53 protein-coding genes, 1 tRNA gene and 4 pseudogenes are annotated in these 55540 nt (G+C 62.6%); 34 read left to right on the top strand and 24 right to left on the bottom strand.

What is annotated here, in order from left to right; translation table 11 throughout:
* Window positions 1-214: 214 nt before the first annotated feature.
* Both EN885_RS06670 and EN885_RS06675 read left to right on the top strand, forming a co-directional pair.
* Window positions 215-958 (top strand): DUF899 family protein, encoded by a 744-nt coding sequence (locus tag EN885_RS06670; protein ID WP_128243276.1) that lies wholly within the window; start codon window positions 215-217, stop codon window positions 956-958.
* 292 nt (window positions 959-1250) lie between these two features.
* Window positions 1251-1802 (top strand): DUF4142 domain-containing protein, encoded by a 552-nt coding sequence (locus tag EN885_RS06675; RefSeq protein ID WP_128243277.1) that lies wholly within the window; start codon window positions 1251-1253, stop codon window positions 1800-1802.
* Window positions 1803-1925: 123 nt separating this feature from the next.
* On the opposite strand, the gene EN885_RS06680 is transcribed toward EN885_RS06675, so the two are convergent.
* Window positions 1926-2246: a DUF1476 domain-containing protein gene (locus tag EN885_RS06680; RefSeq protein ID WP_126105334.1), complete on the bottom strand. Its 321-nt coding sequence runs from the start codon at window positions 2244-2246 to the stop codon at window positions 1926-1928.
* Window positions 2247-2667: 421 nt separating this feature from the next.
* On the opposite strand from EN885_RS06680, the gene EN885_RS06685 reads away from it, so the two are divergent.
* From EN885_RS06685 to EN885_RS06700, 4 genes are all read left to right on the top strand, one after another.
* Entirely contained in the window at window positions 2668-3057 is a 390-nt protein-coding gene (locus tag EN885_RS06685; protein WP_128243278.1) for a DUF6152 family protein, read from the top strand.
* Window positions 3058-3522, top strand: coding sequence for a DUF6644 family protein (locus EN885_RS06690; protein WP_128243279.1), 465 nt, complete (start codon window positions 3058-3060; stop codon window positions 3520-3522).
* A 6-nt stretch (window positions 3523-3528) separates the two neighbouring features.
* A complete protein-coding gene (locus tag EN885_RS06695; RefSeq protein ID WP_245493013.1) occupies window positions 3529-3792 on the top strand; it encodes a RidA family protein in 264 nt (87 codons plus the stop codon).
* 243 nt (window positions 3793-4035) lie between these two features.
* Entirely contained in the window at window positions 4036-4740 is a 705-nt protein-coding gene (locus tag EN885_RS06700) for a hypothetical protein (RefSeq protein WP_128243280.1), read from the top strand.
* A gap of 722 nt (window positions 4741-5462) precedes the next feature.
* Here the strand turns inward: EN885_RS06700 and carB are convergent.
* The 4 genes and pseudogenes from carB to EN885_RS06725 form a co-directional block, all read right to left on the bottom strand.
* Entirely contained in the window at window positions 5463-8960 is a 3498-nt protein-coding gene (carB, locus tag EN885_RS06710; protein ID WP_128243282.1) for a carbamoyl-phosphate synthase large subunit, read from the bottom strand.
* A 215-nt stretch (window positions 8961-9175) separates the two neighbouring features.
* Window positions 9176-10114 carry an SH3 domain-containing protein gene (locus EN885_RS06715; protein ID WP_128243283.1) on the bottom strand — a complete coding sequence of 313 codons (939 nt, stop codon included), beginning with the start codon at window positions 10112-10114 and terminating at the stop codon, window positions 9176-9178.
* Between the two features lie 213 nt (window positions 10115-10327).
* A pseudogene (locus EN885_RS06720) lies at window positions 10328-11085 on the bottom strand (metallophosphoesterase family protein).
* An 88-nt stretch (window positions 11086-11173) separates the two neighbouring features.
* Window positions 11174-11530, bottom strand: a complete 357-nt coding sequence (locus EN885_RS06725; protein WP_128243303.1) for a helix-turn-helix transcriptional regulator — start codon at window positions 11528-11530, stop codon at window positions 11174-11176.
* A gap of 198 nt (window positions 11531-11728) precedes the next feature.
* Here EN885_RS06725 and EN885_RS06730 point away from each other — a divergent pair, with 198 nt between their 5' ends.
* On the top strand, window positions 11729-12907 hold the full coding sequence (locus EN885_RS06730; protein ID WP_127204725.1) for an MFS transporter: 1179 nt from the start codon (window positions 11729-11731) through the stop codon (window positions 12905-12907).
* 28 nt (window positions 12908-12935) lie between these two features.
* On the opposite strand, the gene EN885_RS06735 is transcribed toward EN885_RS06730, so the two are convergent.
* Window positions 12936-13394 (bottom strand): MarR family winged helix-turn-helix transcriptional regulator, encoded by a 459-nt coding sequence (locus EN885_RS06735; protein WP_128243284.1) that lies wholly within the window; start codon window positions 13392-13394, stop codon window positions 12936-12938.
* A 218-nt stretch (window positions 13395-13612) separates the two neighbouring features.
* Between EN885_RS06735 and EN885_RS06740 the strand changes: the two genes are divergently transcribed.
* A complete protein-coding gene (locus EN885_RS06740) occupies window positions 13613-14407 on the top strand; it encodes an SDR family oxidoreductase (RefSeq protein WP_128243285.1) in 795 nt (264 codons plus the stop codon).
* Window positions 14408-14484: 77 nt separating this feature from the next.
* Here the strand turns inward: EN885_RS06740 and EN885_RS06745 are convergent, their stop codons facing one another.
* Window positions 14485-15084, bottom strand: coding sequence for a LysE family translocator (locus tag EN885_RS06745; RefSeq protein WP_128243286.1), 600 nt, complete (start codon window positions 15082-15084; stop codon window positions 14485-14487).
* Window positions 15085-15182: 98 nt separating this feature from the next.
* Between EN885_RS06745 and EN885_RS06750 the strand changes: the two genes are divergently transcribed.
* Window positions 15183-16052, top strand: a complete 870-nt coding sequence (locus EN885_RS06750; RefSeq protein WP_128243304.1) for a LysR substrate-binding domain-containing protein — start codon at window positions 15183-15185, stop codon at window positions 16050-16052.
* 67 nt (window positions 16053-16119) lie between these two features.
* On the opposite strand, the gene EN885_RS06755 is transcribed toward EN885_RS06750, so the two are convergent.
* From EN885_RS06755 to EN885_RS06765, 3 genes are all read right to left on the bottom strand, one after another.
* The gene (locus tag EN885_RS06755) at window positions 16120-16773 is read right to left on the bottom strand and encodes a dihydrofolate reductase family protein (RefSeq protein ID WP_126105343.1); all 654 of its coding nucleotides are present in this window, start codon (window positions 16771-16773) and stop codon (window positions 16120-16122) included.
* Window positions 16774-16879: 106 nt separating this feature from the next.
* Entirely contained in the window at window positions 16880-17710 is an 831-nt protein-coding gene (locus EN885_RS06760; protein ID WP_128243287.1) for a protein-L-isoaspartate O-methyltransferase, read from the bottom strand.
* A gap of 60 nt (window positions 17711-17770) precedes the next feature.
* Window positions 17771-19138 (bottom strand): Nramp family divalent metal transporter, encoded by a 1368-nt coding sequence (locus EN885_RS06765; protein ID WP_128243288.1) that lies wholly within the window; start codon window positions 19136-19138, stop codon window positions 17771-17773.
* A 246-nt stretch (window positions 19139-19384) separates the two neighbouring features.
* Here EN885_RS06765 and mntR point away from each other — a divergent pair, with 246 nt between their 5' ends.
* The 4 genes and pseudogenes from mntR to EN885_RS06785 all read left to right on the top strand — a co-directional run bounded on the left by mntR (window position 19385) and on the right by EN885_RS06785 (window position 22838).
* Window positions 19385-19840 (top strand): manganese-binding transcriptional regulator MntR, encoded by a 456-nt coding sequence (gene mntR / locus EN885_RS06770; protein WP_164897566.1) that lies wholly within the window; start codon window positions 19385-19387, stop codon window positions 19838-19840.
* Between the two features lie 95 nt (window positions 19841-19935).
* Complete coding sequence (locus EN885_RS06775; RefSeq protein ID WP_095488927.1) at window positions 19936-20124, top strand: hypothetical protein; 189 nt, start codon at window positions 19936-19938, stop codon at window positions 20122-20124.
* Window positions 20125-20459: 335 nt separating this feature from the next.
* Window positions 20460-21401, top strand: a complete 942-nt coding sequence (locus tag EN885_RS06780) for a neutral zinc metallopeptidase (RefSeq protein WP_095488928.1) — start codon at window positions 20460-20462, stop codon at window positions 21399-21401.
* Between the two features lie 194 nt (window positions 21402-21595).
* Window positions 21596-22838 (top strand): annotated as a pseudogene (locus tag EN885_RS06785) (TCR/Tet family MFS transporter).
* A 1-nt stretch (window position 22839) separates the two neighbouring features.
* Here EN885_RS06785 and carA read toward each other — a convergent pair.
* Window positions 22840-24057, bottom strand: a complete 1218-nt coding sequence (gene carA, locus EN885_RS06790; protein ID WP_128243289.1) for a glutamine-hydrolyzing carbamoyl-phosphate synthase small subunit — start codon at window positions 24055-24057, stop codon at window positions 22840-22842.
* Between the two features lie 280 nt (window positions 24058-24337).
* Here carA and EN885_RS06795 point away from each other — a divergent pair, with 280 nt between their 5' ends.
* The gene (locus tag EN885_RS06795) at window positions 24338-24787 is read left to right on the top strand and encodes a GatB/YqeY domain-containing protein (RefSeq protein WP_128243290.1); all 450 of its coding nucleotides are present in this window, start codon (window positions 24338-24340) and stop codon (window positions 24785-24787) included.
* An 83-nt stretch (window positions 24788-24870) separates the two neighbouring features.
* Here the strand turns inward: EN885_RS06795 and EN885_RS06800 are convergent.
* Window positions 24871-25324 (bottom strand): annotated as a pseudogene (locus EN885_RS06800) (DUF1801 domain-containing protein).
* 203 nt (window positions 25325-25527) lie between these two features.
* Here EN885_RS06800 and EN885_RS06805 point away from each other — a divergent pair.
* Window positions 25528-26415: an arginase family protein gene (locus EN885_RS06805; protein WP_164897795.1), complete on the top strand. Its 888-nt coding sequence runs from the start codon at window positions 25528-25530 to the stop codon at window positions 26413-26415.
* Between the two features lie 8 nt (window positions 26416-26423).
* Here EN885_RS06805 and EN885_RS06810 read toward each other — a convergent pair whose 3' ends face one another.
* Entirely contained in the window at window positions 26424-26876 is a 453-nt protein-coding gene (locus tag EN885_RS06810) for a DUF1801 domain-containing protein (RefSeq protein ID WP_127292111.1), read from the bottom strand.
* A gap of 237 nt (window positions 26877-27113) precedes the next feature.
* On the opposite strand from EN885_RS06810, the gene EN885_RS06815 reads away from it, so the two are divergent.
* Window positions 27114-27671: a GNAT family N-acetyltransferase gene (locus EN885_RS06815; RefSeq protein ID WP_128243292.1), complete on the top strand. Its 558-nt coding sequence runs from the start codon at window positions 27114-27116 to the stop codon at window positions 27669-27671.
* Between the two features lie 65 nt (window positions 27672-27736).
* Here EN885_RS06815 and EN885_RS06820 read toward each other — a convergent pair whose 3' ends face one another.
* Window positions 27737-28585 carry an SDR family oxidoreductase gene (locus EN885_RS06820; protein ID WP_128243293.1) on the bottom strand — a complete coding sequence of 283 codons (849 nt, stop codon included), beginning with the start codon at window positions 28583-28585 and terminating at the stop codon, window positions 27737-27739.
* Window positions 28586-28698: 113 nt separating this feature from the next.
* On the opposite strand from EN885_RS06820, the gene EN885_RS06825 reads away from it, so the two are divergent.
* The gene (locus tag EN885_RS06825; protein ID WP_128243294.1) at window positions 28699-29589 is read left to right on the top strand and encodes a LysR family transcriptional regulator; all 891 of its coding nucleotides are present in this window, start codon (window positions 28699-28701) and stop codon (window positions 29587-29589) included.
* A gap of 36 nt (window positions 29590-29625) precedes the next feature.
* On the opposite strand, the gene EN885_RS06830 is transcribed toward EN885_RS06825, so the two are convergent.
* Together EN885_RS06830 and EN885_RS06835 are read right to left on the bottom strand one after the other, a co-directional pair.
* The gene (locus tag EN885_RS06830) at window positions 29626-30807 is read right to left on the bottom strand and encodes an MFS transporter (RefSeq protein WP_128243295.1); all 1182 of its coding nucleotides are present in this window, start codon (window positions 30805-30807) and stop codon (window positions 29626-29628) included.
* 164 nt (window positions 30808-30971) lie between these two features.
* A complete protein-coding gene (locus EN885_RS06835; protein WP_126105359.1) occupies window positions 30972-32636 on the bottom strand; it encodes a Na/Pi cotransporter family protein in 1665 nt (554 codons plus the stop codon).
* 386 nt (window positions 32637-33022) lie between these two features.
* Here EN885_RS06835 and EN885_RS06840 point away from each other — a divergent pair, with 386 nt between their 5' ends.
* From EN885_RS06840 to EN885_RS06865, 6 genes are all read left to right on the top strand, one after another.
* Entirely contained in the window at window positions 33023-33394 is a 372-nt protein-coding gene (locus EN885_RS06840; protein WP_126105360.1) for an RcnB family protein, read from the top strand.
* 157 nt (window positions 33395-33551) lie between these two features.
* Entirely contained in the window at window positions 33552-35522 is a 1971-nt protein-coding gene (gene dnaG, locus EN885_RS06845) for a DNA primase (protein ID WP_128243296.1), read from the top strand.
* A gap of 371 nt (window positions 35523-35893) precedes the next feature.
* Window positions 35894-37915 (top strand): RNA polymerase sigma factor RpoD, encoded by a 2022-nt coding sequence (gene rpoD, locus EN885_RS06850; RefSeq protein WP_095488943.1) that lies wholly within the window; start codon window positions 35894-35896, stop codon window positions 37913-37915.
* A 209-nt stretch (window positions 37916-38124) separates the two neighbouring features.
* Window positions 38125-38418 (top strand): GYD domain-containing protein, encoded by a 294-nt coding sequence (locus EN885_RS06855; protein WP_095488944.1) that lies wholly within the window; start codon window positions 38125-38127, stop codon window positions 38416-38418.
* Between the two features lie 97 nt (window positions 38419-38515).
* Window positions 38516-39151, top strand: a complete 636-nt coding sequence (locus EN885_RS06860; protein WP_095488945.1) for a sulfotransferase family 2 domain-containing protein — start codon at window positions 38516-38518, stop codon at window positions 39149-39151.
* Between the two features lie 116 nt (window positions 39152-39267).
* Window positions 39268-39648: a DCC1-like thiol-disulfide oxidoreductase family protein gene (locus tag EN885_RS06865; RefSeq protein ID WP_206616810.1), complete on the top strand. Its 381-nt coding sequence runs from the start codon at window positions 39268-39270 to the stop codon at window positions 39646-39648.
* A gap of 78 nt (window positions 39649-39726) precedes the next feature.
* Here the strand turns inward: EN885_RS06865 and EN885_RS06870 are convergent.
* Window positions 39727-39985 (bottom strand): annotated as a pseudogene (locus EN885_RS06870) (DUF2798 domain-containing protein).
* A 275-nt stretch (window positions 39986-40260) separates the two neighbouring features.
* Here EN885_RS06870 and EN885_RS06875 point away from each other — a divergent pair.
* Together EN885_RS06875 and EN885_RS06880 are read left to right on the top strand one after the other, a co-directional pair.
* Window positions 40261-40932, top strand: a complete 672-nt coding sequence (locus tag EN885_RS06875) for a PadR family transcriptional regulator (RefSeq protein ID WP_095488946.1) — start codon at window positions 40261-40263, stop codon at window positions 40930-40932.
* 113 nt (window positions 40933-41045) lie between these two features.
* The gene (locus EN885_RS06880) at window positions 41046-41339 is read left to right on the top strand and encodes an HlyU family transcriptional regulator (RefSeq protein WP_095488947.1); all 294 of its coding nucleotides are present in this window, start codon (window positions 41046-41048) and stop codon (window positions 41337-41339) included.
* Window positions 41340-41506: 167 nt separating this feature from the next.
* On the opposite strand, the gene EN885_RS06885 is transcribed toward EN885_RS06880, so the two are convergent.
* Complete coding sequence (locus tag EN885_RS06885; protein WP_128243297.1) at window positions 41507-42142, bottom strand: FMN-dependent NADH-azoreductase; 636 nt, start codon at window positions 42140-42142, stop codon at window positions 41507-41509.
* A 110-nt stretch (window positions 42143-42252) separates the two neighbouring features.
* Here EN885_RS06885 and EN885_RS06890 point away from each other — a divergent pair, with 110 nt between their 5' ends.
* A complete protein-coding gene (locus EN885_RS06890; RefSeq protein WP_095488949.1) occupies window positions 42253-43200 on the top strand; it encodes a LysR family transcriptional regulator in 948 nt (315 codons plus the stop codon).
* Here the strand turns inward: EN885_RS06890 and EN885_RS06895 are convergent.
* The gene (locus EN885_RS06895; RefSeq protein WP_128335165.1) at window positions 43142-43768 is read right to left on the bottom strand and encodes a TetR/AcrR family transcriptional regulator; all 627 of its coding nucleotides are present in this window, start codon (window positions 43766-43768) and stop codon (window positions 43142-43144) included. The genes EN885_RS06890 and EN885_RS06895 overlap by 59 nt on opposite strands.
* 66 nt (window positions 43769-43834) lie before the next feature.
* On the opposite strand from EN885_RS06895, the gene EN885_RS06900 reads away from it, so the two are divergent.
* Window positions 43835-44257: a VOC family protein gene (locus EN885_RS06900; RefSeq protein WP_128241430.1), complete on the top strand. Its 423-nt coding sequence runs from the start codon at window positions 43835-43837 to the stop codon at window positions 44255-44257.
* A gap of 113 nt (window positions 44258-44370) precedes the next feature.
* Window positions 44371-45282, top strand: a complete 912-nt coding sequence (locus tag EN885_RS06905) for an arginase family protein (protein WP_206616811.1) — start codon at window positions 44371-44373, stop codon at window positions 45280-45282.
* A gap of 103 nt (window positions 45283-45385) precedes the next feature.
* Here the strand turns inward: EN885_RS06905 and EN885_RS06910 are convergent, their stop codons facing one another.
* Window positions 45386-46333, bottom strand: coding sequence for a trypsin-like peptidase domain-containing protein (locus tag EN885_RS06910; protein ID WP_128241429.1), 948 nt, complete (start codon window positions 46331-46333; stop codon window positions 45386-45388).
* Window positions 46334-46604: 271 nt separating this feature from the next.
* Here EN885_RS06910 and EN885_RS06920 point away from each other — a divergent pair, with 271 nt between their 5' ends.
* Both EN885_RS06920 and EN885_RS06925 read left to right on the top strand, forming a co-directional pair.
* On the top strand, window positions 46605-47477 hold the full coding sequence (locus EN885_RS06920; RefSeq protein WP_095488953.1) for a S1C family serine protease: 873 nt from the start codon (window positions 46605-46607) through the stop codon (window positions 47475-47477).
* An 8-nt stretch (window positions 47478-47485) separates the two neighbouring features.
* Entirely contained in the window at window positions 47486-48154 is a 669-nt protein-coding gene (locus EN885_RS06925; protein WP_128241428.1) for a response regulator transcription factor, read from the top strand.
* Between the two features lie 6 nt (window positions 48155-48160).
* Here EN885_RS06925 and EN885_RS06930 read toward each other — a convergent pair whose 3' ends face one another.
* A complete protein-coding gene (locus tag EN885_RS06930) occupies window positions 48161-48550 on the bottom strand; it encodes a type II toxin-antitoxin system VapC family toxin (protein WP_095488954.1) in 390 nt (129 codons plus the stop codon).
* Entirely contained in the window at window positions 48547-48813 is a 267-nt protein-coding gene (locus EN885_RS06935) for a type II toxin-antitoxin system VapB family antitoxin (RefSeq protein ID WP_095488955.1), read from the bottom strand. Before EN885_RS06935 ends, EN885_RS06930 begins: the two co-directional genes overlap by 4 nt.
* Window positions 48814-48978: 165 nt before the next feature.
* On the opposite strand from EN885_RS06935, the gene EN885_RS06940 reads away from it, so the two are divergent.
* Window positions 48979-49845 (top strand): NAD(P)-dependent oxidoreductase, encoded by an 867-nt coding sequence (locus tag EN885_RS06940; protein WP_126105369.1) that lies wholly within the window; start codon window positions 48979-48981, stop codon window positions 49843-49845.
* Between the two features lie 416 nt (window positions 49846-50261).
* Here EN885_RS06940 and EN885_RS06945 read toward each other — a convergent pair whose 3' ends face one another.
* Entirely contained in the window at window positions 50262-52466 is a 2205-nt protein-coding gene (locus EN885_RS06945) for an OmpA family protein (protein ID WP_128241427.1), read from the bottom strand.
* 199 nt (window positions 52467-52665) lie between these two features.
* On the opposite strand from EN885_RS06945, the gene EN885_RS06950 reads away from it, so the two are divergent.
* Together EN885_RS06950 and EN885_RS06955 are read left to right on the top strand one after the other, a co-directional pair.
* Window positions 52666-53112, top strand: coding sequence for a YcgN family cysteine cluster protein (locus EN885_RS06950; protein ID WP_095489233.1), 447 nt, complete (start codon window positions 52666-52668; stop codon window positions 53110-53112).
* A 329-nt stretch (window positions 53113-53441) separates the two neighbouring features.
* Complete coding sequence (locus EN885_RS06955; RefSeq protein WP_095488958.1) at window positions 53442-53810, top strand: hypothetical protein; 369 nt, start codon at window positions 53442-53444, stop codon at window positions 53808-53810.
* A gap of 386 nt (window positions 53811-54196) precedes the next feature.
* Here EN885_RS06955 and EN885_RS06960 read toward each other — a convergent pair whose 3' ends face one another.
* On the bottom strand, window positions 54197-54907 hold the full coding sequence (locus tag EN885_RS06960) for an SIMPL domain-containing protein (protein WP_128241426.1): 711 nt from the start codon (window positions 54905-54907) through the stop codon (window positions 54197-54199).
* Between the two features lie 237 nt (window positions 54908-55144).
* Here EN885_RS06960 and EN885_RS06965 point away from each other — a divergent pair.
* Window positions 55145-55220, top strand: a tRNA-Ile gene (locus EN885_RS06965).
* The last annotated feature ends 320 nt before the right edge of the window (window positions 55221-55540 follow it).

The raw sequence follows: 55540 nt of genomic DNA on the forward strand, positions 1-55540 counted from the left end.
ATTCGGGGCAATCCGACCTCTCCCCGAGGGGAGAGGTCGGATTGCCCCGAATTGCCTTTCGCAATTCGGTTGGCAATCCGGGTGAGGGGGTCTTCTGCCGCCTGTGTGCGCAAAAAAATGTCGGAACCGTCCTTCGCCATGCGTCCTTGAGAGGCAAGGCGCGTTGCCGGAACCTTGGCGCGCGTCGTCAAAATCCCCACAGATGGAGATGACGATGATCACCTTTCCCAACGAATCCCAGGAATACCGCGCCGCCCGCGAAACCCTTTTGCAGAAGGAGATCGAGCTGCGCCGCGCCATGGAGGATGTGGCCGTCGCCCGCCGCGCGCTGCCCAAGGGCGGGCTGGTGCCTGAGGATTATGTGTTCGACGGGCTTGGCGCCGATGCCAAGCCGGCGCGCATAAAACTGTCGGAGCTGTTCTCGCCTGGCAAGGACACGCTGATCGTCTACTCGATGATGTTTCCGCGCCATCCGCAGGAGACGCGCGATGTGGCGACAAGCGGCGGCACGGCCAAGCTCGCGCGGGCCGACCAGCCATGCCCGTCCTGCACGGCGCTGCTCGACCAGTTCGATGGCGCCATTGGCCATCTGGAGGCCGCCGGCTTCAATTTCGCCGTGGTGGGCAAGACCGCGCTCGAAAACCTGATCACGCTTGGCCGCGACCGCGGCTGGACGAACATGCGGCTGGTCTCCTCGGCCGGCAACAGCTTCAAGCGCGACTACCACGCCGAGGCCGACGATGGCGCGCAGTTGCCGATGCTGTCGGTGTTCCATCGCGATGCCGACGGCATCCGCCATTTCTGGAGTTCCGAGCTCGGCTTCGCGCCGTCCGAACCCGGCCAGGATCCGCGCGCCATCGGCACTTGCGAGCCCTTGTGGAACCTGATGGATTTCACGCCGGAGGGCCGGCCGAACTGGGACGAGCAGCTGCAGTATGCCGGCGCGTGCTGCCACTGAGGCGGGCTCTGCCTTCTCCCCTTGTTGTGGGAGAAGGTGGATCGGCGCGTTAGCGCCGAGACGGTTGAGGGGTGTTGGAAGAAATGAGGCGCTGGCAATTGTGCGCCGTCTCGGCGTTGATGGGCGGTTGTGAGTGGGCGTAACGCCAAGCTGGAACACCCCTCATCCGACCTCGCTGCGCGAGGCCACCTTCTCCCACAGGGGGAGAAGGGAGGACGCTCCAATCTCCGCGCAACTTCGCCGCTTGAGTCGCGTTGGAACTCCGAGGACACATGAAACCCCGGAGGTTCCAATGAGACCGCATCTTGCCATTGCAGCACTTGCCCTGCTTGCCGCCGCGCCGACGGCCTTCGCCCAGTCCGCCGCGCCGGCCGATATACCTGCTGTCGCCGGAACCAAGGTCGACACCGAGACCTTTACCAAAACCGTCCCCAGCGCCAACCGGTTCGAGATTGAAAGCAGCAAGCTGGCCGAACAAAAGAATGTCGCCGCCGATGTGAAGGATTTCGCCTCGTTGATGGTCAAAGATCACACCAAGGCTGGTGAGGACTTCAAGGCAGCTCTCGAACAGAGCCAGACCACCGCCTCGGTGACACCGAGCGGCCCCGCTTTGTTGCCGAAAGACCAGGCGATGCTGGACCAGCTAAAGACCCTCGACGGCGATGAATTCCAGGCGAAATACATCATCCTGCAGACCGAGGCGCACAAGCAGGCATTGGCGCTGTTTTCCACCTATGCGCGGTCAGGCGAAGACCCGGCGCTGAAGGAATTCGCCAAGAAGACGCTACCGACGCTGCGGATGCACGAAGAGCGCATAAAGGATTTGGTGGCCGCCCACAGCTAATGCATGTCGCCCAAAAGCATGCCCTCGGGCCTGACCCGAGGGTGCGCAGCGGTTTTGGGATAACGACATGCATAAAACAAGAACTTAAAGCGCGTCGCGATGCGCTTTAAGCTGGCGCTGCTCTCAGCTGGTTTTGATCTGCTCGACCGCGGTCACCAACAGTTCGGCCATGGCGCTGCGAATCTGATGATCCGACTGGGCGACGCCCGCCGCGTCGAGATCGGCGCGTATCTTGCGGAACACATCGTCGTCGCCTGCCTCTTCGAAGTCCGCGCGCACCACCTCTTTCGCATAGGCGTCGGCGTCCTCGCCGGTCTTGCCGAGCTTTTCGGCGGCCCATAGGCCGAGCAGCTTGTTACGGCGCGCCATGGCCTTGAACTTCGTCTCCTCGTCCATCGCAAACTTCTTTTCGAAGCCTTCCTGACGGTCTCTAATACTGCTCATGGTTTGCCTCGTTCAGGTGTTAAGTCTCCGACCTTCATCCGATGGAGAAGAAGAGCGGCGGGCCGAACATGGCGTGCATATACGTCATAAGCAAGACCGGACCGTTCATTCCGCGGGACAATCGCTTCCAGGTTGGCGCTGCGCCCTCACATCCGATCTCCCCCCTTGCGGGGGAGATGTCCGGCAGGACAGAGGGGGGTGGGACGGATCTCCAACTTCAGCCATTCCCAGCCGGGAATCAGCCGGAGGGCTTGGCTGCGATGGGCTGACAGGCCGGAGGGACAGCACCCCCCTCTGTCCTGCCGGGCATCTCCCCGGAGATCGGCAGCTCCGCCAACTGCCTTTCGCACCGATGTGATTTGACGTTACCGCGCCGCGACCTACTCTCGAATACTGACGGGATGAGCCGAGGAGGCGAGCGATGCAGTCACCTTTCAACGGGATTCGGAACGTCACGCTGGCAGCGGCAGTGATCCTTGCTGCCGGCACCGCGGCTTACGCCCATCACGGCTGGTCGTGGACCGAGGACGGCTTTTTTGAACTCCGGGGCAAAATCACGGCCATCTATATCGGCAATCCGCACGCCACGCTGGACGTCGACGCGGACGGAGAGGTCTGGCGGGTGGAGATGGCGCCGCCGTCCCGAACGATTGCCGCCGGCTTCACCGAGGAGGTTGCCAAGGTCGGCGACGAGGTGACCGCGATCGGCAACCGCTCGCTCGACGAGAAAGAAAAGCGCATGAAAGCAGTCCGGATCATCGTCGGCGGCAAGACGTATGATGTTTATCCCGACCGCGTGCCGCCAGCCTGAATGGACGAGTTTCTCGCCGGCATCGAGCAACTCGCCTTCGTGCGGGGACTGAAAGCCTCCTTCATCGCTTACCCCATCGTCAATGCGCTGCACATCATGTCGATCGGCGCGCTGCTGACCAGCGTCTGGCTCATGGATCTCAGGATCTTGGGCGCCTTCCGCTCGCTGCCGCAGGCGCCATTCGTCGCGCTGCTGCGCCGCACCGCATTTACCGCATTTGCCGGCGCGCTTGTCACGGGGTCGCTGCTCTTTTCAGTCAGGGCGAGCGAGTATGCGGCGATGCCGATTTTCCTCACCAAGATGACGCTCATCCTCCTCGCCGGCGCCAACTTCCTCATCTTCATGCGCCGCGCAAAAGGCGGTGACGAGCCGGCCAGCGGGACGGTCACCATCCTGGCTGTGCTCTCGCTGGTGCTCTGGATGTCGGTGCTTTTCGCGGGACGGTTTATTGGGTTTCTCAACTGAGGCGGGGTGACGGCACTGGCGTTCGCAACGTGCGAGATGGTGCGCGGCGACATCGAAACGCAGACCGAGGCGTCGCTGAAGGCGCTGAAACATTGCCTGGAAGCGGTGGGCACCTCGCTCGACAGCGTGGTAATGTGCGCATCTATGCCGTCAATTCCGGTTTCTACAACGCCATCAACCGGGTCTATGCGAAGTATTTTCGACGAACCCACCGGCGCGCAGCTTCGTGCCGGTGGCGTCATGGCCGATGGAGTTCGATATCAAGATTGAGTATGTGGCGGTGGCGTGAGGGGAGCGACCGTTCCCTTTTCGAGCTGACGTTGGTCGAGGACGGCGGCGAGATGCAGCTCGGCCACAACGCGACTTCGCCAAGGACAGCAGCAACGCTAACCACATGATCAACCGCGAGTTTATGGGACGCTACCTCGATAACAATATGTGGATGTGGTGACGCGTCTTGTATGCTCTAATCGACATCGAGACTCATCTATACACTCGCATCAAAGGCCAACTATGCAGCCTCGAATTCGCAAAAAATTATCTGAGGTCGCTGCCGAATATGAACTCGGCGCAACTAGCGATTTGCAAGATAGAGCCTATCGCATGATTGAATACGCCGTTGGCCGCCACGATTGGTATGAAGACCAGCGCGGTAAATTGTTTCAGGCTGCGTTGGGAATGCTATCCTTTGTTGCTGCTGCGGCGGCAATAGTTAATTCAGTTGGGGGATCTAAATATTTTGTTTTCTTTCTTGGCTTAGGCCTAATAGTACTTGGAATTACAGCATGCCGCCTGATCGTGATGTACACTCAAGTTTCAGAGAAAAATCATCCTTATAGAAAAGCCGCTGACATTAAAAGCTGGTACTACAGATACACGGTTTCCGGTGATATTGTTGACGATCTTGACGTTCTGTTCGGGCATGAGGATAAGGAGGCAGCGGTCGATGATGTTAGGAGAAATTTTAGGGATTTCTTGAAGGCTATTTCGGGATCTTTAGACTGCAAAGTCCTACTAAAGGAGGACCTTCAACAGGTATTTATTTTGTACCTTTTGCAAAATTATCGGCAGGTTAATTTGAAGAAGATGTATAATGTCACAAAGAGGGGAACTGTCACATCGATGTTTTTCTTCGGTCTGGCCTTGGTCGTTCTGATGTGTTCACCTGCAAAAGAAATAATTAATGACATACGCAATAACGTCAAAATCGGAAACTGACGCCTGCTGTGAGGCGATCTCCGAAGTTTTTTTGCACGGCAAGCGCGTCAAGAGATCTCTGGAGATCAGCCCGCTGGTTATATTTATACCGTATTCGTCGGAGAGCTTTACGTATTTCTCTGAACGACGTTACGAGTACGGTGAGCTACTTGGTATTCGAGGAATAAAGGCGATAGAAAGAACGGCTCGCGTCTATACCTCGGAGAAGGACCGAGTTAGCAAACCTAGCTATCGCAGCCGGCTGGAGAACTTTCCGGACACGACTTCGAGACCCGTCCCATTGAATGCCATCAACCAAATTGAAAAGCTAATAAGTGAAGTCTCTGCATTTCCGCGTGCCAGTACCCATGTTTTTACTTTCTTTAGACCGTCTGATTTGTACAATAAAAGATGGCCTGGCTACGTTCCGTGCCCTACGAGTGGAGATTTTAAATACAGAGATGGAAAATTATCTTTAAACGTTATGTTTCGATCTTGTGACATATTAAACTTTCTATATAACGACATATACTATCTTCGCCAGATTCAATTTTCCGTTCTCAACAAAGCCAAGGAAGTAGATGGTTCAAAGCTGCCACCGACGACACAGCCAGGACAGTTGAATCTGTTTCTGTCCAGAGCGTTCATCCAGACGTGGGAGATAGCTCCAATCCAGAATTTGGTAGAGGTTATAGATAATACGAAGCAATTTCTGGCACGCTAGTTGGCATTCAATAGTGCCCTCAGGCAAAATACTCCTGCAGCGGCCGCACTTCCAAACTCCCCGCCCGCAGCGCCGCAATCGCCTCCGCCACGGCAGCCGCACCCGACAGCGTCGTGTAATACGGCACTTTCTGCATCAGCGTCGCCCTGCGCAGCGATTTGGAGTCCGACACCGCCTTTTGCCCGTCCGTGGTGTTGAAGACGATCTGCACCTGGCGGTTGCGGATGGCGTCTTCGATGTGCGGGCGGCCTTCCAGCACCTTGTTGATTTTCTCGGCGGCGACGCCGTTTTCGGCGAGGAAGCGCGCGGTGCCTGACGTGGCGAGCACCTTGAAGCCTTGGCCGGCGAGGCGCTTGACCGCCGGCAGGATGCCTTTCTTGTCCTCGTCGCGCACCGAGACGAACAGCGTGCCCGCGCGGGGGAGATCAACACCCGCCCCGAGCTGGCTCTTGGCGAAGGCCAGCGCGAAGTCGCGGTCGAGGCCCATGACTTCGCCGGTCGAGCGCATTTCCGGGCCGAGCAATATGTCGACGCCGGGGAAGCGGGCGAAGGGGAACACCGCTTCCTTGACCGCGATGTGGCCGGGATTTCTGGGATCGGGCATGGCGCCGTAATGGGCGAAGGCGTCTTCCAGCTTCTCGCCGGCCATGATGCGGGCGGCAATTTTCGCAATGGGCCGGCCGATGGTCTTGGCGACGAAAGGCACGGTGCGCGACGCCCGCGGGTTTACCTCCAGCACATAGACGGTGCCGTCCTTGATCGCATATTGCACGTTCATCAGCCCGCCGACATTGAGCGCGCGAGCAAGCGCCGCCGTCTGGCGCTCCAACTCGTCGACAAGCTCCGAAGGCAGCGAATGCACCGGCAGCGAGCAGGCGCTGTCGCCCGAATGGATGCCGGCCTCCTCGATGTGTTCCAGGATGCCGGAGACGAAGGTCGACTTGCCGTCACACAGGCAGTCGACATCGACCTCGATGGCGCCTGACAGATAAGTGTCGAACAGCAACGGGTTCTTGCCCAAGAGCGTGTTGATCTGGCCTGTCTTGTCGTTGGGGTATTTCTGCTTGATGTCCTCCGGCACCAGGCCGGGCACGGTGTCGAGCAGGTAGGATTGCAGCATGCTCTCGTCGTGGATGATCTGCATGGCGCGGCCGCCCAGCACATAGGACGGGCGCACCACCAGCGGGAAGCCGAGCTCGCCGGCGACGAGGCGGGCCTGCTCGACCGAATAGGCGATGCCGTTCTTCGGCTGGCTGAGGCCGAGCTTGTGCAACAGCTTCTGGAAGCGGTCGCGGTCTTCGGCCAGATCGATCATGTCGGGCGAGGTGCCGAGGATCGGAATGCCGGCCTTCTCCAGCGCATCGGCCAGCTTCAGCGGCGTCTGGCCGCCGAACTGGACGATGACGCCGACCAGCTCGCCTGAGGCCTGTTCGGCGCGCAGGATCTCCAGCACGTCCTCCGGCGTCAGCGGCTCGAAATAGAGCCGGTCCGAAGTGTCGTAGTCGGTCGAGACGGTCTCCGGATTGCAGTTGACCATGATCGCCTCGAAGCCGGCGTCGCGCAGCGCAAAGGCGGCGTGGCAGCAGCAATAGTCGAACTCGATGCCCTGGCCGATGCGGTTCGGGCCGCCACCGAGGATGACGACCTTGCGGCGCGACGACACCTGCGCCTCGTTGGCGAGCGCGCCGGCGAAAGGCACCTCATAGGTCGAATACATGTAGGCGGTGGGCGAGGCGAATTCGGCGGCACAGGTGTCGATGCGCTTGTAGACGGGGTGAACGTCTAGCTTGTCGCGTATCTTCTGGATCTCTTCGACGTCTTTCCTGACCAGCGACGCGAGGCGGGCATCGGAAAAACCCATCGCCTTCAGCATGCGCAGATTGGCGGCATCCCCAGGAATGCCGTGTTCGCGGATGCGGTCCTCCATGGCCAGGATGCCGGCGATCTGTTCGAGGAACCACGGGTCGATCTTGCACATGGCGTGCACGTCTTCGAGCGAGGTGCCCATGCGGATCGCCTGCGCCACCATGCGCAGCCGGTCGGGCGTCGGCGTGCCCAGCGCGGCGCGAATGGCGTTGCGATCGTCCGCGTGGCTGGCCGCGCCGTGCGCGATGCCGGGAATCTCGATCTCGTCGAGGCCGGTGAGGCCGGTTTCCAGTCCGCGCAACGCCTTCTGCAGCGATTCCTGGAACGTTCGGCCGATGGCCATGACCTCGCCGACCGACTTCATTGCCGTGGTCAGCACCGGCTCGGCGCCGGGAAATTTCTCGAAGGCAAAGCGCGGGATTTTTGTGACGACGTAATCGATCGACGGCTCGAAGGAGGCCGGTGTCGCGCCGCCGGTGATGTCGTTTTCCAGCTCGTCCAGCGTGTAGCCGACGGCGAGTTTTGCCGCGATCTTGGCGATGGGAAAGCCGGTCGCCTTGGAGGCGAGAGCCGACGAGCGCGAGACGCGCGGGTTCATCTCGATGACCACCAGGCGACCGTCGGCCGGGTTGACGGCAAACTGCACGTTGGAGCCGCCGGTCTCAACGCCGATCTCGCGCAGCACCGCGATCGAGGCGTTGCGCATCATCTGATACTCTTTGTCGGTCAAGGTCAGGGCAGGGGCGACGGTGATCGAATCGCCGGTGTGCACGCCCATCGGGTCGATGTTCTCGATCGAGCAGACAATGATGCAGTTGTCGGCCTTGTCGCGGACGACCTCCATCTCATACTCCTTCCAGCCGAGCACGCTTTCCTCGATCAGCACTTCGGTGGTCGGCGAGGCATCGAGGCCGGACTGGACGATCTCGTAGAATTCGGCGCGGTTGTAGGCGATGCCGCCGCCGGTGCCGCCCATGGTGAAGGACGGGCGGATGATGGCGGGCAGGCCGACATGGTCGAGCGCCTGTGCGGCGATCGCCATGCCATGGCTGATATAGCGCTGCTTGCGGTCGCCCTCGCCGAGGTTCCAGCGGGTTTCCAGCGCGTCGAGGGCGGCGTCGAGGTTTTCGGGCTTCTCGGCCTTCAACGCGGCGCGCTCGGCCTCATGCGTCTTGCGGTCGGCGTTCTTGACGTCGGTGGCGTTGGCCAGCATCGACTTCGGCGTTTCCAGGCCGATCTTCTTCATCGCCTCGCGAAACAGCGCGCGGTCCTCGGCCTTGTCTATTGCCGTGGCGTCGGCGCCGATCATCTCGACATTGTAGCGCTCGAGCACGCCCATGCGGCGCAGCGACAGAGCGGTGTTGAGGGCGGTCTGGCCGCCCATGGTCGGCAGCAGCGCGTCGGGCCGTTCCTTGGCGATGATCTTGGCCACCACTTCCGGCGTGATCGGCTCGATATAGGTGGCGTCGGCCAGCTCCGGGTCGGTCATGATGGTGGCCGGATTGGAATTGACCAGGATGACGCGAAAACCCTCTTCCTTGAGCGCCTTGCAGGCCTGGGTGCCGGAATAGTCGAACTCGCAGGCCTGGCCGATGACGATGGGGCCGGCCCCGATGATCAGGATCGACTTGATGTCGGTGCGTCTTGGCATATCGAGGGTCCGTTCGGCAGGCGGCTTGCACGAAAAACCGGACGGGAAGACCCGGCCGGTTGTGCTCGCGATTCTGGTATCAGGCTAGGAGGGCCTTATAGGGAAGAGTTTTGCCTGATGTAACCCCCTAAAATGCGAGTAGGGGAGTAGGGGAGTAGGGCAGTAGGGCAGTAGGGCAGTAGGGCAGAGGTTCGAGCGCCTTTAAACATACTACCCTACTGCCCTACTGCCTTATTCCCTAATCCAGCCAACTGATCCGTGATCTCGAAGCGTTCGGAGACGCCTACGCGGATCATGTTCAGGGTGCCTTCGCGGGTGAAGCGGAATTCGCCTGATGCATCGGAACTGGTCGGCAGGCCGGCGGCGAAGCTGATGACGCGCGTGCCGCCGTCGGGCCAGGTCACCGTCACATTGGCTTTGCCGTCGGCCAGCCGCTCGACATTGGCTCCGCATCTGGTCATCGGCTGGCCGACATAGCGCGCGCAAGGAATCTCGTTGCGGGCACCAGGGACTGGCGGCCCTGGCGGCTGCAGCCGCGCAACGGTTTGGGCGTCGGCCGGAGGCGCCGTATTGGCGGCGCGGCTCTGGACGGGCTCCGTCGCTGCGGACACCTGCATCTCCCCCGTCGAAGGATTTCCGCTGGCAGCGAGCGCCAAGGCATCCTCGATGGCGGCCCTGCCGATTGCCTCAGCCGCCGTCATCATGGTTTCGGGACCGGTCGCGCCCAGGCGCGCCGTCAGGTCCGGCAGCGGCTGATCTGCGGTTGCCGGGTTCGAGGCCCCGGCTGGGGCTGTGCCTTCGCCGGCCGTTTCGGTATCCGCATCCGCAACGGCCGCCGGATTCTCGGGGTTCAGGTAGCGCGCGGGGGCCCATCCGGTCAGTTGCGGGTTGTCGATCTCCGCGACCTTGCACCAGCGGTAGCCATTGACGTCATTACAGCCGAGATTGTTGACGCTCGTACCATTCGGCAGTCGAGCCTGGATCTTGCCCATCGCCGATGCCGTGGCGCGGACGTTCAGGAGATCGCCTGGAGCGAGGTCGGTCACGATGGAAACGACCGGCGCCTCCTCGGCCGTGGCCGGCAGCGCAGCCAGCAGGAGAGGGGCGGCAATCAGCGCGTACAGCGTCGTTCGGAGCGTAACTGTGCGCCTCATCATTTTGGCCGTGGGCGATAGATGCATTACCGAAGGCGCGGCCAGGTACGGAAACGCCACCGGACGCCAGCTCGATTTTATAAGGGACGACATGGCGCTATGTAAGCCCGAAAATGCGACCCTGGCATGAAGACGGTCCAGCCGGGCGGCATGAGCTCACTCAGCCTGGCATGAGCTCGTGCCTCGCTCAGCCGGGCTGAACGCGTTCCGCGTTCAGCCTGGCATAAATCCGGTGCGTAGCGCGTGGGCCCATTCCGGCCGTCCCGCCTGTTCGGCCTGCCGCGCCGCCGCCTCGTGGTCATAATCGACGGCGATGGCCTCGAAGCGGTCGGGGCGGCCCGGCTCACCCAGTTGGACGATGCCGTAGCGTGCATGCGGAGAGCCTTGCTCGGAAACATGCGCCGGTGGTGTCGAATCGTCATAGGCGGGACAGCCGATGCTGCCCGGATTGAAGACGACCGGGCCGTCGGGGATACGGATCAGCTCGCTGCGGTGGCTATGGCCGCACAGCACGATGCGGCAAGCGGGATCGAGCGCGCCCAGCCGTCGCTTGATGGCGGCCAGCGGCGCGCGCACCAGCTGACCGTCGGCTATCGTATCGGAAAGATATTTTTCGTCGTGGTCGGGCCGGGCATGGAAGGCGATCACGCCAGGGGTGATCTCCAGCGTGAGGGGCAAGGCGAACAACGCTTCGCGCTGAGCCGATGTCAACCGTTCCTGCGCGTAGCGGTCGGACGGCCACATGGTTTCATCGGCGGTGTCGCGGGCGACGCGGCGGTCGTGATTGCCGCGCACCGTCGGCAGGGCGAGCGCTTCAAGCCGCTCCATGGTTTCGCGCGGCCAGAGCGGCCGGAGACGCAATCGCCGAGATTGACGACAAGGTCGGCGCCGCCGCGTTGCCGCAGATCGTCGAGCACGGCGTCCAGGGCGAGGACGTTGCCGTGGATATCGGCGAGGACCGCAATGCGCATATGGTTAGCTCCGTTGGGGTCGAATGACTGGTCGGGAAGGGCCTGGCAGGATTTTGGTCCTCTCCCCGTTACGGGGCGAGGAACAGCCTCAGGCGTGGATTTCGATCTCGTTGGCGCCGACTGCGGGCAGTGCAGTATCGTCGACGGTAGCTGCAATGACGCTGTCGAGCAGGCCCGGAAAGCGGGCATCGAGGTCGTCGCGGCGCAGTGTAATCAGCCGGCTGGTGCCGACCACCTCGGCGCGGGTCACGCCGGCCTCCCGCAGCTTGGCCAAATGATAGCTCAGATTGGTCTTCGAGCCGAGATCGAGGAATTGGCTGCAGTTCAGCGGCACGCCTTCTTTGCTGGCGAGATAGCGCACGATGGCCAGCCGCGTGGGATCGCCGAGCACGGCAAGCACGTTCGGCAGGCTGATCTGGTCGGCGGTGGGATGGGGCAGGGGCAGGGTCATGCCCAGGAATTAAGCGCAATCGGGGCCGATTTCAACGCATCTCCTCCTTTGGCGAGTGCACATAGTTTCTACATTCATGCCCTGTCCTGACACAGGGCTGTCAGCAGGGGTCAGCTATTTTCGCGAGGTTACATTGACATGATGCCCTGTTATGTTCAATTGTTCAATAAATTTTGAACTAAGGAAGAATCCATGGACAAGCGTCTCATCTGGCTTGCGCTCGGATCATTCACGATCGCGACCGAAGGCTTCGTCATTTCAAGCCTGTTGCCCGACATCGCGGCCGATGCCGCCATCTCCGTTCCACTCGCCGGGACGCTGATCACCGCCTTCGCGCTCGCCTATGCGCTCGGTACGCCGATCCTGGCGACACTTACCGGCGAATGGGACCGGCGGCGCGTCATCTTGTGGACGCTGGTGTTTTTCGTGCTGGGCAATCTGGCGGCGGCGCTGAGTTCCTCTTTCGAATTGCTGCTGATCGCGCGCATCGTAATGGCGTTGTCGTCCGGCCTGTTCGCGGCGACGGCGCAAGGGACGGCCGTGGCGCTTGTCGATGATCATCACCGCGCCCGCGCCATTGCCGTTGTCGTCGGCGGCACCACGGTCGCAGTGGCGGTCGGCGCGCCGCTCGGTGCACTTGTCGCGACCGTTGCCGGCTGGCGCGGCACGTTCTTTGCCATCGCCGGGCTCGGCGCACTGGCCGGCGCCATCCTGTGGTACCGGCTGCCGCGCGGCATCGTCGGCACCAAGCTGCCGCTCAGACAGCGGCTGGCCGCAACCCTTCGCCCCGGCGTGCCATCGATCCTGCTGACCACGCTGCTGGCGCTCACCGGCGCCTTCACGGTCTTTGCCTTTGTCGCGCCGCTAGCCATCGAAGGCGGGGGCTTGAGCCCGATCGCGCTGCCCGGCATGCTGCTTGCCTTCGGCGTCGGCGCCGTCATCGGCAACATTGCCGGCGGGCAGGCGGCCGACCGCTTCGGCGCGACGCGCACCGTCAGCTGGTCGCTGGCGCTGAGCGCCGTGATGCTGGTCATGCTCTCGGTTATCCCGGCATTCCTGCCGCACAGCATCGCCGGGCCGGCGCTGATGGCGATGATGGTGCCGTGGGGTATCGTCGGCTGGGCCTTCCCGCCGGCGCAGGCGAGCCGCATCATCAGGCTGGCGCCCGACGCAGCACCCATCGTGCTGTCGCTCAACGGCTCGGCGCTCTATCTCGGCGTGGCGCTGGGCGCCGTGGTCGGCGGCGCGGTGCTGCGCTATGGCGCGCCGGCCGATCTCGGCCTGGTCGCAGCAGTGTTCCCGATCCTGGGTCTTGGCGTCATGCTGGCCGGCCACCGGGCGGCCCGGGCGGTGGCAATGCCGGCGGAATAAGTTCTGGCTACCGCCGCTGTTCGAGACCTCAGGGCGCTGCCGGCGGTATACCAAATTCCAGCGCGGCGATGTCGTCCAGCGCCGCGCGCAACATTGCCGCCTGCTCCTTGCCGACCACGTCCTCGAAACGCTGCTGGGCGACGTGCCACAGCTTCATGGCCTCTTCGAGCTTGATCAGGCCCTGCGGCGTCAGCCGCACGCGCTTGATACGGCGGTCATCCGGATCAGTGAAAGTCTCGACATAACCGTCGCGGATCAGCGGCTTAAGCGTATGGCCGAGCGCCGACAGGTCCATGACCAGGGCCGCGGCGATGGCGCCCATGGCCGGCTCGTCTCCGATATGGATCTGGTAGAGCAGGCCTTGCTGAGTGGCCTTCAGGCCCGACGGGGCGACCACATCGTCGTAGAACTGACCAAGCTTGCGCGTCGCGCGGCGCAGCACGGCGTTGTTGCAAAGGGTCAGGCCCGGAAGGGTGTCTTTCGACATGATGGGTCCTTGGCGACGGCGACATGATGCCCGTTCGCTGCCTCACAAATAATCCCCGTGTCAATCATTGACAAGATAGTGGCATATACCTACTTCGAAAACAGTGGCATATGCCACTAATTGAATCGCACGGTTTTGCCGGCAAGGCGAGGGCGGTCCCCACAGTGCCTGCACCAGTTCGAAGCGAAGCAGATCATCCGAAAAAAAGGAACAGGACAATGAGTGGACAGAACAACAAGGGCACGGCGGTTGTCACCGGCGCCTCGTCGGGCATCGGCGCTGTTTATGCGGACCGGTTGGCGGGGCAGGGCTATGATCTGGTGCTGGTGGCGCGGCGCGCCGAGCGGCTGGAGGACCTGGCCGGCAAGCTGCGCGCCGAATACGGCCGCAAAGTCGGTGTGATCAGCGCCGATCTTGCCGACGACAACGATGTGCGCCGCGTCGAGCAGGTGATATCAGCCGACGACAGCGTGACGCTACTGGTCAACAATGCCGGACTTGGCGGCGCGCAAGTCGTGGCAACGGCCGACGCCGACGTGGCCGAGCGGATGATCAAGGTCAATGTCGTGGCGCTGACCCGGCTGACGCGCGCGGTCCTGCCGGGACTGCTGTCGCGCAACCGCGGCGCCATCGTCAACATCGCCTCGGTGCTGGCCTTCGACACCTCGTTCGGCGGTATCTACAGCGGCACCAAGGCCTATGTCGTCAACTTCACCGAAGCCTTGCAGCGCGAAGTCACCGGCACCGGGGTGAAGGCGCAGGTGGTGCTGCCAGGGGCCACGCGAACCGAGTTCTGGGAACTTGCGGGCAGCGATATCGACAGCCTCCCGAAGGAGATCATCATGACGGCCGACGATCTGGTGGATGCAGCACTTGTCGGCCTTGCCAGGGGTGAAGCCGTCACCGCACCGGCGCTTGCCGATGCGGCCAAGCTGGACATCTTCCTTGGCGCTCGGCAAGCCTTCTATGGCAGCTTGCATGCTGACAAACCGGCGGCACGCTACGCGGCTTGAGAGCCGAGGAGGGATAGGCGCCCTCGCAAAATTTGGGTTCCTCGCCCCCACAGAGGTGGGGAGAGGAACTCAGGCGTTTAGGCTGTTCGCCACATCGGGATGATCGAGGCGGCGAGCAGCAGGCCGAGCATGATGTTGAGCATTCGCCACTGCCGCTCGGTTCTGAGCAACCGGGCGAGCAGCGCGCCGGCCACGCACCACGCCGACAGTGACAGCGCCGCTGCCAGGCCGAAGACCGCGCCGAGTAGCAGGGCAAGCTGCAGCGGTCCATTGGCGAGCGCGGCAAAAGATGCCGCCGCCCCCAATCCCATCGCCCAGCCCTTGGGGTTCATCCATTGCAGGCTGGCGCCACCGAAAAAGCTGTTCGGCTTTGCCATGGTCACGTCCAGATTGGGTGGACCGCTGCGGCCGATCTTGACGGCGAGCCAGATCAGATAGAGCGATCCGGCTATCTTCATCGCCAGCTGCAGGGACGGAGCCGCCGCCAGCAGGCCGGCGAGCCCGGCCGCACCTGCCGCGGCCACCGTGGCCAGGCCGGCAGCACTTCCGGCCATCAGCGGAACCGAGCGGCGAAAGCCGAACTGCGAGCCCGACGCTGTCGACAAGGTCGTGGCCATGCCTGGCGTGGAGGTCGAGACCAGCGCAAACAGGACGAGCGGAAGGATGGCCTCAAACATGCTGTTTCCTCTGTTGAGAATCCAGCATGCTAAGCATTGTTATGCATCAGTAAATGCAATGTTTGCTATGGTTGGCATTAGAGAATATAATGCAAACCATGATCCGCAATCTCGACACGGCCTTGGTCAGGACCTTCGTCACCGTCGCCGACAAGGCCAGCATGACGGCGGCTGCGAACGCGCTGCATCTGACGCAGGGCGCCGTCAGCCAGCAGATCAAGCGGCTGGAGGAGGTTCTCGGCTGCAGCCTGTTCAAGCGCGACCGGCGCGGGCTGAGACTGACCCGTTCCGGGGAACGACTGTTCGGCAAGGGCAAGCGCCTGCTCTCCCTGAACGACGAGATCTGGGCCGAGATGGCGACCAGCGCGGTCGCTGGTGAGGTGCGGCTCGGCGTGCCGTACGATCTTGTCGGCACCATGCTTGCGCCGGTGCTGAAGACCTATGCCGAGACCTATCCGCAGGTCGAGATTTCGCTGGTCTGCGCCTCGTCGCCAGAGCTTTCGGCGGCATTGGCGACTGGCACGATAGACCTTGCCGTGATCGAGGAACCGGTCGGTCCGTCCGCCGGCGAATGTCTCGCCATCGACCGGCTGGTCTGGGTCGGCGCGAGAGGCGGCATAGCCCGCCGCAAGCGGCCTTTGCCGGTTTCGATGGTGGCCGACACCTGCGCCTTCCGCCCGGCGGTGCTGGCGGCGCTCAACGAGCATGGGCTGGAATGGCGGACCGTGTTCGAGAACGGCAACCTCGACGCGACGACGGCGACTGTGCGTTCGGACCTGGCCGTCACGACCTGGCTGGCCTCCACCGTGCCGGGCGATCTCGACATCCTGGCCGCCGATCCGGAGCTGCCGGCCTTGCCGAATTTCTCGATCAATTTGCATCTGCCGAAGCATGGTGTCGGGCCGGCGGCGCGGGAGTTTGCCGCGTGCATCCGCGACGGGCTGGCGCGGCGGCAACAGGCGGCGTGATCGGCAAAATGGCAAAGGGACGGCCGATGTCGGTCATCCCCTTGTTGTTAACGCAGCGCGCGGTCGTCTATTTCCAGGTTCGGCGTCTCTCGATCTCGGCTTCGGACGGCTGTTCCTGGGCGAAAGACCCGGTCTTGATCTCACCGCCACGTTCATAGGTCGCCATGATGACGCCGGTGGTCGATACCTGTGAGCGGCTCAGCTTGAAGGCCGCCGGAATTGCGCCGCTGCCGAACAACCGCTTACCCTTGCCAAGCACCAGCGGGAAGGTCAGCAGGCTGATCTGGTCGATCAAGTCATTGGCGAGCAAGGTCTGGATGAGTTCGCTCGATCCCTGGATGAGCAGGTCCGGGCCGTCCTCCTGCTTGAGCTGGCGCAGTGCGGCCACGACGTCGTCGCCGAGCCACTGGCTGTTTTGCCACGACAGCGTATCGGGCCGGTGCGTTGCCACATATTTGGTGGCGGCGTTGAAGCTGTCGGCGATCGGACCGCTCTTCTGGTACGGCCAATGCGCGGCGAAGATGTCGTAGGTCTTGCGGCCTAGGAGCAGCGCGAAGGGTTTTGCGAAGGTCTCACCAATAAAGGCGCCTCCGACGTCGTCCCAGTAATGGAACGTCCAGCCACCGAATTCGAAGCCGCCGACCGGGTCTTCTTCCGGCCCGCCAGGCGCCTGCATGACGCCGTCGAGGCTGACGAATGTCGCAGTGATGATCTTCCTCATGGATTCTCCCTTTTCATTTTCCGTGCCGTTTAGGCCGAGTTCGGCCAAAGGACGCGCGAATGGACGCCGGTCCGACAGGGGCCGGAAAAATTTCCGGCATTCCGGTTCACGAAGGCCCGATGCTCCGCGACGAGAACCAGACGTCTCCGATGATCGCAGTGGCGGTCCTATCTGGGGCCGCTTCGCTCGTTAGCCAGATCGAACGGCTGCGAGCCGCGCTTTCGCGGTCGATTTTCGCCGCGGAACTTGCGAGCGAGGCGCCGATGCAAGGGATGAACCATGACCGCATGAACGGATCGCAGGCAAGACCCTTATCCGTGCGGGTCACCATCACCGCGAGGCCAACGCGCTCCGCCGGACGCCACGGAAAGACCATGCGGCCGCCGGGTTTCAGCGCCTTCAACCACTCGGCCGGAGGTGCCGCGACGCCGGCATTGACATAGATGATGTCGGACGGTGGCAGGCCGCTGATGACCGCATCGCCATGGATGACAGCCACCTCGTCATAAGCTTCGAGATTCTTTCTCGCGCGGTCGGCGAGACTGGATTCCAGTTCGAACGCTGTGACTGCGCCGCCCGGTGAAACCAGCCGTGCCAACAGAGCTGTGTAATAGCCGGTGCCTGCGCCGACATGGGTGACGGTCTCGCCGGGTTTTGGCGCCACCTTGCCGATCCACATGGCGTGCAGAAACGGCTCGCCATTGTTGATGCCCTTGTCAGCGTCAAGCGCTACCAGCACGTTCTGATAGATGTGAACAGGATCGGCAGTTGGCGTTTCGACCTTGCCGTTGCCGGCGACGACCATCCACGGCCCGGGCCCGAGAAAAACTTCGCGCGCCACCGCGGCGAACACGCCTTCGAGACGCGGATCGGCCGAACCTGCATTGGCAGCCATCAGTCGCGCGTAGAATTTTCGAGCTTCGGCAATCCGCGTCATGGCTTGGCAAGATAGCGCGGATTGACGATTTGTCGCGTCCGCCCTGGCTGAGAGAAACTTTCAGCCAATGCCGGCGACGGTGTCGTAGAGCAGCTTGAAGTTGAGCACCAGGATGAGGGCGGCGACCACCCATGCAAGCGCGGCGACGCCCCGCGGAATGGCGAGATTGCCCATCTTCTTTTTGTCCGACACGAACTGCACGAGTGGGATCACCGCGAAGGGCAATTGCATCGACAGGATCACCTGACTGAAGACGAGGAGCTGGCCGGTTCCCTTCTCGCCATAGAGCGCGGTGACGACCACCACCGGGACGATGGCGATGCCGCGCGTCAGCAGGCGGCGCGCCCATTGCGGAATGCGCAGGCGCAGGAAGCCCTCCATCACGATCTGGCCGGCGAGCGTCGCCGTCACCGTGGAGTTCAGGCCGGAGGCAAGCAGCGCCACGGCAAACAGGATCGAAGCGATGCCGAGGCCGAGCAGCGGCGAGAGAAGCTCGAAGGCCTGGCCGATTTCGGCGACGTCGTGATGACCGGTGCCATGGAAAGCCACCGCCGAGACGATCAGGATGGAGGCGTTGACGAACAGCGCCAATATCAAGGCGATGGTCGAGTCCATCGTTGCCCATTTGATGGCATCGCGCTTGCCGGCTTCGGTGCGCTCATAGGCGCGGGTCTGCACGATTGAGGAATGCAGATAGAGATTGTGCGGCATCACGGTGGCGCCGATGATGCCGATGGCGATGTAGAGCATCGCCGGGTTGGTGACGATCTCCGACGACGGCACGAACATGGAATGCAGGATCGAGCCGACCGGCGGAGCGGCGGCAAAGATCTGGATGGCGAAGCAGCCGAAGATGATGATCAAAAGCGCAACGATGAAGGCTTCGAGGTAACGGAAGCCCCTGTTCATCAGCAGCAGAACGAGGAAAGCGTCGAGGGCGGTCAAGACGGCGCCGCCGATCAGCGGAATGCCGAACAGCAGCTGCAGCGCAATCGCCGTACCGATGACCTCGGCCAGGTCGCAGGCGATGATGGCCAGCTCGCAGGCGATCCACAGCATGAAATTGACCGGCCGCGGATAGTAGGCACGGCAGGCCTGGGCGAGGTCGCGACCGGTGGCGATGCCGAGCCTGGCGGCGAGCGCCTGCAGCAGGATCGCCATCAGGTTCGACAGCATGATGATGAAGAGCAGCGTGTAGCCGAACTGGGCGCCGCCGGCGAGGTCGGTCGCCCAGTTGCCCGGATCCATATAGCCGACCGAAACCATGTAGCCCGGCCCCATGAAGGCGAACAGCCGGCGAAACCAGACGCCCGACTGCGGCACCGCGATCGAGGCGTTGACCTCGCGCAGGCTTGGCTGCTCGTCCTCTTCCGGCCGGGCAAATCGCCACATGGTTCGGGATGCTGCTGCGGCTTCGGCTTCTGACATTTGGGGGATTTTCCGCTGGATCGTCTAAGTTGCCGTTTCTATCTATGTCAGGGCTGAACATTATGCAATATGCTATGTTTTATTGTTTGTGCTTTTGAATAATGCCCCTGCTGGCGACGCACGGGTGAATCGGAAACGCTGGTTGCGCCTGCCGTCGAATGCAAATAAACGGCCAGAAGAATGGAAGCCCGTGCTATGAATGTGCAAATGCCGGCCCATTCGCTGACAGACGAGGAGGAGCGCGTATTGGCGCTGAAAAACAGACCGGTTCCACGCGAAAAGCCGCTGCCTGACGCCGAAATTCACTCGGAGGGATTTAGGCAGACGCGTGAAGCGCGCCGCAGCGCGCTGGTCGAGGATTATGTCGAGCTCATCGCCGACCTGATTGAGGACGGCAACGAGGCGCGCCAGGTCGACATCGCGGCGCGGCTCGGCGTCGCCCAGCCGACCGTCGCCAAGATGCTGACGCGACTGTGCGCGGACGGGCTCGTCTCGAGGAAACCCTACCGGGGCGTGTTCCTGACCGATGCCGGCCGCAAGGTCGCGGAGGAGAGCCGCATTCGCCACCAGACGGTGGAAGCCTTCCTGCGCTCGCTCGGGGTCAGCGCCGAGACGGCGCGCATCGATGCCGAGGGCATCGAGCACCATGTCAGCGCCGAGACGCTTGAAGCGTTTCGCAAGGCGATGACGGCGACACGCTAAGTCTACAGCCATTGTCGACAGTCCTGCCGGAACCGCCGCGTTGCCGCTGCGTTTGAGATCGTGCCACGCGATGGCGCGAGGCCGAGGAGGATACGATGGGCGTTGAACAGGCACCGACACCGAAGGGCAAGCAAGCTGCCAAGGGATTGAAGCAAGCTGCGGCGAAGGACGAGCGCAAGACGGAAGCGGATACCGGTCGCCCGCTCAAAAAGAGTGCGGCCCGCTTCGAGGAGCGCTCGAAAAGCTCGGACGGCAAGAGCGCTGGCGCCAAGCAGAAGATCTGAGCGTAGCCAAGAGCCAGAAAGGCGCTGACAGAGTGTCCGCAGCGTGGAACCGGGCGCCAAATGGACGGTGGTGTAACTCACTCAAGGTTGGCGAGCAGCATGGCGACAGTGCGAGCGGAACTTCGTCCACGAGCACGACGCCGCCTGGTCCCTCGCACAGCGAGGGATGTCGGCAAAAAAGGGGAAAACGGAAGGCGGCTGTAACGTTGCTGCGCTCGTGCCTTTCATGCGAAAAATTCTGTGACTTGCCTCAGCCGTTGGGATAATTGTTATCAGTCCGATCGAGCCGAGACACGGCCCCGATCGACCGGAAATTTGCACCACGAGGATTTGCCATGCTCTGGAAGGGTCGTCGTCAAAGTGACAATGTCCAGGACCAACGTGGTCAGAGCGGCGGCGGGTTCAACCTGCCGGGCGGCGGCCCCGGCCGGTTCCGCATCCCGGTCGGCGGCCGCTCTGGCGGCGGAATGTCGCTGTCGACCATCGTCATTCTCGTGGTCCTCTACTTCGGACTGAAGGCCTTCGGCATCGATCCGCTGCAGATCCTGGCCGGCGGCGATGGCGGCCTGGCGCCGGGCGGCGGCGGCCAGATCACCGACAATAGCGGCGAGCAGGGCGGTGGCACCGGTGCGCCGGCCTCCGACGAGATGAAGCAGTTCGTCTCGACCGTGCTGGCCGAGACCGAGGATACCTGGAGCGGCATTTTCCAGGCCAACGGCCTGACCTACGAAGATCCGAAGCTGGTTCTGTTCAGCGGACAAATCCGCTCGGCCTGCGGCTCCGCCTCGTCTGCGGCCGGACCTTTCTACTGTCCCGGCGACCGCAAGGTCTATCTCGACACCACCTTCTTTCAGCAGCTCGACCAGCAATTCGGCGCCTCGGGCGATTTCGCCCAGGCCTATGTGATCGCGCATGAGGTCGGCCATCATGTGCAGAACCTCACCGGCATCCTGCCCAAGTTCAACCAGATGCGCCAGCAGATGGGCGAGGCCGAATCCAACCACATGTCGGTGCAGGTCGAGCTCCAGGCCGACTGCTTCGCCGGCGTCTGGGCGCATTTCACCGGGCAAAAAGGCATCCTGGAACAGGGTGATATGGAAGAGGCGCTGAACGCCGCCCAGCAGATCGGCGACGACACGATGCAGAAGAAGATGCAGGGCTACGTCATTCCGGAAAGCTTCAACCATGGTACGTCGCAGCAGCGGCAGACCTGGCTGGCGCGCGGCTACAGGAGCGGCAAGCTCTCGGATTGCGATACGTTCAACACCCCCATCTGAGGGCATTCGGGCTTTCCTGTTGAAGTGACCGTTGAAGCGGCGGGCGGCGCTGCAGGACGTGGCCGCACTCATGTCGACAGTTGATGTCAGGATCAAAATCCCTGGCGCGTTCCCTTATTGTTCTGCGTGGCTGACTCGCCTATAACGAGTTCTTTCGCCTTCGCTCCGAGGCGGCGCCAGGAGTCGATACCGTCATGATCGAAGCCAAAACCGCCAGGCGGGGTCTTGCGCTTGTTTTCACCACGCTGTTGCTCGACATCACCGGCATCGGCATCATCATGCCGGTGCTGCCGGCCTATCTGCAGGAGCTGACCGGCGTTGGTGTCAGCGAAGCGGCGATCGAGGGGGGCTGGCTGTTCTTCGTCTATGCGGCCATGCAGTTCCTGTTCGCGCCGCTGGTCGGCAATCTCAGCGACCGCTTCGGGCGCCGCCCGATCCTGCTGGCCTCAGTGCTGACCTTCGCCATCGACAATCTGATTTGCGCGGTGGCCTGGTCCTATTCTGTTCTGTTCATCGGCCGGGTGCTGGCCGGCATCAGCGGCGCCAGCTACTCGACCGCCTCCGCCTTCATCGCCGATATCAGCACCGACGAGAACAGGGCGAAGAATTTCGGCCTGCTTGGCATCGCCTTCGGTGTCGGGTTCATCATCGGCCCGGTGCTGGGCGGGTTGCTTGGCGAATTCGGGCCGCGCGTGCCGTTCTGGGGCGCGGCGGGGCTTGCACTCATCAACTTCATCGTCGGCTGGTTCTTCCTGCCGGAAACGCTGGAGCAGCACCATCGGCGTCGGCCGCGCCAATCCTCTCGGCGCCCTCAAGCAGATGCGCAACTATCATGGCATCGGCTGGATCGGGCTGGTGTTCTTCCTGATGACGCTCGGCCACATGATGTACCCTGCCGTGTGGTCGTTCGTCGGCAGTTACCGCTATGGCTGGAGCGAACAGCAGATCGGCCTCTCGCTCGGCGTCTTCGGTCTTGGCGGGGCACTGGTGATGGGTTTTGTCCTGCCGCGCGTCATTCCACGGCTCGGCGAATGGCGGACCGCCGCCATCGGTCTTGCTTTTACCGCGCTCGCCGCCTTCGGCTATGCTGCGGCATGGAAGGGATGGATGATCTATGCGGTGATCGTGGCGACCTGCCTCGAGGCGCTGGCCGACCCGCCGCTGCGGAGCCTGGCGGCGGCCAAGGTGCCGCCCTCCGCGCAGGGCGAATTGCAAGGTGCGATGACGAGCGTGTTTTCGATCACCAGCATCATCACGCCGCTGCTTTATACCGGAATCTTCGCCTGGTTCACCGGGCCGAGCGCGCCGGTGGTGTTCGGCGGCGCGCCCTTTGTGCTCGGCGGCATTTTTCTTGCCTTGTCGTTAATAGCATTCGTGCTCAGGGTCGAAAGACCGGTCGCGGTGAAGGACGTCACGACGGCGACGGTGCGAACCTGAATCAGGCGCGCTCGGCCAGCGCCGGCTCGCCGCGCTTTTCGCGGATGAGATTGACGAAGCGACGGAACAGATAGTGCGAATCCTGTGGGCCGGGCGAGGCTTCGGGATGATGCTGGACCGAGAAGACCGGCCTGCCTGTCAGAGTGATGCCGCAATTCGAGCCGTCGAACAGCGAGACATGGGTTTCTTCGACGCCGCTCGGCAACGAGTCGGCATCGACGGCAAAGCCGTGATTCATCGAGACGATCTCGACCTTGCCGGTGGTGTGATCCTTGACCGGATGGTTGGCGCCGTGATGGCCCTGATGCATTTTGGCGGTCTTGCCACCCAGCGCCAGCGCCAGCATCTGGTGGCCCAGGCAGATGCCGAAAACCGGGATGTCGGTCTTCAGCAGGTCCTGGATGACCGGAACGGCGTAGTCGCCGGTGGCTTCCGGATCACCGGGACCGTTGGAGAGAAAGATGCCGTCGGGCCGCATGGCGAGGATCTCCTCGGCGCCGGTGTTGGCCGGCACCACGGTGACCTTGGCGCCAAGACCGGCAAGCAGGCGCAATATGTTGCGCTTGACGCCGTAGTCGATAGCGACGACATGCATGGACGGATCGATCTGTTCGCCAAAGCCCTCGTCCCAGACCCAGGGCGTCTCGCGCCAGATCGAGGACTGGCCGGAAGTGACGTCTTTGGCCAGATCAAGCCCGATCAGGCCGGACCAGGCGGCGGCGCGGCGCTTCAGATCGTCGATGTCGAAGATGCCGTCGGGCGCGTGCGCGATGACGGCGTTGGGCATGCCCTTTTCACGGATCAGCGCGGTAAGCGCGCGGGTGTCGATGCCTGAAAGCGCTACGATGCCGCGTTTCTTCAGCCACTGGTCGAGACCAGCTGCGGCGCGATAGCTGGACGGGTTGGTGACGTCCGCCTTGAACACGGCGCCGACGGCGCCGGCGCGGGCAACCGGGTTGAGATCCTCGATGTCCTCGTCATTGGTGCCGATATTGCCGATATGCGGAAAGGTGAAGGTGACGATCTGGCCGGCATAGGACGGATCGGTGAGGATTTCCTGATAGCCTGTCAGCGCGGTGTTGAAGCAAACCTCGGCAACGGCGGAGCCGGTGGCGCCAAGACCGCGACCCTCAATGACGGTGCCGTCGGCCAGCACCAGCAAGGCGGTCGGCTTCTCGGTGGCCCAAGGGGGGGTCGACGCGGCGGTCATCGTTGCCATGGCGGCACTCCTAAAAGGCTGCGCCCTTCAATCGGTCCGGCGGACCACTCTGCGCAGCAAACCGCGCGCAGCGGCGATTTCGCAGCCAGCGCGCGCAACAAAAATTCAGCTCATGCAAGGCCCAGTACATAGGATAAGGCGCCAGAACGGTCAATGAGGCCATGCCGAACGGCATGGATTTATTTCATTGAACGATATCAGGCAGTTGCCGGTCAGTACCGAATTTGCCTTGGGCTTTGGGCAAGGGTATTGTCCGCGCCGGATCGAAGGAGAAAGCACCATGCGCGGCAAAATCGCCGAATCCCTGAAGAGCGCGATGAAGGCGCAGGACAAGCGCCGGCTGCCGACCTTGCGGCTGATCCAGGCGGCCATTCACGATCGCGACATCGCGAATCGCGGCGCCGGCAAGGAGCCGGCCAGCGATGACGAGATCCTGCAGATACTGGCCAAGATGGTGAAGCAGCGCGAGGAGTCGGCAAAGGCGTTCGACGACGGCAAGCGGCCGGAGCTTGCCGCGCAGGAGCGCGACGAGATGGCTATCATCCGCGATTTCCTGCCGACGCAACTGGGCCAGGCCGAGACCGAAACGGCGATCCGCGCCGCCATCGCCGAGACCGGCGCCAGCGGCGTCAAGGACATGGGCAAGGTGATGGCCGTGCTCAAGGAGAAATATGCCGGCCAGATGGATTTCTCCAAGGCGAGCGGCATGGTCAAGGGACTGCTGCAGTAGGGATTTTTCCCGCTGGAGCGATGCTCGTAAGGCCTTGAGGGAGGGGACCGCGAGGAGTGAGTCTGGCTGGATGCGGATGATCCTCAAGTGCTCTTCGATCTCTTCTGAGAGCGGGCGGTAGCTCGCACCGACATGTTCAGTGCCACGGCGGCGCGAATGAGCGCCTTCAATGCCTCTTCATCGATCTTGTCGCCCTCATGGAATATCGATGGCGCGTCTGGTGTTGCCTTCGAGGCTGGAGTTGAAGAGGCCTGCAGGGTCTTCCAGCGAGGCGCCCTTGGCGAAGGTCATCTTCACGACATTCTTGTACGTCTCACCGGTGCAGATTATTCCGGCGTGCTCCCACACCGGAACCCCTCTCCACTTCCACTCCTCGACCACTTCGGGGTCGGCCTGCTTGATGAGAGCTCGGACCCGAGCGAGCACCTCGCCCCGCCAATCGCTCAGCTCGTTGATTCTCGCATCTATCAACTGAGAGGGAGTGTTTTCTCCTTCCTTCGAGCCGCTCTTCTTCATGGCTGTTGTCGCTTTGGTCATGATTGTACTAGATCCCGGTGGTTTTGTGCAGGCTCGGCGTCTGGCGTCTCTCGACGGCATCGACGTGCAAGCCGTTTGCCATTCCGGCGCGAAACGCCTGGGCCTGATGCCAATTCCGGCGCCAAACTCTCAACGTCGAGCAGGAACCTTCCTCCCTCCGGACACGTTTTGCAACGAGGATCATCCGAAAATGGAGCTTCGATTTGGCAGCGCGTTTGTTGAACATTATCGGCGCCGCCACCAGCGCCGGCGCCTATTCGCCGGGGCAGGAACAAGCCCCCGCCGCCTTTCGGCGACATGGGCTTGCAGAGGCGCTCGTGAGCCGAGGCCGAACCATCAGGGATCATGGCGATGTTGCATCGTTCCGATGGCGACCGGATCCCTCGCAGCCGCAGGCTATGAACCTGGAGGCCGTGCGCCACGCCTGTGACTTGGTCGCAAGCAACGTGGCGACGGCGATCGCAGCGCAGGAAGACGTGCTTGTTTTAGGCGGGGATTGTACTGTGGAGCTGGGAACGGTCGCCGGAGCAAACGCAGCCGGCGCGCGGATTGGACTCGTCTACATAGACTTCGACGCCGATCTCAACACACCCGACACGAGCGACGGCGCCTTGGATTGGACGGGTGTCGCTCATCTGCTCAATATTTCGGGATGCGAGCCTTCGCTCGCTAGGCTCGGCCCAACCCGTCCGATGCTCGTGCCTCAGCAGCTCCTCTATTTCGGCGTCGAGAACATCACTCCGCCCGAAGCCGCGACGATCAGAGATAACGCGATCAAGGTTATATCGCGTGAGGAAGCTTTGAATGATATCGAGGCGGCGGCGCGCGCGGCCGAATGGGCGGCGCGCTTTGACTGCGTGCTGATCCACTTCGATGTCGATGTACTCTCCTTTGTCGATTTTCCAATTGCTGAGAATGTGCGCCGTTGCGACGGTCTCAAATTGGAGCAAGCCGCCTTCGTGCTAAAGCAGTTGGCCGCCCTGCCGCAATGGCGCGGTCTGACCATCACAGAGGTTAATCCGGCCCATGCGCCAGACGAGACCGCCGCGTTCGCACGCTTGAATGAGGTGCTTGCGGACGCCCTTGGCTAACTCGCATCTCACAGTCGTTCGCCGGGCAATTGGCTGGCTTGCTTCACCCAAGCGGCGAACTGAGCTTCGTCGAGTTGGTCCTCATAGACGTCGAGGTAGCGCACTTCCTTGTGCTTGGACTCGCCGGGAGGAACAGGGCGCAGCGACGTGCCCCGGAAGAAGGTCACTTTAACGTAGCGGGTAAAGACATGGAACGACAGAAACCAGCCTTGGCCCTCGATGCCGTAAAAAGGCGAGTTCCATTTGACTGCCTTGTGCACGCCGGGGACGGTGCGCACGATGATCGCGTCGAGGCGCCGCCCCACATCGCTTTTCCACCCCGGCATGGCCGCGATGTAGGCCTGCACGGGAGCATCGCCGTAGCCCTTCGGGATCTGAGGGTTGCCGCCCGAGAGGAGGGTCGGCTTCGTCGCGACCCGCTCGGCGGCCTTCGCCGACTTCTCAGACGTGTTGCCGGCCATTGTGTTCACTCCAGTGGTAGACCCATCGATGATGCTTGATTTTAGAAAGCCGCCCCTGAAGATCAACTTCCGAATCCTATCGATCTCTGCCCAAACCCATAAGCCCACAGGTTCTTCCCCACAGGCGGACATCGCGGAGGCGAACGGCACGGATGCCTGCCGGCGGCAAGCGGTCTATCCTTTTGCCAGGGAATCGACTTGGATGACTGGGGACGCCCAGCGGATCGGTCGCACGTCATGATCGAACTCGTCAAACCGGCGCTTGAACATCTGCCGTCCTACAAGGCCGCCCTTGAGCGCGGCTGGTCGCCGGACAATGTGCGGCTGATGGAGGCGGTGCGCGAGCAGCTTGCGGCCATCGAAAAGGATTCGGTGGCTTTCCTCGCCGGTTTCGACGACCCCGAGGCCAGGGCTGGTCCGATCACCTTGACCGATGGGACGAAAGTGCCACGCCTGCCGGGGTTCCGGCGCTGGATCTGGGACGGCGAAGTCGCTGGCTCGATCGGCTTTCGCTGGCAACGCGGCACCGCCGAGCTGCCGCCGCATGTGCTCGGCCATATCGGCTACGCGGTGGTGCCGTGGAAGCGGCGGCGCGGCTATGCGACCGAGGCGCTGCGGCTGATGCTCGGCGAGGCGAGGGCGCTCGGCCTGCCCTTCGTCGAGATCACCGCCAAGCCGGGTAATCTCGCCTCGCAGAAGGTGGTGCTGGTCAATGGCGGCCGGCTCGTCGGGCGTTTCTTCGAGGACGCTGCCTATGGCGGTGCCGAAAGCCTGCGCTACCGGATCGATTTGTAAAATCTGGTCCGCAGGTTTTCAGCCAACGCTGCCGCAGCGTTGGCAAGTCAACCTTACCTCATCCGTCAGCTGTCGAAATCCATCGACAATGCAATATCCCTCTGGGCTTCGAGTTCGGCGAGCCTGCCCTGGAGCGCGCTGCTGATCGAGGCATAGGCGGCGGCGCCGAACGTCAACCGCGGGGGAGCGAGGTTCTGTTGGACTGAGGCTACCATCGCTTCGACCATCTTCTGCGCATCGCCCTTTACCTCGAAGGAGCCTTCGGCAAAAGCCCCGCGCAGGTCACCGACCGGCGTATTCACATAGGCGCCCGTCGGCTTGGCACTAACCAAACCGGCCGCAAAGTTTGTCCGCGTCGGCCCGGGCTCGACGATCGTGAAGGCGATGCCAAACGGCGCAACCTCCTGCCGGACGGATTCGACAAAGCCTTCGATGCCCCATTTGGTGGCGTGATAGAGGCTGAAACCAGGATAAGCCATCTGTCCGCCTTCCGAGGAGATTTGCAGAATCCGGCCGCCGCCCTGTTTTCTTAGATGCGGGAGCACGGCGCGGATGAGCTGGATCGAGCCGATGAGGTTGGTATCGATCAGATGGCGGATCTGATCGTCGTCCAATTCTTCCGCCGCGCCAAACAGGCCATAGCCCGCATTGCTGACAATGACATCGATGCGGCCCAGATCGTGAAAAGCCTTGTCGATCGTCCGCCGCATTGCGCCGGTGTCGGTAACGTCAAGCGAGGCGATCCAAAGGCGATCGCCATAATCTGCCTTCAGGCCGGCAAGCGCCTCCGGCTTGCGCACAGTCGCGGCCACCCGGTCGCCGCGGGCCAGAAGCGTTTCCGTCAGGAGCCACCCGAAGCCGGAGGAAGTGCCAGTGATGAACCATGTCCTGGTTGCGGGAGAAATCTTGGTCATGGGAGAAGTCCTTATTCGCCAAGCCGCGTGATCGCGGCTATCTCCACGCAAGATATCCCTTCCAATTCATGGTACTATCCACCCAATCTTGCACGAGCTGATGAACATTTCCCATGAGTGGACCCGGGCTTCCCGAGCTGACCGCGCTTGCGGCAATTGTCTCCCACCGCAGCTTTCGCAAGGCGGCGGACGATCTCGGACTATCGCCCTCGACGCTCAGTCACATGATGCGGGCGTTAGAACGGGACATGGGCGTGCGCCTGCTCAATCGCACCACGCGCAGCGTGGCACCGACAGAGGCCGGCGCACGGCTCGTCGCGCGCCTGCAGCCGCTGTTGCGGGACATAGACGCGGCCCTTGCGGAGGTGGACAACTTCCGCAGCCTCCCAGCAGGTACGCTGCGGATCAATTCCAGCGAGATCGCAGCCCGAATGCTGCTTAAATCCACTGTGCCAGCTTTTCTTGCGCGCTACCCACAAGTTTCGCTCGACCTCGTTACCGAGGGAAGGCTGGTCGATATTGTAGCCGAAGGCTTCGACGCAGGCATCCGCCTTGGCGAGGCCGTGCCACAGGACATGGTTGCGGTACGCTTCGGTGGGGCGACGCGCTTCATTGCCGTCGCCTCGCCGACCTATCTCGCCACCCGCAAAATTCCTCGGGTGCCGGACGACCTGAGGAATCACACCTGCATCCGATTCCGCCTGCCGAGTGGCAAGCCCTACCGCTGGGAATTCGAGAAACACGGCCAGGAAATCTCCATCGATGTCCCGGGCGTGCTTACGCTCGACCATATGGAACTGATGGCTGAGGCAGCGGTCGGTGGTTTGGGTGTCGCTTATATCTCCGACAAATCTGCTCAATCTTACATCGAACAGGGAGCGCTCGTCAGTCTGTTGGAGGATTGGTGTCCGGCGATTCCCGGCCTATTCCTCTACTATCCCGGTCATCGCCTCGTGCCGCCGGCCCTGCGCGCCTTCATCGACGTGCTGAAAGAGACGAACTGACGAGGCACGTCTGTCGTCTACGAGGCGTGGCGCCGCCTATTCGGCTGCGGCCGGCAGAGGCGGTGTCGCACTGCTGCGCCACTCCTGGATATGCGAGGCAAATGCGACTACCACAGCGACCAGCATGGCCATGGCGCCAACCACCGGCAGGCTGCGATAGCCATAGCCGGCATTGAGCATGGCGGCGCCGAGCGAGGCGGCCAGCGCGATGCCGACATTGAAGCCGGCCGGGATGAGCGATGAGGCGAGGTTGGAGGCATCCGCCGTCCAGGTCAGGATACGGGTCTGGATCGGCGTGCCGATGGCAAAGCTGAGACCGCCCCAGATAATGATCGCCACCACCATCGGCACCGGGTACGGGCTGACGGCGTAAATGACGGCAAGTGTCACCGCCTGCATGAAAAGCATGGTGATGAGCGACGGCATTAGTTTCCAGTCGGCGAGCCGCCCGCCAAGAAAGACGCCGATCGTCGCGCCGACCCCGTTGAGCAGGAGCACCCAGGGCACCAGGTCCTCATCGAGGCCAGTGATTTCAAGCAGCGTCGGTGTGATGTAGGTGAACAGGCCGAACTGGCCGATCATCAGCATCAGCATGAGGATCAGCGATGTCCAGACCTGCTGGCGTGCGAGCACGCGTACCTCGCTGCCGAAGCTGACGGACTGGCGCGACGAACCCGTCTTGCGCGGCAGCAGGGCGGTGATTGCTGCGATGGATACCATGCCAAGCGCGCACATCACCCAGAACGTCGCGCGCCACCCCCAGACATTGCCGATCGCCGTGCCGGCCGGCACGCCGATGACATTGGAGACCGTCAGGCCCGACAGGATGAGCGCAACGGCCATTCCACGCTGGTCCTGGCGGACCAGGCCGACCGCCACCACCATCGCGACGCCGAAATAGGCGCCGTGCGCCACGGCCACCGCAATCCGAAACAGCAACATGGAGGCGAAGTCGGGTGCAAGTGCGCAGGCGGCCTGGCCGATGGTGAAGGCTGCGGCAAGGCCAAGCAGCAAGGCCTTGCGGGAAATCGCCTTGGTGGCGAGCGTCAGCAGCGGTCCGCCGATTGCGATGCCGCCGGCGTAGCCCGAGACAAGGTAGCCGGCAGTCGGGATGGAAACGCCAAGGCCATCCGCCACCTGCGGCAGCACACCGGCGATGACGAACTCGGTGGTGCCGAACGCGAATGCGGCGATGAACAGGGCGATGAGGGGAAGCATGGCGCGGGAAGGCGATCCTTGGATGGGACAGCCTCAAATCACGAACGAGAGCCGCCGGCAATCCAGAAATTGTCGACGCCGCTTTAGGTTTTCTTGATCGGGGGCGGTTGCGGCGGTTTTTCCTTCTCCCAACAACAAGGGGAGAGAGGAAACAGCGTCAACGCCTATCCGGCCTTCAGCCGCGAGCCGGTGAGCAGGCCGCGTTCCTCGAGCACGGGATAGGCCATCGAAGCGAGCAGCGAGTTGATCTGCTTCAAGTCGCGGATGGTGTCGAGATGGATGGAACTGGTCTCGACACTCTTGGCGGTGCCGTCGCGCAGCCGCACGAAATGGCTGGCGCTGGTCTCCTTCTCGCGGTCGCGCAGCCGGTCCTTTTCCAGCACCAGCTGGCGGGCGGTCTCGGGATCGCGCGAGACCAGCACGTTGAAGGCAAGCCGTGCGTTGGCGAGCACCGAAGCGTGGAAGGCGCTAAGCTCGCGCCAGCCCTCGGGCGTGAATTCCAGTCCGCGCTCGAGCTTCTTCCTGACATGCACCAGCATGTTGCGCACGATGATGTCGCCGACCTGTTCGAGCTTGACGCAGGCGCCGATCAGCTCCTGGCAACGCAGCGCCTCGTCTTCGCTCAGCGGGTTCTTGGTGACCTTGGCCAGATAGAGCTTTATCGCGGCGTGCTTCTTGTCGACGCGGTCGTCGAGCGCGGCCAGCGCCTTGATCTTGTCGGCGTCGGCACTCTCATAGAGCTCGATGATGCGCTTCAACATGATCTCGACCGTCTCGCAGACCCGCACCACTTCACGGGTGGCGTTGGCCAGCGCTTGGCTTGGCACGTCCAGGGCGCTGTCGTTGAGCGCGGACAGTTCGACGACGTCGAGCGCGTCGGCCGGCGCCGGTTTGGTGCCGAGCGCCACGATCTTTTCCGAAGCGCGGTAGACGAGACCGGCCAGGGGCAGGCCGGCAACCAGGATCAGGATGTTGAAGAGGATATGCGCGTTGACGATCTGGTCGGGCACGGTGGCGCCGAGAAAGGCAACCGGCGGCTTCGACCATAGGAACAGGATCAGCATGGCCAGAGAGCCCATGCCGCGCATCAGGAGATTGCCGATCGGAACGACACGCACACCCGGTTCCGCGTTGCGGGTGAGCAGCGGCGCGATGATCGACGAGCCGAGATTGACGCCGAGCACCAGCACGATGCCGAGTTCGGGCGGGATGAAGCCGCGGCCGGCCAGCGTCACCATCAGCAGGACGGCGGCGATCGAGGAATGGAACAGCCAGGTGACCAGCGCCGCCAGGAGATAGGCGGTGACCGGGTCGCCGGAGAAGTAGTCGACGATAACCGGCATCAGCGAACTCTGGCGCAGCGGCTCCGACGCCTGGCCGATCATTTCCAGCGACAACACCAGCAGGCCGATGCCGACCAGGATACGGCCGAACTGGCGCCAGTCGCGGCGCTCGGTGGCCATGAACATGACAGTCCCGGCGACAAGGCAGATCGGCACGAGCAGCGACAGATCGAAGGTGAGCAGCTTGACCACCAGCGCCGAGCCGATCTCGGCGCCGCGCACGGCAAGCTGGCCCGACATGCCGCTGACGATGCCGGCGCCGGCGAAGGAGCCGACCAGCAAGGTGACGGCGGTGGAGCTTTGCAGCGCGATCGCCAAGCCGCAGCCGGCCAGAACCGCCATGAAAGGATTGCGCATGGTGGCGCGCAGCTTGTGGCGCAGCAGATCGCCATAGGCGCGCTCGACACCTGTCTTCACCAGGCGGGTGGCAAACAGCATCAGCGCCACCGCGCCGGCAAGATGCAGCAAAACGACGGAGCCGCTCATATCAGGCTCGCAATCCGACGCGCCAGCGATGCGGGCATCGTGATGGCAAAGGGGCAAAAGAGGGTGCGAATCAAGGACATTGCAAGGGTTGATACTACTCCGATTACTTTTAGCCGGATAATAAATTTTGCCCAATTCGGGTGGCTGTTGGCGCGCGACAGGGCGTGTCGGAAATGGATGGATCGCAAAATGGTTGCATTGCCGGCCGGCTTGCGGACGGCCGCGCGGTCAAGAGCAGGCGACACCTTCAGATCCAGTTTGAGCAGGGTGTTGAATTAGGTAGTCTAAATATAAGAAATCATTACGAAAACGTAATCTGAACGTTCAGTTCCGGTTCATTCTTCGGGCTCTATTCCTCAGGCATCGACAACCAAGGAGTACCCGTCATGAAACGCATCGTTCTTTCCGCAGTCGCCCTCTCGATGCTGGCTGCCACGTCGCTGCAGGGCCAGGCAGCGCCGCTGAACACGCCGAATGCACCGCAGTCGACCTACAGCCAGGTTGACTGGCAGAAGCCCGGCAAGCATGTCGACGTGAAGAAGCGCGTCGTGGTGAAGAAGAAAGTCGTCGTAAAGAGGAACCATTGGCGCAACGGCCAGAAATATTCCAGCTGGAAGCGCCACCAGCCGATCCGCGACTATCGCCACTATGGCCTGCGTCGTCCGGGCCGTGGCCAGGAATGGATCCGCGTCGGCAACGACTATCTGTTGGTCAGCGTCGTCTCCGGCATCATCTTCGGCGCGATCGCCACGCATTAACCGTCAAAAGGTCGACCGGCACTACGCCGGAATGGGAAAGAAGGCGGCCCGCAGAGGCCGCCTTCTTTGTGCCCTGTGAAAACCGGGTATGGTTGCGCATTAGGAGTCGTCGGGTTTCGCCGGCGTGATTATATGGAGGCCAAACGAGCCGTTCCCGATGCGCTTTCCACCTGCCTTCCTCGACGAGATACGCGACCGCGTGCCGATTTCATCGGTGATCGGCCAGCGCGTTGCGTGGGACAGGAAGAAGACCAACGCGCCGCGCGGCGATTATTGGGCGTGCTGTCCGTTTCATGGCGAGAAGAGCCCGTCCTTCCATTGCGAGGACAAGAAGGGCCGCTACCATTGCTTCGGCTGCTCGGTTTCGGGCGACCATTTCAAGTTCCTGACCGAACTCGACGGGATGAGCTTTCCCGAAGCGGTCGAGAAGATCGCCGACATGGCCGGCGTGCCGATGCCGGTTCGCGATGCCCAGGAGGAACGGCGCGAAAAGGAACGCGCCAGCCTGACCGATGTCATGGAGATGGCGACCGCCTTCTTCCAGGAGCGGCTGCAGGGCGCGGAAGGCGCAAAAGCCCGCGCCTATCTGCGCGACCGAGGGCTGACGCCGGCGACGCAGCAATCGTTCCGGCTCGGCTATGCGCCTGACAGCCGCAACGCGCTGAAGGAGCATCTTGCCGCCAAGGGCGTGCCCAAAGCCGACATCGAGGCATGCGGGCTGGTGCGCCATGGCGACGACGTTCCGGTTTCCTACGACTGGTTCCGCGACCGCATCATGTTCCCGATCCCGGATTCCAGAGGCAAGATAATCGCCTTTGGCGGGCGGGCGCTGGCAGCCGATGCGCTCGCCAAATACATGAATTCGCCCGACACCGAGCTCTTCCACAAGGGCAATGTGCTCTACAATTTCGCCCGTGCGCGCCAAGCGCTGGCAAAGGGGGCGCTGGCCAAGGGCGGCACGGTCATCGCCGTCGAAGGTTATATGGACGTGATCGCGTTGGCGCAGGCCGGTTTCGAAAATGTCGTGGCGCCGCTCGGCACCGCTTTGACCGAAAACCAGCTCGAGCTCCTGTGGCGCATGGCCGGCGAGCCGGTGCTGTGCTTCGACGGCGACCAGGCCGGACTGAAGGCGGCATGGCGCGCCGCCGATATGGCGCTGCCGGCGGTTCAGGCAGGCCGCTCGGTGCGCTTTGCTCTTCTACCCGAAGGCAAGGACCCCGACGATCTGGTCAAGGCCGATGGGCCGGACGCGTTTCGCGCGGTGCTTTCCGAGGCGCGGCCGCTCGCCGACCTTTTGTGGGTGCGCGAAACGGCCGGCGGCATCTTCGACACGCCGGAGCGGCGGGCGGAACTGGAAAAGACGCTGCGCGAACTGACCAGCCGCATCCGCGACGAGAGCTTGCGCTATCACTACCAACAGGAAATGCGCGAGCGGGTGCTAAGCTTTTTTGGTGCCCAGCGCGGGCGCCAAGAGCGTCGTCAAGATGGGCGTCAAGGTGGGCGGCCCGGCGAGCGCTTTCAGGGCAAGGGCTCAGCTCCTGGCGGACAGTTCGCACGCGGCGGCGGTGGACGTACCGCGATCACCGAAAGCCTCGGCCGTTCGGCGCTGGTCAAGCGCAGCAGCGAGGGAATGTCGGTGCGCGAGGCGACGATCATTGCAGCTCTTGTTAATCATCCGGCGTTGATCGACGAGAATTTCGCCCATGTCGAGTTCCTCGACCTCGCCAACACCGATCTGAAGCGATTGCACGCGGCCATTCTCGACGCGATGGCCCATGACATGGCCAACGACCGCAACGCGGTGATCGCGACGATCGAACGGGCCGGCTGCGGCGAAATCTGGGCGCGCGCGGTGGCGCTGATCAAGCGGGCGCGGCAATGGCCGGCGCTAGAAACCGCCGGACTTGACGATGCCCGCGATGCCTTCAGCCAGGCCCTCCACTTGCAGCGCAGCGCGCGCACCTTACATAAGGAGCTGAAACAGGCGGAAGCGGCGCTCGCCAGCGATCCCACGGACGAAAACTACCGGCATCTCATCGAGATCCAGGCGCAATTTCGTGACGTGCAAGCAACGGAAGCGCTGATCGAAGGGTTCGGTGTGTCCTCGGGCAGGGCCGGGCGGGCGTAGGTCGAAGCTTACGAAAGAGTGAAAGTGCAGGACCGTGCTTGCGCGTCGAATCAGCCGCGGCGCTTTAAGTCGGGTAATTGATTCGCTTTTTTCATGCGAATCATGCGAGAGGCGCTTGACCTTCTGGCAGAATGACGGAATCAGGACGATTCGAAACGTTAACCCGCGCCGGCGTCGACGGGAAGTGCAGCGATGTGAGGTACCGGTCACTGGACAGGCATTCGGCCTGCCACAGATACCAGGGTTAATCTGGACTTAACGAGAGATGCAGTTACTGGCCCGGGGAAGCGCGTTCTAGAGCGAGCGCATCTGATTTAACCGGAACGGCAGCTTACGCGGCTTGATACTCGGCCGCTTGGAGAAAATAAAGAATGGCGACAAAAGAAAAGGAAGAGGTCGAGACCGAACGCGAAGGCGCCACCGATGGCCCTCTGCTCGACCTTTCCGACGATGCTGTCAAGAAGATGATAAAGGCCGCCAAGAAGCGCGGCTATGTCACCATGGACGAACTGAATTCGGTGCTGCCCTCGGAGGAAGTGACCTCCGAGCAGATCGAGGACACGATGGCCATGCTCTCCGACATGGGCATCAACGTGGTCGAGGACGACGAGCAGGGCGAGGAGCCCGAAGCCGCCGATGCGGCTGCCGACGCCGAGGAAGACGCCAACGAGCTGGCCGAGCAGACCGGCACCGCCGTTGCCGCGACGACCACCAAGAAAGAGCCGACCGATCGCACCGACGATCCGGTTCGCATGTATCTGCGCGAGATGGGCTCGGTCGAGCTTCTGTCGCGCGAGGGCGAAATCGCGATCGCCAAACGCATCGAGGCCGGCCGCGAGACGATGATCGCGGGCCTGTGCGAAAGCCCGCTGACGTTCCAGGCCATCATCATCTGGCGTGACGAGCTCAATGAATCGAAGATTCTGTTGCGCGAGATCATCGACCTCGAAGCGACCTATGCCGGGCCGGAGGCCAAGCAGGCGCCGGTGGTCGAGCGGATCGAGGAAGCCAAGACCGAGGAAAAGCCGCGCCGTTCACGCGAGGACGAGGACGACATCACCAATGTCGGCGCCGACACGCGCGGTCTGACTGATGACGACGAGGAAGACGAGGACGAGGCCAGCCTGTCGCTGGCGGCGATGGAAGCGGAACTGCGCCCGCAGGTGATGGAGACGCTCGACGTCATCGCCGACACCTATAAGAAGTTGCGCAAGCTGCAGGACCAGCAGGTCGAGAACCGGCTGGCCGCAGCCGGCACGCTGTCGCCCAGCCAGGACCGCCGGCTGAAGGAGCTGAAGGACCAGCTGATCAAGGCGGTGAAGTCGCTATCCCTAAACACGGCGCGCATCGAGGCGCTGGTCGAGCAGCTCTACGACATCAACAAGCGCCTGGTGCAGAATGAAGGCAAGCTGTTGCGGCTGGCCGAAAGCTATGGCGTGCGCCGCGAGGAATTCCTGAAGGAGTATCAGGGCTCGGAACTCGATCCGAACTGGACGCGCTCGATCGGCAATCTGACCTCGCGCGGCTGGAAGGAATTCACCAAGAACGAGAAGGATGCGATCCGCGACCTGCGCGCCGAGATCCAGAACCTCGCCACCGAAACGGCGATCTCGATCCTCGAGTTCCGCAAGATCGTCAACCAGGTGCAGAAGGGCGAGCGCGAAGCCGCGATCGCCAAGAAGGAAATGGTGGAGGCCAATCTGCGCCTCGTCATTTCCATCGCCAAGAAATACACCAATCGCGGCCTGCAGTTCCTCGATCTGATCCAGGAAGGCAATATCGGCCTGATGAAGGCGGTCGACAAATTCGAATACCGCCGCGGTTACAAGTTCTCGACCTACGCGACTTGGTGGATCCGGCAGGCGATCACCCGCTCGATCGCCGACCAGGCGCGCACCATCCGCATTCCGGTGCACATGATCGAGACGATCAACAAGATCGTGCGCACCTCGCGCCAGATGCTGCACGAGATCGGCCGCGAGCCGACGCCGGAGGAATTGGCAGAAAAGCTCGCCATGCCGCTGGAAAAAGTGCGCAAGGTGCTGAAGATCGCCAAGGAGCCGATCTCGCTCGAAACGCCGGTAGGCGACGAGGAGGATTCGCATCTCGGCGACTTCATCGAAGACAAGATGGCGATCCTGCCGATCGACGCTGCGATCCAGGCCAATCTGCGCGAAACGACGACGCGGGTGCTTGCTTCGCTCACCCCGCGCGAAGAGCGCGTGCTCAGAATGCGTTTCGGCATCGGCATGAACACCGACCACACGCTGGAGGAAGTCGGCCAGCAGTTCTCGGTGACCCGCGAGCGCATCCGCCAGATCGAAGCCAAGGCGCTGCGCAAGCTCAAGCACCCGAGCCGCTCGCGCAAGCTGCGGAGCTTCCTCGACAGCTGATGCCGGGGTACCGGATAAGCAATTTGAAGGGCGCTGCGGCGCCCTTTTTCGTTCGCGGCACAGAGATTGTCTCGCAGACGGTGCGGTTGTTCTTGCGGCACACCTGCTGTGGGAGGATAATCTGGTGTCGGATGCATTTTCTGGGCGACAAACCCGGATGCCCGCCCCGGCAGTGACGCCGTGCTCCGAGGCCCCGGAGGGAGGTGTGCATGACAAACTACATCGTGCTGATCAACTGGACGGAGCAGGGCGCCAAAAATGTGCGCGAGTCGCCGAAGCGGCTCGATGCCGCCAAGAAGCTGCTGGGAGACATGGGCGGCTCGTTCAGGGCGTTTTATCTCACCATGGGCGAATGCGATATGGTGGCGATCGTCGAAGCGCCCGACGACGCGGTGCTCGCTCGTTTCTCGCTGATGCTGGCGTCAGGCGGTAACGTGAGGACGCGGACGCTCAAGGCTTTCCCGGAATTGGCCTATCGCGAGATCATCGCCTCGCTCGGGTGAGACGCTGCGCGGCTACAGACCCGCGCAAGGCCGAGTTCCTGATATCGGAAGGTCGGGCGCCGCTTGACGGCGCCCGATCCGCCGATCATGAGGAAGAATGCTGCTTTCGCTCGAAAAGAACTTCATTTTCATCCATATCCCGAAGACGGCCGGGACCTCGCTCACCCGTGCGCTAAGTCCGTGGAGCTTGAGACCGCAGCGAACGCAGTGGCGTCGCCTGCTGTCACATCTTCCCGTGCGCGAAACGCCTCAAAATGCGTTCCTCAGGCAGCATGACAAAGCAAGCTGGGTGAAGCACAAGCTGCCGGCGGAGATCTATGATAGCGCCTACAAATTCGCCGTCGTGCGCAACCCTTTCGAACTTGCGGTCTCGACTTATTATTTCCGCCGCGACTATCTCTCCGGTCGGCGCTGGCACAGAGCCAGGGTCTTGGATTTCAAGGCTTTCCTGCGCTATCTCGAACGCAAGAACCGGCTTGTGCGGGTGGACCAGACGAGCTGGATTTCGGACAGGCACGGAAACCTCATCATCGACGAGATTTTGCGGTTTGAAACACTGGCCGAGCAATTTAATGCGCTGGTCGAACGACTTGATCTGCCGGGCGAGGTGAAGCTTCCCCGGTCAAACGTCAATACACCTTACGATTATCGCGCGGTCTACGATGACGAGGCGAAAAGCATCGTGCGACGGCTCTATTTCAGGGATTTCGAGCGCTTCGGCTACAAATTCTGACTTTTCAGACCGCAATTCGTCGGCAAGATGCCGCGTCGCGGCCAGGCTGGTCCGAACCGTTGCGGGGCAAGGACATTTCCCGGATAGTCAGCGCAGCCCTTCAGGTCGCTAAACACATGCCCAAGCCTCTGCTGACCATCTGGTACAACACCCGTTGTCCGGTTTGCGATGCCGGCATCGTCAGGCAGAAGCGGCGGCTGGTCGAGGCGATCAAGGCCGGGCGGATAGCGTTTCGCGACATCAATGCCGAGCCGTCGGCGCTGGCCGGATACGGCGTGTCGCTGGAGGACATCCGCCGCCGGCTGCATGCAACCGATGCGGACGGCAAACTGCTGGTCGGCGCCGACGTCGCAATTGCCGTCTGGCTGGCAACACCGGGCGAGGGCTGGCTGGCGGCGATGTTCGGCAACCGCGTCGCGCTGCCGTTGACGCGCTATGCCTATGATCGCTTCGCCGATCTTCTCTATGCCTGGAACCGGCGCAAGGGCCGCTGGTAAGCGGTATTCATCCGTAAAGCAGCTCGCGGCAACCATCGAAAGGGCCCGGAGATGCCTCCGGGCCTCATCTAAATCCGCCTATCTGGTTGCGGGCTCGCACAGCCAGTCGACGATACGGCGCACCACCGGCAGCACCAGCAGCAGCGTCGGAAACGCCACCAGCCAGGACAGGCCCCCAGGCGGCCAGCCAGATGGCTGGCAGGTTGGGCTGCACCCCAAGGCTTTTCAGCGTCGAGATGAACGACACGACGAAGGTCATCAGCAGCGACAATACCAGCGGGCTGACGATCGCAGCATAGCGCGCAGGCAGCTTCCTGCGCCCGGTTTTTATGGTCATTTGGGATTCTTCCCTGAAGTGTCCGGTCCCGTCGCATGGCATCCATTTCGCCGGTCTTCCGGCGTAACTGCCCGGAAAGAACCGGGGTGGATGCGTTGCTTGACGTCAGACGCTTACGGAACGGTCTTCGACCCTCGCGCACTTTCTAGCCAAGCTCGCTGACGAAATCAATTCCGCTAGCACCGTTTCCAGATACATCGTAAGATATATCTTGACCTGATCGCTTTGACTGCCTAATTAAGATATATCGTAAGACATAACTCAAGGAGCAGACAATGCACAGACATCATCATTTCGGCGAGCGCGCCGAGCGCGTTTTCATGCATATGGCCGGCAAGTTCGGCGGCCGTGGCGGCGGCTTCGGCCCATTTGGCCACGGCATGAGGGGCGGCGGCCGCGGCGGGCCGGGCGACATGTTCCGCGCCGGACGTATGCTGGCCGACGGCGATCTCAAACTGATCACGCTGTCGCTGCTGGCCGAGGCTCCGCGCCACGGCTACGACATCATCAAGGCGCTGGAGGAACGCACCAGCGGCGTCTACAGCCCGAGCCCGGGGGTGGTCTATCCGACGCTGACGTTCCTGGAAGAGGCCGGCTATGCCGTCTCGTCGGCGGAAGGCAACAAGAAGGTGTTTTCGATTACCGAGGCAGGGCAGGCGCATCTCAACGACAATCGCGAGATGATCGACCATGTGCTCGACCATCTCGAGCGTTTCGGCCGCAAGATGGCAAAGGCGCGCGACTGGTTCGGCTGGAACGACGATGGCGAGGATGGCGGACGGCGCGGCCGAGGCCGTTCGGAAAAGCGCGACGAATTCCGCGCAGTGCGCCACCGGCTGCGCGCAGCCCTCGGTGACATCGTCGATGCGCCGGCTGAAAAACAGGCCGAGGCGATCAGAATATTGGAAGGGGCCGCCGAAGCCCTGGAAGCGCTGTCACGCGACTGATCTCTGGTAGGCCGGGCCGGATGCGGCCCCTTGCCCGTTTGCCTAAGGACCGCTAGTGAAAATCATCCTGCACCACGCTATGTGATGCAGGATGATTGCGTTGGAGGATACCCATGTCTTTTCTGAAGCGTCTTTTTGGCGGTGGCGGCAGTGACGTGGGCGAGCCAAAAAGCGCTGCACCGGCAAAGCAGATCGAGCACAAGGGATTTCTGATCAGCGCCACGCCCTACAAGGCGGAGGGCCAATACCAGACCTGCGGCGTGGTTTCGAAGGAAATCGACGGCGTGATGAAGGAACACAAATTCATCCGCGCCGACCGTTTTGCCGGGCTCGACGACGCTGTCGACATCTCGATCAAGAAGGGCATCCAGCTCGTCGACGAGCAGGGCGAGAAGATGTTCGGTTAGCCTGGCAAATGGCGATGTCGCGCGACTTCGGAGCGACGTCAGAAAAGCCTTGTCGCTGCCCTTGAGCTGTAGGATCTGCCGACGCCTCGTCGGGCATCAGGCGGATGGCAAAAAGGCAGGCGCCGGGCGCCTGCCTTTTTCAATTCTGGTTAGCAGTTGCTCGCGCTCTACGCGGCAGTGGCGACCGCTCCGGTCGAGGCCACCAAGGCATCCACCTTGGCGGATGCCTTGGCCAGAGCGGCCGTGATGGCCTCGGGACCCATGCTGACGCCTTCGATGCGGATGACGTCGACGTCGGTTATGCCGATGAAGCCAAGCACGCTACGCAGGTAAGGGATGGCGTGGTCCAACTGCACGGCGGCGCCTTCCGAATAGATGCCGCCCGAGGCAAGGACAATGTAGACCTTCTTGCCGGTGACGAGCCCCTTCGGGCCATCCTCGCCATAAGCGAAAGTCTTGCCGGAGCGGGCGACGTGATCCACCCAGGATTTCAGGGTCGACGAGATGCCGAAATTGATGAAACCGGTGGCCAGGATGATGGTGTCGGCCGCAAACAGCTCATCCAGCACGGCGTCGGAAACGCCGACGACTTCGGCCTGGCGCTGGGAGCGGGCTTCGACGGGCGTAAAGATGCCGGTCGAATAGTCCGGATCGATATGCGGCAGCGGGTTGGCGACAAGGTCGCGCACGGCCAGCTTGGCCGAGGGATCGGCGGCGAGCAGCTTTTCCGCGAGCTCGGTGGCGATGCGGGTGGAATGTGAGGCAGTGCCGCGCGGGCTCGACGTGACAAGAAGGATGGACATAGCGGGCTCTCCAGGATTGGAATGATTTGTCCCGCCAGATATGGGTCCATCGACCCATTTGAAAAACTGGTATATTTTCTATATAATCCATCTACAATCTGGATAAGGCAATGCAACCCAATCCGACGCTCGACCAACTCCAGATCCTTGTGGCCGTCGCCGATACCGGCAGCTTCTCCGCCGCCGGCCGCAAGCTCAACCGCGCGCAATCGGTCATCAGCTACGCCATCGCCAATCTGGAGGCGCAGCTTGGGCTGAAGCTCTTCGAGCGCGAGGGCACGCGCGAACCGCAGCTGACCGATGTCGGCCGGGCGACGCTGGAAGATGCGCGGCGCATGGTCGGCATGCTGCAGCGCATCCGCTCGCGTGTCGACGGCCATAAGCAAGGGCTGGAGGCGGAAGTCAGTATGTCGGTCGACGTGACGCTGCCATTGCCGGTACTGGTTCGGGTGCTGAAGGCATTCGAGGCGCAGTTTCCGACCGTGATGTTGCGCCTGCATATAGGCTCGCTCGGCCTGATCCTTGACCATGTCGTGGGCGGACAGGCCGATCTCGGCGTTGGCGGCATTTTGGGCGAAGCCGACGTCAACCTTTTGCGGATCGGCTTCACCACTTTGGTGCCCGCTGCCGCGCCCAGCCACCCCTTGGCGCTGCTTCCACGGCCGGTGCCGCTCGAGGAGGTGCGCGAACATATCCAGCTTGTCGTCAGCGACCAGTCGGAGCGCACGCGGGGGCGCGACTACGGCGTCTTTGCCTACCGCACCTGGCGGCTGACCGATGTGCGCACCAAGCATGCGCTGATGCGCGAAGGGTTGGGTTGGGGCGGGCTGCCGCGCTGGCTGATCGCCGACGATCTGGCAAGCGGTCGGTTGGTCGAACTCGACCTAGAGCCCTACAGTGAGGTGCGGGCAGCGCTCTATGCCATGCATCGCGCCGACCGCAATCCGAAACCGGCGGCGGCTTGGCTGATCTACGAGTTCAAGCGCCAGCTTGGCTGCTTCAACGAGCTTGAGCCGGGCCAGCTGCCTGAGGAAGAGCTGGAGACAGTCCGTCGATAAGAGCGACAAGCACCTCGCGATAGGGGCCGGTTTCGGCGCCTGCTTCGACCGCAAGAGCCGCCCGGTCGAAGGCGGCGGCAAGCAGCGCGGTCAGCGCTTCCACGGGCAATCTCGCTATAGTCTGCGCACGCATTGCCGCTACAAGGCCCTCGCGAAGCGAGCGGTTGCCGTGGCGGTTGTCGATCTCGTCCATGGCAGCGCGGCCGAGCACGGCCGGTCCGTCGAGCAGCAGCAGCCGGGTGCGGCCAGGTGCGCGCATGGCGGCAAAGTAGGCATCCGAACCAGCGATCAGCGCATCGCGGGCAAACAGCGAGGGCGGTGAGGCGCGCTCGATCTCTTGCGCCACAGCAGCCGCCTCCTGCTCGACCACCGCGGCAAACAGCGCCTGCTTGTCGGCAAAGTGATGATAGAGAGCGCCGCGCGTGACGCCGGCCGCAGCCACGATCTCCGGCGTGCCGGTCTCTGCATAGGACTTTTCGGTGAACAGCTTTCGCGCCCCGGCGATCAGGTCGGCGCGCGTCGCTTCGGTGCGATCGCGGTTGGAGCGGCGCGCGGATTCCTGTTGCATACATGCAGCCTGTATGTTAATTCAACTTACATGCAGACTGTATGTTATTTGACGGGAGAAGGAAAGATGAAGACGACGAGCTATTATCCAGTGCTGATGACGGGCGACGTTGCCGGCACGAAAGCCTTCTATATCAAGCACTTCAGCTTCAAGCCGCTGTTCGAGAGCGACTGGTACGTGCATCTGCAATCCGCCGAGGATCGCCGCGTCAATCTCGGCATCGTCCAGGGCGATCACGAAACGATCCCGGAAGAAGGGCGCGGCCGTACCTCCGGCCTGCTGATCAATTTCGAGGTCAAGAACCCGGATGCGGTTTACGAGCGGATCATCGCCGCCGGCCTGCCGATCCTGCGAACGCTACGCGACGAACCCTTTGGCCAGCGCCATTTCATCACCAAAGACCCCAATGGCGTGCTGATCGACGTGATCAAGCCGATCCCGCCGAGCGCGGAGTTTCTGGAGCAGTTTGTTGAAGGGGCGGCGGGCTAAGCGGGATAGCTGCTGGCAGGAACTGTCTGTAGATGTGACGTGAAGGCTTCAGCCGCGTGGCCGGTCATGTCTTTGCGGTCTATGCTGAGGCTCGTCAGCCTTGGACCTATTCCATGCGTGAAATCTGCCTTGTCCGCGCACCCTCAAACCTTGGCCTCCGCCCACTGCGGCCAGGTCATATACCGGGGACGTGGCGTGCGCCGCAGGCGTTGACCGAAGCTGGCTTGATCGAGACGCTTTCGCCCCTCAAAGTGGTTGATCTTAATCGGCCCGCCTATAGCACGGAGCCGCAGCCGGGCACCCGGCTGCGCAACGGCAACGCGATCCGAAGCTTCAATCTCGGACTGGCCGAAGTTGTTGCCGGCGCGCTGGGACGAGGCGAGTTCCCGCTGGTCGTCGGCGGCGACTGCGCGGTCCTGCTGGGCGCCCTGGCTGCTGCACGGCGATCCGGCCCGCTGGCGCTGGTCCATGTCGACGGCCACAGCGATTTCCGCCATCTGGGCAATTACGACATCAACGCTTCGCTCGGCTCGGCCGCCGGCATGGACCTTGCGCTCGCCACCGGACGTGGCGAGCCGCTGCTGACCGACTGGCCTGATATCGCAAGCCCGCTTGTTGCGGACGAACATGTGATTCAGATCGGCGAACGCGAGAACCGCTACCCCGACTTCGCCTGGCCGGACATCAATTCGACCGCGATGACGCTGATCGACGTCTTTACCGTGCGAGAGCTTGGCGCGGCAAAGGTTCTGGAAAAGACCTGGACCACGCTGGCGCGAAGCGGCTGGCCCTATTGGCTGCATTTTGACGTCGATGCGCTCGATCAGACAGTGATGCCGGCGGTGGATTCACCAGGCAGCCCCGGCATCGATCCCGACGATCTCGTCGCCATCCTCGCGGCGCTGGTAGCGAATCCGCGCTGCACCGGAATGGATATGACCATTTTCGATCCGGACCTCGATCCGACCGGCGAACTGGCCGTGCTGCTGGTTTCGCTGCTCGGCCGGATCTTTGCACCGCGTTAGAGCGACGTGCGTCCACTTGGACGCACAAACCACGCTCTAACACATTGAATCTGCGCATCGTGCTTTCCGGAAATCGATTTCGATTTTCGGGCCGATGCGGTAGTCAGTTTCGCGCCACCGGCATCACCGTGACCTGAGTGATGCTGGAGCGGCGCACCACCGTGCACAGCGTTTCGCGGCCGATGCGCTCGGCATCGAGGATGCGCACCAGATCGTCGACGCCGGTGACCGGGCGGCCGTCGATGGCGGCGATGATGTCGCCTTCCCTGAGGCCGGCCTTGGCCGCCGGGCTGTTCGCCTCGACGCTGCGCAGGCGCACCGCCGTGCTGCTCGATACTTGCGACAGGAGAGCTGCTCGCCGCGGCAGGTTTGCCGTGTCGGCCGAGACGCCGATGAAGGCGCGGCGCACGCGGCCGAAGCGGATGATCTCCGAAATGACGAAATTGGCGGTGTTGGAGGCAACCGCGAAGGCGATGCCTTGCGCGCCATGGATCATGGCGGTGTTGACGCCGATGACCTCGCCCGCCGACGACACCAGCGGTCCGCCTGAGTTGCCGGGGTTGAGTGCTGCGTCGGTCTGGATGACGTCGTCGATCAGCCGGCCGGTGGAGGCGCGCATCGAGCGGCCGAGCGCTGAGACGACACCTGATGTGACGGTCCATTCGAAGCCGAGCGGGTTGCCGATGGCAATGGCGATCTGGCCGCGCCGCAGGCGCTTGGAATCGCCGAGCGGCGCGATATCGGCAAAGCTGCCGTCGGCACGCACCAGCGCGATGTCGGTGTCGGGGTCGCGGCCGAGAACACGGCCTTCCCTGGAGGCGCCGTCCGGCATGGTGACGCGGACGGTGCGGGCATCGCCGACCACGTGGTAGTTGGTGACGACCAGCCCGTCGGGCGTGATAACGAAGCCGGAGCCTTGGTCGCCGGCACCACCGATGCGTTCGATACGGCAGACGGCGGGGCCGATGCGGTCCACAGCATCGGCAACCGTTGCCGAATAATCATCGAGCAGCGCATCGTCGAATTGCAATTGCTGGGCGGGGAGGGACATGGCAGGGCTCCGTGTCTTTAGAGCAAGATGAAGGATGCCTATATGTGCGGAGCGGCCGGATCGGTCGCGACCTGACCAGATGGCCAGTCCAACGCCCAACTAGCCGTCAGGCGAGTACCGGCGAATGCGCTGCCAAGCGATATCTGGGGTAGAGCGACGAGCGTCCATTGGACGCTCAAAGTACGCTCTAAGATTTTGAGTTCTCGCATCGTGCTTTCCGAAAATCGATTCCGATTTTCGGGCCGATGCGATAAAAACCCAGGAGACCATCATGAGCGACTTCAATCTGAGCGCATTTTCCGACGCCATCGCCGATATCGCCGCCGCAGCGGCGCCGGTGACGGCGAGCTTCGCCACGCATCAGCATCGCACGGCGACCGCCTTCCATTGGCGCGACGGCTATTTTGTCACTGCCGAGGAGGCGGTGGAGGCCGGCGAAGAGATCGAGCTGACGCTTTTTTCGGGCGACAAGGTGAAGGCTGAGCTGGTCGGCCGCGATCCGTCCACTGGCACCGCACTTTTGAAGCCGACCGGCGCGCCGGACGTGCCGCCGTTGGCCAAGGCAGGCTCGGTACAGCCGGGCAATCTGGCCATCGCCGTAGGCAATAGCGACGGTGCGACGCTCGCCGCATTCGGCACGGTCGGTGAGGTCGGTCCGGCCTGGCGCTCAATGCGCGGCGGCACGATCGACCGGCGCATCAATCTGGCCGTCAATGCCGGCGGCCGTTTCGAGGGCGGCCCGGTGCTCGACGCCAAGGGCGCACTGATCGGCATGCTCCTGTTCGGGCCGCGCCGGCGGGCGTTGGTCATGCCTTACGAGACGATCGAACGGGCAGTTGCGACGCTGCGCGAGAAGGGCCATGTCGCGCGCGGCTATCTCGGCGCCGGCCTGCACCCGATCCGCAGCGGCGACTCGCATGGCGCCATGGTGATGAGCCTCGACGACAATGGCCCGGCAAAAGCCGCCGGCCTGCATCTCGGCGACATCATCGTGTCGTGGAACGGCGAGGCGGTGCATGGTCCGCGCGAGCTGATCCGCAGGCTCGGGCCGGACAGCGCCGGCGCGTCGGTGACGCTCGGCGTGGTGCGCGGCGGCGAACAGCGCGATGTCGTGCTGACCATCGGCGAAAAGCCGCTGAGCTGAGAGGATCGATGGCTGTTGAGGCGATCATAAGGGACAGGACCGCGGATGGCGTGGTGGCGGAGCGGCGGCTAACCGTGCTGATCGCGCTTGGCGATGCGGCGCATGCCGAGCACCTGTCTTCCGCGCTCGCCGCGAGCGGGGATCTGCTGCCTGTCACGGCCGGCAGCAGCGATGGCGGCGAGCGAGCGGACGTCGCTGTCGTCGACGAGCGGAACCTGCAAGGCCTGGCCATCGATCCCGCCATACCTCGGGTGCTGCTGTCCCGGCGGACCGGCCACGAGCCGCCAGACGACAATCTTTTCGCCGTCCTGCCGCCGGCGGCTGACTACCTGTTGGTTGCCGCTGCCGTCCGGCTTGCCGCGGCGGGTTACAGGATTTCAGGCGGCGGCCGCCGCGTGCCTGGCCGGCATGATGATGATTTCGCCTTCCATGACGGCGATCCGTTGGACGAGGAGCCGGTCGACGATGGAGCCGCCAGGCCGGCGCTTTCTCCGCGCGAGAGCGAAGTGCTGGCACTGCTGGCCGAGGGCGCGCCCAACAAGGTGATCGCGCGGCGCTTGAATATCTCCGTGCATACGGCGAAGTTCCACGTCGCGGCGATCCTGATCAAGCTCGGTGCAGCCAACCGCACCGACGCGATCGCCATCGCCATGCGGCAAGGCTTGGTGCTGGTGTGACGATGACTACACAGCCGGTTCGATATCCGTCAGCCGGAAATCGTCGCCTTTGAACAGCAACGGCATGGCTTCGAGGCGAGCCGTGGCATAGGAGATGCAGTCGCCGAAGTTGAGAGCGGCCGGATGCCGGCCCTTGCCATAGCGCAGAAAGGCCTGACGGGCGACGGCTGCGTGGTCGGCGGTGAAGGCGATCGTCTCGATCGAGGCCACGCGCAGGAAGGAGTCGAGGCGATCAAGAATTTCATCCTGCCAGCCGCCGGCGAGAACCATCGTCGTTTCAAGAAACGTTGGTGCGGCCAACAGCCGCCTTTTGGCCTGTGCGATGGCCAGCACGAAACGCTCGTGATCAGGCTCCGCGCGCAGAACGGCGACAAGGGCCGAGGAATCGATGATCATTTCGTCGGGATCCCGAACTCGTCGTAACCGAGGACTTCGTCGTCGGTCATTGCATTTTCTCGTTTGGGGATTTTTCCCGCACTGTCGGAAATCGCCATCAATCGCTGAAAAAGGTCGTCGGCCTCGTCGCGCGGCACAAGCCGCTCGCGCGCAACTTCGCGCTCGAGGCTTTGGCGGATCGCTTCCGTCACCGACACGCGACGGCGGCGGGCAAGTTCCCGCGCCAATTGCTCGACTTCCGTGTTCTTGATCGACAGGGCCATTCTATATTCCACCTCTTTTTACAGAATATATACTCTCCGCTGTTGAGTCCATGGATTCGTCGCGCCTCCGCCGCGACACCATCCCTCGATGCTCCCCGCTCTTGTATCCTGCGACGGCGCGGGCAAGGATCGCTACCAACAGATTTGCAAGGGAGGCGGAAGGATATGTCACTCAAGGGAAAGACGCTGTTCATCTCCGGCGGGTCGCGCGGCATCGGGCTGGCGATCGCGCTGCGCGCTGCGCGCGACGGCGCCAATGTGACGATCGCGGCCAAGACCGCCGAACCGCACCCGAAGCTGCCGGGCACCATCTATACGGCGGCGCAAGAGATCGAGCAGGCCGGTGGCAAGGCGCTGCCGGCATTATGCGACATACGCGAGGAGGAGCAGGTGGCCGAGGCGGTCGCCCGGACCGTCGAAAAATTCGGCGGCATCGACATCTGCATCAACAATGCCAGCGCCATCCAGCTCACCGGCACGCTGGAAACCGACATGAAGCGCTACGATCTGATGCACCAGATCAACACGCGCGGCACGTTTCTGGTTTCCAAAATGTGCATTCCGCACCTGAAGTTGGCTGCCAATCCTCACATCTTGAATCTGGCGCCGCCGCTCGACGTGAAGGCCAAATGGTTCAAGAACCATGTCGCCTATACGATGGCCAAATTCGGCATGTCGATGTGCACGCTGGGCATGAGCGCGGAGTTCGCTCGGGACGGCATCGCCGTCAATTCGCTGTGGCCGATCTCGACGATCGATACGGCAGCGGTGCGCAATCTCCTGGGCGGGGCGACGGTGGCGGCGATGAGCCGTTCGCCCGACATCATGGCCGATGCCGCGCATGCGATCCTGCTTAGGCCGTCGCGCGAGGCGACCGGCAATTTCTACATCGACGAGGAGGTGCTGCGCGCCGAAGGCGTCAGCGATTTTTCGATCTATGCGCCTGATGCGACAGGTCCGCTCGCCGGTGACTTCTTCGTGCCCGACGAGGTGTTTGCCAATTCGGAAACCAACATCAAAAGTATCTACTGACGGGCACCGGGCGCCGCTCTCACTCCTCGGCCTTGTTGGCTTTGAGGCGGAGGGCCACCGTGAGGAATTATCTGGGCCTCGCAAGGCTTCAGTTCAACACCGAGCCCGAAACGAAAACCCCGCCGGGGAGGGGACACCGGCGGGGCTCATGTGTCCCGCTGGAGTCGGGACAGGGCAGGGAAGCCCTATACAGAATCTGGGGTGGACGACCTCGCGATTCAATCCCTGGTCAAAATCGCGACCTACATTCTCCTTTACCCTCGGCTCATTCCCGGAAATCGCCCATCCCGGTGAAACCGGGGTGGGCTACGTCTTCCCGTATAGATTCCAGAAACCAGTTCAGGTTTCTGGAATCGTTGCTTTAAAGTTGGCCATGGTCTTTCCGAAAACCGGTTTCCACTTTTAGGGACCATGGCCTAATTCGCGCTAGCGACCGGCGCCACCAGCGAGGTGATGCGGCGGATGGCGACGCGACGGTTCTCGCGGTTAGGCTCCGACGTGTTGACCTTGAGATACTCCTCGCCATAGCCCTGTGTCGTCAGGTTCTCCGGCGGGATGCTGAAGGCATTGGTCAAGGCTTCGGCGACAGCCTCCGCGCGACGGTCGGATAGAGCGAGGTTCGCCTCCGGCCTGCCGACGGCATCGGTATGGCCTTCGATCAGGAAGGTTTCCGCCGGGTTCTTCTCGAGCAGCTTCTCCATCGCGCTGGCGACGCCTTCCAGTTTCTGCACCTCGGTTTCGGGGATCGAGGCTGAACCGAATTCGAAGTTCAGCGTGTCGAGGTCGATGCGGCGGGCGATGTCGCGCACGCGGGCCGAGCGCTTGACCTCGTCGATCGAGTAGAGGCGCTGCACCCGCTCCACAGGCGGCTGTTCGAGGAAGGTATAGTAGTCGCCCGGATCCTCGATGTCTTCGGCGTCCAAAATGTACTCCTCGCGCGGAATGTCGATCCGAATCGGCGGCAGGTCGTCGCCCGGATCGCGCCAGTCGCTATCGTCGTCATAGTACCGCTCGTCGACATAGCTCAGCACATATTCGCGTCCGTCGGGCGCGATGCGTGAACGCTGGATGACGTCGCCGTAGCGGTTGCGGATGGTGACGATCTGGATTCCGTTGTCACGCTCGACGATTTCCCGGGTGCGATCGCCCGACAGCTCCTCATAGTAGACGTTCCTCGCGCCACGGTGCATGCGCGGGGCATCGTCGCTTTCCACGATCGTCTGGTTGTTGAACTGGAGGATAACGCGGTCGCCGAGTTCCCTGACGACGTCGACCCCGCGCGGGCGTGGACGGCGGCGAATGTCCTCATCGTCGGGCGCACGCTCAACGCGTTTGCCCTTTTCCTCCGTCACCGGAACCATCCTCTCAAGCTTGAGCTCCTGCTGGGCCGCCCTGTCGTCGGTGGGCGGCGGTCCCTGGTCGACGGGAGCCGGCTTCGGGGCTTCCGCCTGCTCGCCGTTCTGCTGGGTGGGCTGACCGCCCGCGTCCTGGCCGCCCGTCTCTTGCGCGTTGTTCCTGCCGCCTCTGCGCTTGCGCACGGCATCCTTCTGGCTGTCGAACACGGGAGCCTCGCCCTGGGCCGGACCTTCCCCTTCGGCGGGCGCGGCCTGTTCGCCCTCGGCGGGCTGCTCGCCGGTTGTGAGCTGCTCTCCCGTCACCGGCGGTTCGCCGATAGGCTTCTTGCCACGCTTTCTGGCTTGGTCCAAAGGCTGTTCGCCCTCGGCAGGAGCCGCTTGCCGGTCGGTTGGAGTGGGAAGCGGCTCGGCCTGCGGGGCAGGCTCGCCGGCGGGTGTTTCCTTCTTGGCCGGCTGTTCGGATGGTGCGGCTTCGATCTGCTGATCCTGGTCCCGCTTCTTCCTGCGCGGCGTGACCTGCTCGTTGTCATTTGCAGGTGCGGCCTTTTCGCGAGGCGCCGCCTGCCCGGCGGGCTCTTTGGCGGGTGCGGCCTCAATCTGCTGTTGCTGGTCGCGCTTCTTCCTGCGTGGCTTGGGCTGCTGTTCGTCGTTCGCAGGCGCGGCCTGTTCGGCTGGCTGTTCGGCGGGTGCGGCTTCAATCTGCTGTTGCCGGTCGCGCTTCTTTCTGCGCGGCTTGGGCTGCTGTTCGTCGCTCGCAGGCGCCGCCTGTTCTGCTGGCTGCTCGGCCGGTGCTGCTTCGATCTGCCGGTCGCGCTTCTTTCTGCGCGGCTGGAGTTGTTCGGCTGGCTGATCGGCCGGTGCTGCTTCGATCTGCTGTTGGTCGCGCTTCTTTCTGCGCGGTTTTTGCTCTTCGGCCGGGGCGGCCTGTTCGGCGGGTGCGGCTTCAATCTGCTGCTGCCGGTCGCGCTTCTTTCTGCGTTGATTGCCCTCTTGCTCGTCCCCGGAAGGCGCCGCCTGCTCCATGGGAGCTGATTCGCTCTGCCGCTCGCGCTTCTTGCGAGGCCTCTGCTCCGGTTCCGCCTGCTGTGCGCAGCCTTCCGCCGACTCGCCTTCGGGGCAATTCGATTGCGCCAGGATCAACGGCGTTGCGGCACGCTGCGGCGGGCCGAACGCGGCGGTGCCTTGCAGCGGGAATGCGCCCAACGGCGCGGACGCCATCAACAGGCCAAGTGCCGTGCCTGCCAGAATCCGTGGTTGGCGTTTCATTAGAAATCCTCCTTTTGGCGTCCCATCCCGGCCCAAACTGTTCATCAACCGGATTGGTTCCGGTTAGCGGGCATTAACGGCCGCGAAGGGCGATTGGCCGGCGTTTTGAAGGCGACTTCGTGTCATTCCTATGGTGCTGGCAGGGTTTACGCCTGTCGTGGTGCTTGACCTTGGCGCCAGCGGGGGCCACATCCCGTCGATGGAAACGCCGTTCTGGAAAACCAAGTCGCTCGAAGCGATGACGCCGGCCGAGTGGGAATCGCTTTGCGACGGCTGTGGCAAATGCTGCCTGTCGAAACTTGAGGACGAAGACAGCGGCGAGATCTACTGGACGAGCGTCGGCTGCCGGCTGTTCGATGCCGAAACTTGCCGCTGCTCGGACTATGCCAACCGGCTGGCGCGGGTCCCGGACTGCGTCGGGCTGACGCCGCAGAATGTACGCACCATCAGCTGGCTGCCCAAAACCTGCGCCTACCGGCTGGTCGCCGAGGGCCACGATCTCTACTGGTGGCACAGGCTGGTGTCGGGAAGTGCCGAGACGGTGCATGAGGCCGGCATTTCGATGCGCGGCCGCGTCAGCGCCAGCGAGACCGATCTTGCCGAGCCGGACGACTATTTCGAGCACATGCTGGACGATGAGCCCTAGGTTCCGGGCCTTAAGTCCCGGAACCGGCTGCGCGACAGGGCGTTTCTGTCGAGATGGTTCAGAACCGGCCAAATAGTTCAGTTCAGAACCGGCCAAATGGTTCAGAACCGGCCAGATAATTCAGAACCGGCCAGGATTCAGAGCCGGATTGCGGAGAAGACTGCGCAACGATTTCTTGTTGCCACATGAACCCGAAATGAACGGCCGGTTCGTAAAAAGTTCAGATACGCAGGCGCATTCTCCTCCCCATCGGTTCGACCAAGGCGTATTGGTTCTCGGCCCATTGGTTCGATCAGACGGGCGGAAGCCCTGAACAAGGAGAGAAGACAATGTTCAACACGATCAAGACGGCGACCCTTTCGGCGCTTATCAGCCTCGGCACGCTTGCCGCTATCCCCGCCACTGCTCATGCAGATAGCATCTATCTCGGCTTCGGCAATAACGACGATCCGCGCGTCGGCGTCTATACCGGCGACGACGATGGTTTCTACCGCGAACGCCGCCGTGACCGCGACCGCTACTGGCGCCGGTCCTGCTCGCCGGAGCGCGCTGTCAACAAAGCCGAGCGCATGGGCCTGCGCCGCGCCCGCATCATCGACGTCAACCGCCGTACGGTCAAGGTCGCGGGCCGTCAGTATGGCGATCGGGTGGTGATCGTGTTCGCCAACGAGCGCGGCTGCCCAGTTATCTACCGGTAAGTGTTCGGCACGTTGCCGACCGGCAACGGCGGTCTTGTTTAAGGATGATCTTTCCGAATCCGCTTCGGAAAGGATCAGCTCAGAAGCATGATCTTCTGCGAAGATCAGCTTGGACATGACCGTCTGCGAAGGTCGGTCTGGAGACACGACCGTCTGCGAAGGTCGGTCTGGAGACACGACCTTCTGCGAAGGTCGGTCTGGAGACACGACCTTCTGCGAAGGTCGGTCTGGAGTAGCAGAGCCCCTTTCCGCTGAGACGGAAGGGTGCGGCTCGAAAAAACCCCGGAGGATCAGTCCTCCGGGGTTTTTTGATGCAGTAGGATCGATGTTGCCGGTTGCCCGCGCTTCAGCAACGCTGAACTACGGGCCGGACCTTCAGGCGACGGTCACTTCAACTCGAAAGTGACGGTGACCTGCACCGTGTAGGAATTCTCGCCGGCCTCCACCGGAACCGATGCGCGGGCCGCGTCGAAGGCCTTGGCGTTCATCGGTATCGGCGGCGGCGCGACGTTCTGGTCGGTGATTTCCAGCACGCGCCCGACGTTGACGCCGGCGGCTTCGGCCAGCGTCTTGGCCTTGGCCATGGCGTCGGCGACCGCTTTTTTGCGGGCTTCGGCGACGGTGGCAGCCGGGTTCTCGTTGGAAAACGAGATGCCGCCGCCCTGGTTGACGCCGAGCGATACCGCCTTGTCGAGAATCTCGCCTGTTTTGTCGATGTCGCGGATACGCACCGAAAGTGTGTTGGTCACCTGGTAGGCGATGAGTTCGGCTTCCTGGCTGCCGTCCGGCTTGTTGGTATAGTTGTAGCGCGGGCTGATCTGGATGCCGGCTGTCTGCAGGTCGCGCTCCTTGATGCCAGCCGACTTCATAGCTGCGATCACGGATGCCATGGCGTCGTTGTTGGCATCGAGCGCGGCGCGCGCGGTCTTGGCTTCGCGCATGACGCTGAGCGTCAGCAGCGACAGATCGGGGGCCGCGGTCGCTTCGCCTTCGCCGGTGACGATGATGCGGGGCGGGGGCGGCGAATCGGCCGCGCCGGCCATCGCCGGAAAAGCGATTGCGGCGGCGAGCGCCAAGGGCAAAAGATGTCTGGTCATAAAAATCTCCTCGGTCTGCGATCCAGTCGCGCTTGTCGACTACCGCGTCGGCCCGAAAATCGGAATCGATTTCGGAAAGCACGATGCGTAGATTCAAAGCGTTAGAGCGTACTTTGTGCGTCTAAGTGGACGCACGTCGCTCTAATGTCTGAATATGGGCTGATTTGGGCGATCTCGGCCAGCCAGTTAGGAAAGCCTTGTGCGGCTCGGGGAAAAACATTAATCCAGCCGCGTGTGGGGCCTGTAGCTCAATGGTTAGAGCCGGCGGCTCATAACCGCTTGGTTGGGGGTTCGAGTCCCTCCGGGCCCACCAAAATATTAAATATGAATTACTTACGCTTAATTCTTCGAGATCGAATTGAACGTTGTCGGTTAAGTCCGCTAGTTTTGAAGGAAATGGTTTTGGGCCCGTTCGTCAATTTTCTCCGTCTCGTTGATGGCACCCGTCACACCTAGCTCCAGACCCCTGGTTTCAAAAGACCTTGGAACGATGCATGCGGCAATCGGCGGTAACGACGTGCAATTAGGCGGTTCTGCCTTCGGCCGAAGGCTCAAAAGACTCCAAAGCGCTCGTCATTCGGCTGATCTCGGGCCGATCGAGTCGCCGATGGTGCTGCAAAGTGGCTTGTCCGC

The organism is Mesorhizobium sp. M6A.T.Cr.TU.014.01.1.1 (assembly GCF_004022765.1).
In the GTDB taxonomy this organism is placed as follows: Bacteria; Pseudomonadota; Alphaproteobacteria; order Rhizobiales; family Rhizobiaceae; genus Mesorhizobium; species Mesorhizobium mediterraneum.

What these genes read in the sequence shown, in the direction of transcription:
- EN885_RS06670 (WP_128243276.1), top strand. Translation starts at nt 215, where the DNA reads ATGATCACCTTTCCCAACGAATCCCAGGAATACCGCGCCGCCCGCGAA.
- EN885_RS06675 (WP_128243277.1), top strand. Translation starts at nt 1,251, where the DNA reads ATGAGACCGCATCTTGCCATTGCAGCACTTGCCCTGCTTGCCGCCGCG.
- EN885_RS06680 (WP_126105334.1), bottom strand. Translation starts at nt 2,246, where the DNA reads ATGAGCAGTATTAGAGACCGTCAGGAAGGCTTCGAAAAGAAGTTTGCG.
- EN885_RS06685 (WP_128243278.1), top strand. Translation starts at nt 2,668, where the DNA reads ATGCAGTCACCTTTCAACGGGATTCGGAACGTCACGCTGGCAGCGGCA.
- EN885_RS06690 (WP_128243279.1), top strand. Translation starts at nt 3,058, where the DNA reads ATGGACGAGTTTCTCGCCGGCATCGAGCAACTCGCCTTCGTGCGGGGA.
- EN885_RS06700 (WP_128243280.1), top strand. Translation starts at nt 4,036, where the DNA reads ATGCAGCCTCGAATTCGCAAAAAATTATCTGAGGTCGCTGCCGAATAT.
- carB (WP_128243282.1), bottom strand. Translation starts at nt 8,960, where the DNA reads ATGCCAAGACGCACCGACATCAAGTCGATCCTGATCATCGGGGCCGGC.
- EN885_RS06715 (WP_128243283.1), bottom strand. Translation starts at nt 10,114, where the DNA reads ATGAGGCGCACAGTTACGCTCCGAACGACGCTGTACGCGCTGATTGCC.
- EN885_RS06730 (WP_127204725.1), top strand. Translation starts at nt 11,729, where the DNA reads ATGGACAAGCGTCTCATCTGGCTTGCGCTCGGATCATTCACGATCGCG.
- EN885_RS06735 (WP_128243284.1), bottom strand. Translation starts at nt 13,394, where the DNA reads ATGTCGAAAGACACCCTTCCGGGCCTGACCCTTTGCAACAACGCCGTG.
- EN885_RS06740 (WP_128243285.1), top strand. Translation starts at nt 13,613, where the DNA reads ATGAGTGGACAGAACAACAAGGGCACGGCGGTTGTCACCGGCGCCTCG.
- EN885_RS06745 (WP_128243286.1), bottom strand. Translation starts at nt 15,084, where the DNA reads ATGTTTGAGGCCATCCTTCCGCTCGTCCTGTTTGCGCTGGTCTCGACC.
- EN885_RS06750 (WP_128243304.1), top strand. Translation starts at nt 15,183, where the DNA reads ATGATCCGCAATCTCGACACGGCCTTGGTCAGGACCTTCGTCACCGTC.
- EN885_RS06755 (WP_126105343.1), bottom strand. Translation starts at nt 16,773, where the DNA reads ATGAGGAAGATCATCACTGCGACATTCGTCAGCCTCGACGGCGTCATG.
- EN885_RS06760 (WP_128243287.1), bottom strand. Translation starts at nt 17,710, where the DNA reads ATGACGCGGATTGCCGAAGCTCGAAAATTCTACGCGCGACTGATGGCT.
- EN885_RS06765 (WP_128243288.1), bottom strand. Translation starts at nt 19,138, where the DNA reads ATGTCAGAAGCCGAAGCCGCAGCAGCATCCCGAACCATGTGGCGATTT.
- EN885_RS06775 (WP_095488927.1), top strand. Translation starts at nt 19,936, where the DNA reads ATGGGCGTTGAACAGGCACCGACACCGAAGGGCAAGCAAGCTGCCAAG.
- EN885_RS06780 (WP_095488928.1), top strand. Translation starts at nt 20,460, where the DNA reads ATGCTCTGGAAGGGTCGTCGTCAAAGTGACAATGTCCAGGACCAACGT.
- carA (WP_128243289.1), bottom strand. Translation starts at nt 24,057, where the DNA reads ATGGCAACGATGACCGCCGCGTCGACCCCCCCTTGGGCCACCGAGAAG.
- EN885_RS06795 (WP_128243290.1), top strand. Translation starts at nt 24,338, where the DNA reads ATGCGCGGCAAAATCGCCGAATCCCTGAAGAGCGCGATGAAGGCGCAG.
- EN885_RS06810 (WP_127292111.1), bottom strand. Translation starts at nt 26,876, where the DNA reads ATGGCCGGCAACACGTCTGAGAAGTCGGCGAAGGCCGCCGAGCGGGTC.
- EN885_RS06815 (WP_128243292.1), top strand. Translation starts at nt 27,114, where the DNA reads ATGATCGAACTCGTCAAACCGGCGCTTGAACATCTGCCGTCCTACAAG.
- EN885_RS06820 (WP_128243293.1), bottom strand. Translation starts at nt 28,585, where the DNA reads ATGACCAAGATTTCTCCCGCAACCAGGACATGGTTCATCACTGGCACT.
- EN885_RS06825 (WP_128243294.1), top strand. Translation starts at nt 28,699, where the DNA reads ATGAGTGGACCCGGGCTTCCCGAGCTGACCGCGCTTGCGGCAATTGTC.
- EN885_RS06830 (WP_128243295.1), bottom strand. Translation starts at nt 30,807, where the DNA reads ATGCTTCCCCTCATCGCCCTGTTCATCGCCGCATTCGCGTTCGGCACC.
- EN885_RS06835 (WP_126105359.1), bottom strand. Translation starts at nt 32,636, where the DNA reads ATGAGCGGCTCCGTCGTTTTGCTGCATCTTGCCGGCGCGGTGGCGCTG.
- EN885_RS06840 (WP_126105360.1), top strand. Translation starts at nt 33,023, where the DNA reads ATGAAACGCATCGTTCTTTCCGCAGTCGCCCTCTCGATGCTGGCTGCC.
- dnaG (WP_128243296.1), top strand. Translation starts at nt 33,552, where the DNA reads ATGCGCTTTCCACCTGCCTTCCTCGACGAGATACGCGACCGCGTGCCG.
- rpoD (WP_095488943.1), top strand. Translation starts at nt 35,894, where the DNA reads ATGGCGACAAAAGAAAAGGAAGAGGTCGAGACCGAACGCGAAGGCGCC.
- EN885_RS06855 (WP_095488944.1), top strand. Translation starts at nt 38,125, where the DNA reads ATGACAAACTACATCGTGCTGATCAACTGGACGGAGCAGGGCGCCAAA.
- EN885_RS06860 (WP_095488945.1), top strand. Translation starts at nt 38,516, where the DNA reads ATGCTGCTTTCGCTCGAAAAGAACTTCATTTTCATCCATATCCCGAAG.
- EN885_RS06865 (WP_206616810.1), top strand. Translation starts at nt 39,268, where the DNA reads ATGCCCAAGCCTCTGCTGACCATCTGGTACAACACCCGTTGTCCGGTT.
- EN885_RS06875 (WP_095488946.1), top strand. Translation starts at nt 40,261, where the DNA reads ATGCACAGACATCATCATTTCGGCGAGCGCGCCGAGCGCGTTTTCATG.
- EN885_RS06880 (WP_095488947.1), top strand. Translation starts at nt 41,046, where the DNA reads ATGTCTTTTCTGAAGCGTCTTTTTGGCGGTGGCGGCAGTGACGTGGGC.
- EN885_RS06885 (WP_128243297.1), bottom strand. Translation starts at nt 42,142, where the DNA reads ATGTCCATCCTTCTTGTCACGTCGAGCCCGCGCGGCACTGCCTCACAT.
- EN885_RS06890 (WP_095488949.1), top strand. Translation starts at nt 42,253, where the DNA reads ATGCAACCCAATCCGACGCTCGACCAACTCCAGATCCTTGTGGCCGTC.
- EN885_RS06895 (WP_128335165.1), bottom strand. Translation starts at nt 43,768, where the DNA reads ATGCAACAGGAATCCGCGCGCCGCTCCAACCGCGATCGCACCGAAGCG.
- EN885_RS06900 (WP_128241430.1), top strand. Translation starts at nt 43,835, where the DNA reads ATGAAGACGACGAGCTATTATCCAGTGCTGATGACGGGCGACGTTGCC.
- EN885_RS06905 (WP_206616811.1), top strand. Translation starts at nt 44,371, where the DNA reads ATGCGTGAAATCTGCCTTGTCCGCGCACCCTCAAACCTTGGCCTCCGC.
- EN885_RS06910 (WP_128241429.1), bottom strand. Translation starts at nt 46,333, where the DNA reads ATGTCCCTCCCCGCCCAGCAATTGCAATTCGACGATGCGCTGCTCGAT.
- EN885_RS06920 (WP_095488953.1), top strand. Translation starts at nt 46,605, where the DNA reads ATGAGCGACTTCAATCTGAGCGCATTTTCCGACGCCATCGCCGATATC.
- EN885_RS06925 (WP_128241428.1), top strand. Translation starts at nt 47,486, where the DNA reads ATGGCTGTTGAGGCGATCATAAGGGACAGGACCGCGGATGGCGTGGTG.
- EN885_RS06930 (WP_095488954.1), bottom strand. Translation starts at nt 48,550, where the DNA reads ATGATCATCGATTCCTCGGCCCTTGTCGCCGTTCTGCGCGCGGAGCCT.
- EN885_RS06935 (WP_095488955.1), bottom strand. Translation starts at nt 48,813, where the DNA reads ATGGCCCTGTCGATCAAGAACACGGAAGTCGAGCAATTGGCGCGGGAA.
- EN885_RS06940 (WP_126105369.1), top strand. Translation starts at nt 48,979, where the DNA reads ATGTCACTCAAGGGAAAGACGCTGTTCATCTCCGGCGGGTCGCGCGGC.
- EN885_RS06945 (WP_128241427.1), bottom strand. Translation starts at nt 52,466, where the DNA reads ATGAAACGCCAACCACGGATTCTGGCAGGCACGGCACTTGGCCTGTTG.
- EN885_RS06950 (WP_095489233.1), top strand. Translation starts at nt 52,666, where the DNA reads ATGGAAACGCCGTTCTGGAAAACCAAGTCGCTCGAAGCGATGACGCCG.
- EN885_RS06955 (WP_095488958.1), top strand. Translation starts at nt 53,442, where the DNA reads ATGTTCAACACGATCAAGACGGCGACCCTTTCGGCGCTTATCAGCCTC.
- EN885_RS06960 (WP_128241426.1), bottom strand. Translation starts at nt 54,907, where the DNA reads ATGACCAGACATCTTTTGCCCTTGGCGCTCGCCGCCGCAATCGCTTTT.